This window comes from Gloeocapsopsis sp. IPPAS B-1203 (assembly GCF_002749975.1).
Taxonomy (GTDB): Bacteria; Cyanobacteriota; Cyanobacteriia; order Cyanobacteriales; family Chroococcidiopsidaceae; genus Gloeocapsopsis.
Map to the genome: position 1 here is coordinate 1 of NZ_PEIG01000010.1, position 57202 is coordinate 57202.

The 57202-nt window shown below is 43.0% G+C and carries 54 protein-coding genes and 2 pseudogenes; 28 read left to right on the forward strand and 28 right to left on the reverse strand.

Translation table 11 applies throughout. The features are described from left to right. Positions 1-670 (reverse strand): annotated as a pseudogene (ndhH, locus tag CSQ79_RS17455) (photosynthetic/respiratory NAD(P)H-quinone oxidoreductase subunit H); the annotation flags it as partial. 351 nt (positions 671-1021) lie between these two features. Between ndhH and rplU the strand changes: the two are divergent. Then, entirely contained in the window at positions 1022-1441 is a 420-nt protein-coding gene (rplU, locus tag CSQ79_RS17460) for a 50S ribosomal protein L21 (protein WP_099702442.1), read from the forward strand. Positions 1442-1465: 24 nt separating this feature from the next. Continuing rightward, positions 1466-1753, forward strand: coding sequence for a 50S ribosomal protein L27 (gene rpmA / locus CSQ79_RS17465; RefSeq protein ID WP_099702443.1), 288 nt, complete (start codon positions 1466-1468; stop codon positions 1751-1753). Positions 1754-1823: 70 nt separating this feature from the next. Here rpmA and CSQ79_RS17470 read toward each other — a convergent pair whose 3' ends face one another. After that, a complete protein-coding gene (locus tag CSQ79_RS17470) occupies positions 1824-2258 on the reverse strand; it encodes a hypothetical protein (RefSeq protein ID WP_099702444.1) in 435 nt (144 codons plus the stop codon). 425 nt (positions 2259-2683) lie between these two features. Between CSQ79_RS17470 and cruF the strand changes: the two genes are divergently transcribed. Continuing rightward, on the forward strand, positions 2684-3604 hold the full coding sequence (gene cruF / locus CSQ79_RS17475; protein ID WP_099702445.1) for a gamma-carotene 1'-hydroxylase CruF: 921 nt from the start codon (positions 2684-2686) through the stop codon (positions 3602-3604). Positions 3605-3622: 18 nt separating this feature from the next. Then, the gene (gene cruG / locus CSQ79_RS17480) at positions 3623-4813 is read left to right on the forward strand and encodes a 2'-O-glycosyltransferase CruG (RefSeq protein ID WP_099702620.1); all 1191 of its coding nucleotides are present in this window, start codon (positions 3623-3625) and stop codon (positions 4811-4813) included. Here the strand turns inward: cruG and rnhA are convergent. Further along, positions 4773-5672 (reverse strand): ribonuclease HI, encoded by a 900-nt coding sequence (gene rnhA, locus CSQ79_RS28950; RefSeq protein WP_099702446.1) that lies wholly within the window; start codon positions 5670-5672, stop codon positions 4773-4775. The genes cruG and rnhA overlap by 41 nt on opposite strands. A gap of 253 nt (positions 5673-5925) precedes the next feature. Between rnhA and CSQ79_RS17490 the strand changes: the two genes are divergently transcribed. Then, entirely contained in the window at positions 5926-7878 is a 1953-nt protein-coding gene (locus tag CSQ79_RS17490) for a DNA polymerase III subunit gamma/tau (protein WP_099702447.1), read from the forward strand. On the opposite strand, the gene CSQ79_RS17495 is transcribed toward CSQ79_RS17490, so the two are convergent. Continuing rightward, a complete protein-coding gene (locus CSQ79_RS17495; RefSeq protein ID WP_099702448.1) occupies positions 7875-9269 on the reverse strand; it encodes a glycosyltransferase family 2 protein in 1395 nt (464 codons plus the stop codon). The genes CSQ79_RS17490 and CSQ79_RS17495 overlap by 4 nt on opposite strands. Positions 9270-9802: 533 nt before the next feature. Here CSQ79_RS17495 and ebsA point away from each other — a divergent pair. Together ebsA and CSQ79_RS17505 are read left to right on the forward strand one after the other, a co-directional pair. Further along, positions 9803-10177: a type IV pilus biogenesis protein EbsA gene (gene ebsA / locus CSQ79_RS17500; RefSeq protein ID WP_099702449.1), complete on the forward strand. Its 375-nt coding sequence runs from the start codon at positions 9803-9805 to the stop codon at positions 10175-10177. Positions 10178-10344: 167 nt separating this feature from the next. Beyond that, positions 10345-11430 carry a phosphotransacetylase family protein gene (locus tag CSQ79_RS17505; protein WP_099702450.1) on the forward strand — a complete coding sequence of 362 codons (1086 nt, stop codon included), beginning with the start codon at positions 10345-10347 and terminating at the stop codon, positions 11428-11430. Positions 11431-11456: 26 nt separating this feature from the next. Here the strand turns inward: CSQ79_RS17505 and CSQ79_RS17510 are convergent, their stop codons facing one another. Then, a complete protein-coding gene (locus tag CSQ79_RS17510) occupies positions 11457-11933 on the reverse strand; it encodes a DUF4188 domain-containing protein (RefSeq protein WP_099702451.1) in 477 nt (158 codons plus the stop codon). Between the two features lie 183 nt (positions 11934-12116). Here CSQ79_RS17510 and CSQ79_RS17515 point away from each other — a divergent pair, with 183 nt between their 5' ends. The 5 genes from CSQ79_RS17515 (at position 12117) to CSQ79_RS17535 (ending at position 14559) form a co-directional block, all read left to right on the forward strand. After that, complete coding sequence (locus tag CSQ79_RS17515) at positions 12117-12647, forward strand: PadR family transcriptional regulator (RefSeq protein ID WP_099702452.1); 531 nt, start codon at positions 12117-12119, stop codon at positions 12645-12647. Positions 12648-12710: 63 nt separating this feature from the next. Next, complete coding sequence (locus CSQ79_RS17520) at positions 12711-13217, forward strand: hypothetical protein (protein ID WP_015189176.1); 507 nt, start codon at positions 12711-12713, stop codon at positions 13215-13217. 36 nt (positions 13218-13253) lie between these two features. Then, on the forward strand, positions 13254-13670 hold the full coding sequence (locus CSQ79_RS17525) for an MAPEG family protein (RefSeq protein WP_099702453.1): 417 nt from the start codon (positions 13254-13256) through the stop codon (positions 13668-13670). A gap of 130 nt (positions 13671-13800) precedes the next feature. Further along, positions 13801-14292, forward strand: a complete 492-nt coding sequence (locus tag CSQ79_RS17530) for a YajQ family cyclic di-GMP-binding protein (RefSeq protein WP_099702454.1) — start codon at positions 13801-13803, stop codon at positions 14290-14292. 102 nt (positions 14293-14394) lie between these two features. After that, positions 14395-14559 carry a metallothionein gene (locus CSQ79_RS17535; protein ID WP_015189173.1) on the forward strand — a complete coding sequence of 55 codons (165 nt, stop codon included), beginning with the start codon at positions 14395-14397 and terminating at the stop codon, positions 14557-14559. Between the two features lie 94 nt (positions 14560-14653). On the opposite strand, the gene CSQ79_RS17540 is transcribed toward CSQ79_RS17535, so the two are convergent. Then, on the reverse strand, positions 14654-15430 hold the full coding sequence (locus tag CSQ79_RS17540) for a class I SAM-dependent methyltransferase (RefSeq protein ID WP_099702455.1): 777 nt from the start codon (positions 15428-15430) through the stop codon (positions 14654-14656). A 155-nt stretch (positions 15431-15585) separates the two neighbouring features. Between CSQ79_RS17540 and metH the strand changes: the two genes are divergently transcribed. Further along, entirely contained in the window at positions 15586-19125 is a 3540-nt protein-coding gene (gene metH, locus CSQ79_RS17545) for a methionine synthase (RefSeq protein WP_099702456.1), read from the forward strand. Between the two features lies 1 nt (position 19126). Here the strand turns inward: metH and CSQ79_RS17550 are convergent, their stop codons facing one another. From CSQ79_RS17550 to CSQ79_RS17560, 3 genes are all read right to left on the reverse strand, one after another. After that, positions 19127-19864 (reverse strand): Uma2 family endonuclease, encoded by a 738-nt coding sequence (locus tag CSQ79_RS17550; RefSeq protein WP_099702457.1) that lies wholly within the window; start codon positions 19862-19864, stop codon positions 19127-19129. A gap of 168 nt (positions 19865-20032) precedes the next feature. Continuing rightward, entirely contained in the window at positions 20033-20704 is a 672-nt protein-coding gene (locus CSQ79_RS17555) for a hypothetical protein (RefSeq protein WP_099702458.1), read from the reverse strand. A 340-nt stretch (positions 20705-21044) separates the two neighbouring features. Then, positions 21045-21371, reverse strand: coding sequence for a YbjQ family protein (locus CSQ79_RS17560; RefSeq protein ID WP_099702459.1), 327 nt, complete (start codon positions 21369-21371; stop codon positions 21045-21047). 203 nt (positions 21372-21574) lie between these two features. Here CSQ79_RS17560 and CSQ79_RS17565 point away from each other — a divergent pair, with 203 nt between their 5' ends. After that, positions 21575-22519, forward strand: coding sequence for a tetratricopeptide repeat protein (locus tag CSQ79_RS17565; RefSeq protein ID WP_099702460.1), 945 nt, complete (start codon positions 21575-21577; stop codon positions 22517-22519). Positions 22520-22658: 139 nt separating this feature from the next. On the opposite strand, the gene CSQ79_RS17570 is transcribed toward CSQ79_RS17565, so the two are convergent. Then, a complete protein-coding gene (locus CSQ79_RS17570; protein ID WP_099702461.1) occupies positions 22659-23519 on the reverse strand; it encodes an ABC transporter ATP-binding protein in 861 nt (286 codons plus the stop codon). Positions 23520-23804: 285 nt separating this feature from the next. Between CSQ79_RS17570 and CSQ79_RS17575 the strand changes: the two genes are divergently transcribed. Together CSQ79_RS17575 and CSQ79_RS27105 are read left to right on the forward strand one after the other, a co-directional pair. Further along, complete coding sequence (locus tag CSQ79_RS17575; RefSeq protein WP_099702462.1) at positions 23805-24251, forward strand: hypothetical protein; 447 nt, start codon at positions 23805-23807, stop codon at positions 24249-24251. A gap of 136 nt (positions 24252-24387) precedes the next feature. Beyond that, positions 24388-24750 (forward strand): hypothetical protein, encoded by a 363-nt coding sequence (locus tag CSQ79_RS27105; RefSeq protein ID WP_143755471.1) that lies wholly within the window; start codon positions 24388-24390, stop codon positions 24748-24750. Here the strand turns inward: CSQ79_RS27105 and CSQ79_RS17580 are convergent. From CSQ79_RS17580 to CSQ79_RS17595, 4 genes are all read right to left on the reverse strand, one after another. Then, entirely contained in the window at positions 24728-26473 is a 1746-nt protein-coding gene (locus CSQ79_RS17580; protein ID WP_099702463.1) for an NAD+ synthase, read from the reverse strand. The genes CSQ79_RS27105 and CSQ79_RS17580 overlap by 23 nt on opposite strands. Before the next feature lie 82 nt (positions 26474-26555). Continuing rightward, positions 26556-27293 carry an NUDIX hydrolase gene (locus CSQ79_RS17585; protein ID WP_099702464.1) on the reverse strand — a complete coding sequence of 246 codons (738 nt, stop codon included), beginning with the start codon at positions 27291-27293 and terminating at the stop codon, positions 26556-26558. Beyond that, positions 27257-27856 (reverse strand): nicotinate-nucleotide adenylyltransferase, encoded by a 600-nt coding sequence (locus CSQ79_RS17590; protein ID WP_099702465.1) that lies wholly within the window; start codon positions 27854-27856, stop codon positions 27257-27259. The genes CSQ79_RS17585 and CSQ79_RS17590 overlap by 37 nt, the downstream gene beginning before the upstream one ends. Positions 27857-27919: 63 nt before the next feature. Next, positions 27920-29332 carry a nicotinate phosphoribosyltransferase gene (locus tag CSQ79_RS17595; RefSeq protein WP_099702466.1) on the reverse strand — a complete coding sequence of 471 codons (1413 nt, stop codon included), beginning with the start codon at positions 29330-29332 and terminating at the stop codon, positions 27920-27922. Positions 29333-29783: 451 nt separating this feature from the next. Here CSQ79_RS17595 and CSQ79_RS28000 point away from each other — a divergent pair, with 451 nt between their 5' ends. From CSQ79_RS28000 to CSQ79_RS17605, 3 genes are all read left to right on the forward strand, one after another. Continuing rightward, positions 29784-29936, forward strand: a complete 153-nt coding sequence (locus CSQ79_RS28000) for a hypothetical protein (RefSeq protein ID WP_289501264.1) — start codon at positions 29784-29786, stop codon at positions 29934-29936. A gap of 246 nt (positions 29937-30182) precedes the next feature. Next, the gene (locus CSQ79_RS17600; protein ID WP_099702467.1) at positions 30183-30770 is read left to right on the forward strand and encodes a DUF1802 family protein; all 588 of its coding nucleotides are present in this window, start codon (positions 30183-30185) and stop codon (positions 30768-30770) included. A 450-nt stretch (positions 30771-31220) separates the two neighbouring features. After that, complete coding sequence (locus CSQ79_RS17605) at positions 31221-31478, forward strand: hypothetical protein (RefSeq protein WP_099702468.1); 258 nt, start codon at positions 31221-31223, stop codon at positions 31476-31478. 7 nt (positions 31479-31485) lie between these two features. Here CSQ79_RS17605 and ggt read toward each other — a convergent pair whose 3' ends face one another. The 3 genes from ggt to CSQ79_RS17620 form a co-directional block, all read right to left on the reverse strand. Continuing rightward, a complete protein-coding gene (gene ggt / locus CSQ79_RS17610) occupies positions 31486-33213 on the reverse strand; it encodes a gamma-glutamyltransferase (RefSeq protein ID WP_099702469.1) in 1728 nt (575 codons plus the stop codon). A 56-nt stretch (positions 33214-33269) separates the two neighbouring features. After that, complete coding sequence (locus CSQ79_RS17615; protein ID WP_099702470.1) at positions 33270-34106, reverse strand: aminotransferase class IV; 837 nt, start codon at positions 34104-34106, stop codon at positions 33270-33272. Positions 34107-34317: 211 nt separating this feature from the next. Next, positions 34318-35235 carry a glycine betaine ABC transporter substrate-binding protein gene (locus CSQ79_RS17620; RefSeq protein WP_099702471.1) on the reverse strand — a complete coding sequence of 306 codons (918 nt, stop codon included), beginning with the start codon at positions 35233-35235 and terminating at the stop codon, positions 34318-34320. Between the two features lie 81 nt (positions 35236-35316). Between CSQ79_RS17620 and CSQ79_RS17625 the strand changes: the two are divergent. Then, positions 35317-36016: pseudogene (locus CSQ79_RS17625) on the forward strand (Uma2 family endonuclease). 74 nt (positions 36017-36090) lie between these two features. On the opposite strand, the gene CSQ79_RS17630 reads toward CSQ79_RS17625, so the two are convergent. Then, entirely contained in the window at positions 36091-36753 is a 663-nt protein-coding gene (locus CSQ79_RS17630) for an ABC transporter permease (protein ID WP_099702472.1), read from the reverse strand. Next, the gene (locus CSQ79_RS17635; protein ID WP_099702473.1) at positions 36744-37553 is read right to left on the reverse strand and encodes an ATP-binding cassette domain-containing protein; all 810 of its coding nucleotides are present in this window, start codon (positions 37551-37553) and stop codon (positions 36744-36746) included. Before CSQ79_RS17635 ends, CSQ79_RS17630 begins: the two co-directional genes overlap by 10 nt. A gap of 250 nt (positions 37554-37803) precedes the next feature. Between CSQ79_RS17635 and CSQ79_RS17640 the strand changes: the two genes are divergently transcribed. Both CSQ79_RS17640 and CSQ79_RS17645 read left to right on the forward strand, forming a co-directional pair. Beyond that, entirely contained in the window at positions 37804-39303 is a 1500-nt protein-coding gene (locus CSQ79_RS17640) for a DEAD/DEAH box helicase (RefSeq protein WP_099702474.1), read from the forward strand. A 118-nt stretch (positions 39304-39421) separates the two neighbouring features. Beyond that, positions 39422-40633, forward strand: coding sequence for a DUF790 family protein (locus CSQ79_RS17645; RefSeq protein WP_099702475.1), 1212 nt, complete (start codon positions 39422-39424; stop codon positions 40631-40633). A gap of 105 nt (positions 40634-40738) precedes the next feature. Here CSQ79_RS17645 and CSQ79_RS17650 read toward each other — a convergent pair whose 3' ends face one another. From CSQ79_RS17650 to CSQ79_RS17665, 4 genes are all read right to left on the reverse strand, one after another. Further along, positions 40739-42793 (reverse strand): ribonuclease catalytic domain-containing protein, encoded by a 2055-nt coding sequence (locus CSQ79_RS17650; RefSeq protein WP_099702476.1) that lies wholly within the window; start codon positions 42791-42793, stop codon positions 40739-40741. A gap of 161 nt (positions 42794-42954) precedes the next feature. Then, positions 42955-43170: a 30S ribosomal protein S18 gene (gene rpsR, locus CSQ79_RS17655; RefSeq protein ID WP_099702477.1), complete on the reverse strand. Its 216-nt coding sequence runs from the start codon at positions 43168-43170 to the stop codon at positions 42955-42957. A gap of 2 nt (positions 43171-43172) precedes the next feature. Continuing rightward, on the reverse strand, positions 43173-43367 hold the full coding sequence (rpmG, locus tag CSQ79_RS17660; RefSeq protein WP_099702478.1) for a 50S ribosomal protein L33: 195 nt from the start codon (positions 43365-43367) through the stop codon (positions 43173-43175). Positions 43368-43408: 41 nt separating this feature from the next. Next, positions 43409-43948, reverse strand: coding sequence for an RDD family protein (locus CSQ79_RS17665; protein ID WP_099702621.1), 540 nt, complete (start codon positions 43946-43948; stop codon positions 43409-43411). A 488-nt stretch (positions 43949-44436) separates the two neighbouring features. On the opposite strand from CSQ79_RS17665, the gene CSQ79_RS17670 reads away from it, so the two are divergent. Beyond that, positions 44437-45726, forward strand: a complete 1290-nt coding sequence (locus tag CSQ79_RS17670) for a molybdopterin molybdotransferase MoeA (protein ID WP_099702479.1) — start codon at positions 44437-44439, stop codon at positions 45724-45726. A gap of 97 nt (positions 45727-45823) precedes the next feature. Here CSQ79_RS17670 and CSQ79_RS28660 read toward each other — a convergent pair whose 3' ends face one another. Then, positions 45824-46567, reverse strand: a complete 744-nt coding sequence (locus tag CSQ79_RS28660) for a surface-adhesin E family protein (RefSeq protein WP_099702480.1) — start codon at positions 46565-46567, stop codon at positions 45824-45826. Between the two features lie 207 nt (positions 46568-46774). Continuing rightward, a complete protein-coding gene (locus CSQ79_RS17680) occupies positions 46775-48379 on the reverse strand; it encodes a serine/threonine-protein kinase (protein WP_099702481.1) in 1605 nt (534 codons plus the stop codon). A 454-nt stretch (positions 48380-48833) separates the two neighbouring features. On the opposite strand from CSQ79_RS17680, the gene CSQ79_RS17685 reads away from it, so the two are divergent. From CSQ79_RS17685 to CSQ79_RS17700, 4 genes are all read left to right on the forward strand, one after another. Continuing rightward, complete coding sequence (locus CSQ79_RS17685) at positions 48834-49769, forward strand: hypothetical protein (protein WP_099702482.1); 936 nt, start codon at positions 48834-48836, stop codon at positions 49767-49769. Between the two features lie 165 nt (positions 49770-49934). Next, complete coding sequence (locus CSQ79_RS17690) at positions 49935-50162, forward strand: hypothetical protein (RefSeq protein ID WP_143755472.1); 228 nt, start codon at positions 49935-49937, stop codon at positions 50160-50162. Positions 50163-50361: 199 nt separating this feature from the next. Then, positions 50362-52806, forward strand: a complete 2445-nt coding sequence (gene pheT, locus CSQ79_RS17695; RefSeq protein ID WP_099702484.1) for a phenylalanine--tRNA ligase subunit beta — start codon at positions 50362-50364, stop codon at positions 52804-52806. A gap of 22 nt (positions 52807-52828) precedes the next feature. Next, the gene (locus CSQ79_RS17700; RefSeq protein WP_289501266.1) at positions 52829-53098 is read left to right on the forward strand and encodes a YciI family protein; all 270 of its coding nucleotides are present in this window, start codon (positions 52829-52831) and stop codon (positions 53096-53098) included. A gap of 105 nt (positions 53099-53203) precedes the next feature. Here CSQ79_RS17700 and CSQ79_RS17705 read toward each other — a convergent pair whose 3' ends face one another. Genes CSQ79_RS17705 through CSQ79_RS28010 form a run of 3 tightly spaced genes read right to left on the reverse strand, consistent with a single transcriptional unit; the run spans position 53204 to position 54391 of the window. Then, positions 53204-54025, reverse strand: a complete 822-nt coding sequence (locus CSQ79_RS17705; RefSeq protein WP_099702486.1) for a cobalt-precorrin-6A reductase — start codon at positions 54023-54025, stop codon at positions 53204-53206. Between the two features lie 7 nt (positions 54026-54032). Further along, a complete protein-coding gene (locus CSQ79_RS28955; protein WP_099702487.1) occupies positions 54033-54221 on the reverse strand; it encodes a hypothetical protein in 189 nt (62 codons plus the stop codon). Positions 54222-54250: 29 nt separating this feature from the next. After that, positions 54251-54391, reverse strand: a complete 141-nt coding sequence (locus CSQ79_RS28010) for a hypothetical protein (RefSeq protein WP_193932602.1) — start codon at positions 54389-54391, stop codon at positions 54251-54253. A 196-nt stretch (positions 54392-54587) separates the two neighbouring features. Between CSQ79_RS28010 and CSQ79_RS17715 the strand changes: the two genes are divergently transcribed. Continuing rightward, positions 54588-57146 carry a mannose-1-phosphate guanyltransferase gene (locus tag CSQ79_RS17715; RefSeq protein ID WP_099702488.1) on the forward strand — a complete coding sequence of 853 codons (2559 nt, stop codon included), beginning with the start codon at positions 54588-54590 and terminating at the stop codon, positions 57144-57146. Positions 57147-57202: the final 56 nt, after the last annotated feature.

The following is a 57202-nucleotide window of genomic DNA, read 5'->3' on the forward strand; positions in this document are numbered from 1 at the left end:
TCGGACCTGACAATCCCCAGTTGATCGCTTCAGAGCGCGAGATTGTGCCGATACCTTCTACACGGCGGCGGAAGATGGGATTATTGGTAATCAGACGTTCGTATTCGTCTACTTTTGGGTCAAAATAGTCGCAAAAGTCGAAGCACTTATCTACCCAGCCATAAGGTAAATCGACCGCGACTCCACCGATGCGGAAGTAGTTGTTGTTCACCATCCGGTAGCCTGTGGCTGCTTCCCATAGGTCGTAAATCAGTTCCCTTTCTCGAAAGATATAAAAAAACGGAGTTTGCGCACCAACATCAGCCATAAACGGTCCCAACCACAGCAAGTGATTGGCAATGCGGTTCAACTCCAGCATGATGACGCGGATGTAGCTAGCGCGTTTGGGAACAGGAATATCAGCTAATTTCTCCGGTGCATTGACAGTGACGGCTTCATTGAACATTCCGGCAGCGTAGTCCCAGCGACTCACATAGGGAACGTACATGATATTGGTGCGGTTTTCCGCGATTTTCTCCATTCCACGGTGCAGATAGCCAATGACTGGCTCGCAATCTACTACATCTTCGCCATCCAAGGTGACGATCAGTCGTAGTACGCCATGCATCGAAGGATGGTGCGGACCCATGTTCAGCACCATAGGTTCCGTTCTCGTTTCAATTCTTGGCATAGAGCAGCAAGTTTAAGTTTTGTAGCGTTGTCTTCATTATCACTGACGGCGATGTTTTTGTGTATTGGGAATGAGCAATTAGCAGTTAAAAAGTTATGAGTGTTAAGTGTTGAGTTTTAAGTTAAGAAAATTCTAATGCCTCCAGCACCTTTCTTCGCTTTCCAAAACTCAAATCTAGCCATCAGTCACTCGCTCCTCGCCCCTCATTTTTGACAAATACTTAATAACCTTACTACAATAAGAGATTGTGCTGTCTAAACCCTGCTCGGATCAGGTGAATGATTAGCAAAAGTTGGTAGCTTATCAACAAAGCTTACCAGCTACCTGTACGGCAAAGTTACAAAATATCCCATGACTTACGCAATTATTGAAACTGGCGGCAAGCAATTAAGAGTAGAGCCTGGTCGCTTTTACGATATTGAACGCTTGAGCGTTGAACAAGACGAAAAAGTTACTTTGGACTCAGTTTTATTTGTACAACACGACGACGGCATTGCGATTGGACAGCCGTTTGTGGATGGAGCGACAGTAGAAGGCACAGTGTTACGTCATCTACGCGATCGCAAAATTCTTGTGTACAAAATGAAACCAAAGAAGAAAACGCGCAAAAAGCGGGGACATCGTCAGGAAATCACGCGGTTGATGATTAATTCCATTAGCTTGAATGGTTCAGTGTTTACTTCCGACGCAGCACAACCAAATGCTAGCGCAGCTGCTTCATCTGACGCTGAGGTAGAATCCTCTGCTGAAACTGCTGATGAAGCACAATAGAAAGACAGAGATTCAGAGGAAATTATGGCTCACAAAAAAGGAACTGGTAGTACCCGCAACGGTCGTGATTCAAATGCCCAACGCCTAGGCGTAAAACGCTTTGGCGGCGAAAAAGTTCGTGCTGGTAACATCATAGTGCGCCAGCGCGGTACTAAATTTCACCCTGGAAACAATGTAGGCATTGGCAGCGACGACACCTTATTCGCTTTAATTGATGGCGTGGTGACTTTTGAAAGAAAGGACAGAACCCGCAAAAAAGTCAGTATATATCCGGCTGCAGTGCAAGAAGCTGTGGCAGCAACAGGATCGTAACAGGCGATCTTTTAGGTTGGGAAGGCTACTTGCTTAAGGCGGTAGCCTTTTAATTTGCTTATTCACTCAATCACAGCCACCAGTAAATCCAAGTTTGTGCTACTCCACCTATCACCAAACCGACAATCGAAACAGCAGTTAATATCCAAAATATTTGCATTTCACTCCATCCAGCTCTTTGTGCATCCAAGCGAAATAATGTAGCAGAAGACACAGCAACTAATCCATGTGCAAATATATGAAACCAGGAGATAATCAGGACGGTTAAAAAAGCTCCGACGACAGCGACAAAAAAAGCTCTGGTGTCAGACTTAAATAAAAGTCCTAGATCATTTTTTAATTGAGACCACGGAGAAGCCAGGAGGGTGGAGAGGAAGAAAATACACGCGATCGCAACCACCCAAGCTGCTATGGGATCGTTGAATGCTTCTAACAACCAGCCGAAGGTAATGTACGTTAATAGCAGTAAGGTGAAAGATAGCCAAGGAATTTTGAAACTTAGCATTGAACTGGTAAGTTACTCATTTAACACGTTGGTGAGGGTAGTAGAGGTAACAACATCTGCTTAACAGCTCTGTTCATAATTGTCTTTATGTGCAACAAATTGGATAAAACTTGTCTCTAGCTGTAGTTTTATGCCAAATTCCTACTTAAGCAGTCGTATTGTAACTCGGCTATAGCTTTACTCGTACTGCACTGCCTATCTTAGGAGTTTTACACCTTCACAAAGACTTTATGATTGAGGATTACAGCAGCAGAACCAGTATGAGATATCTTTATCTTCTACACTCTGCGCTTTATACTTAGCCTTTTAGCAAGTCAGTTAACTATCTTCCTTATGAACAAAAAACTTATTCGCTGTATTCGTAAACATTTGTAAACTATTATGAGTGACATTTATCCAGTGTCAGATTGTCTCAAGGAACTCTCATGAAGCAACTTGTTATTGCTGAACGCTACTGCTTAATTGGTCATATTTTGGCAAAGACTTTTGGACTTGCAGGGTTGATCCTAGTCGTACCGCATGCTGACGCCATCTTACATTTACTGCCAGAGGGAAGCACTTTATTTCAGTGGAGTGTAGAAAAGTCTATGGCTGGAGGTGGTGTAACTGACATCCTGCTAGGATTAGTCGCTGTCTCAATTTTTGCCTACCGCACGGTTGGAGTACGACTAACATTGGCATTTATGCTGCCAGCCATTTTTATATCTTTGGCGAGTGAATTATTAGGAACAGGTACTGGGTTTCCGTTTGGAGATTACAGCTACCTTAGTGGATTGGGTTACAAGATTGCAGGGCTAGTGCCTTTTACTATCCCTTTGTCTTGGTTCTATATGGGTTTTTCTTCCTATTTAATTGCTAATGTTGCTTTGAATACTGCTAAGTCTAGCTGGTTGCGCCAATTAGGTGCTGTGTTACTAGGTGCAATGCTGTTTACAGCTTGGGATTTTGCCCTGGAACCAGCAATGAGTCAAACAACTTTTCCTTTTTGGTATTGGGCAGAACCAGGAGCTTTCTTTGGTACACCCTATCGTAATTATTTGGGCTGGTATGGCACGAGTGCCTTATTTATGAGTGTGGCTGCATTGTTATGGAAAAATCCCCCATTAAACTTAAACCGCTCGCAGCTGATTGTGCCATTGATTGTTTATTTAAGTAACGTTGCGTTTGCTGCCGCTATTAGCTTAGCTTCTGGATTTTGGATTCCAGTAGCTATGGGTTTAATCTTGGGTGTCATTCCAGTTATTTTTCTATGGTGGATGGCACAACCCAGTACAGAAAATACTCCTGTCACAGAAGCAACGACAGGTGTTGTTAACAACCCTTCTGTCAAAGTTGCTTTAAAGTAAACCGTGCAGGGAGTTGATGTGGTCAGCTGGTTAATATTTCAAGGCGCTATTGCATTGTTGCTACTGATTCAAATTCCAGCAACAGCAGTTTTACTATCGCGCTTACTCAAAGGTCCTCGTCGCCATCCTCCCTTAGAACCTACCTTGGCTACACCAGAACTTGTAGGTAGTGTGAGTGTCGTGGTTCCCACTTTAAATGAGGCTGACCGCATTAGTCCCTGTTTAGCTGGGTTGAGTCGGCAAAGTTACGAAGTTCGAGAAGTTATTGTTGTAGACAGCAACTCTCAGGATGGAACACCAGATTTAGTAAAAGCGGCACAAAAACACGACCCGCGCTTTCATTTGATGACAGATGACCCTTTACCTTCCGGTTGGGTAGGTCGTCCGTGGGCATTACATCATGGGTTTTTACATAGTTCGGAAGATAGTGAATGGTTTTTAGGGATGGATGCGGATACCCAACCTCATCCTGGTTTGGTTGCTAGCTTGGTGAAAACTGCACAAGATGAAGGCTATGACTTGGTTTCTTTATCACCGCAATTCATTCTCAAGTCTCCTGGCGAATGCTGGTTACAACCTGCGTTATTAATGACCCTGCTGTATAGATTTGACAGTGCTGGTGTCGATGCTGCAGTTGCCGAAAGAGTCATGGCGAATGGACAGTGCTTTTTGTGCCGTCGTGCGGTATTGGCTCAAGTGGGTGGCTATAGTAGCGCTAAAAGCTCTTTTTGTGATGATGTGACATTGGCACGAAATATTTCATCTCAGGGCTTTCGCGTAGGGTTTTTGGATGGGGCAAAGGTTTTTAAGGTCAGGATGTATGAAGGAGCAATCCAAACGTGGCAAGAATGGGGGCGATCGCTTGATTTAAAAGATGCCTCCTCGTCTGCGGCTTTATGGTGGGATTTGTGGCTGCTATTTGCAGCTCAAGCTTTACCTTTGCCCATTGTCTCAAGCTACTTGCTGTTTTTACCGTCTACACCTACACCTTTTTTACTCTCATTACTGGGACTCAATGTCTTTTTGCTAATCATCCGCTTTGCTTTATTATTTGCGATCGCGCCTTCTTACGATCGCTCTCAAGCACAAGGAGGTTGGTTATTCTGGTTTTCACCTTTCGCCGATCCTTTAGCAGTACTGCGGATTTTCTTATCTGCTTTTCACACTCCTACTCAGTGGCGGGGTCGCCAGTACGATCGTCCGAGTTAACTTGATCTGCGCGTTCTAGTTCCCAAAGAATTTGGTTTCCTTCGCGTCGGACGCGTGACACAATCCAGTTGCGCCAGCGCCACTCGTCACCACGACTAGTTACTGCGCTGGCGTGCACGTCCATCAAATCTGCTAATTCAGAGCTTGTAATTAAGTAACCTTTCGCTGCGATTTCGTCAGCAATCCGTAAAGTTTCTACTAAGCTACGTAGCAGTGCCACTCTCGTCTCGCGGGGCATTTCTTCGCTAGCAACAACGGAGTTTGGTGTGGTAGATTCCATCATGGTCATATCTGAGACAAGGTGGCTAGAAGTTGTAGTCTTTTCGTAAGTTATCGTAGAGTGTGGTACGTAATCAGATACTTCTGTTACCAGTACAGAATTTGATGTGAGTTGTTGCAGCGTTGGGTTTTTACCAGTGGCAAATGCCCGCGCAATTTTGTCACAGCGTTCGTTACCTACATTACCTGCATGACCTCGCACATACTGCCATTGCACGCCCTGGTTGTTTCTTTCATCCAGAATTTGCCAGAGATCTTGGTTAAGTACTGGTTTTCCTTGGGCAGTTTTCCAACCTTTCTTTTTCCAACCTTTTACCCATTGTGTGATGCCTTTAATTAGGTACTCACTATCGGTGTACAGCGTAATGGGTTCATGAGTCGGTACGGTTGCGAGCAATTCTAGCGCGGCGATCGCAGCTTGCATTTCCATGCGATTGTTAGTGGTTTGTGATTCGTAACCACCGAGTTCGTGAACCGAGCCATCAGCCAGGTAAGCAACAACAGCCCAACCACCAGGACCAGGGTTGCCAGTGCAGGCTCCATCAGTGTATATGCTTTTGATTGTGGAGTTAGAAGGCATATGAAAATTGACTGCTATACACGCCTCAAAATAACTTCGCCTAAAGACAATGGTGCTAAGTCTTGATAACAAAAAGGTGAAGGACTATTAAGGCTAGCATAATTGCGTTTGGTTCTACCTAAATTTTTGCTAGCAAGTTACCTTATTAGTATATTTGTTCTACTTTGCAACAGATCTCACTCGAATAAACCACGCTTCTTTTGACCCTCAAAGACGACACTCGCTCAAATGTATCACTTTTAAACCTTTTTGCATGTACGAGCCACTACATCACAAGTATCGACCCCAAAACTTTGCCCAACTAGTGGGACAAGAGGCGATCGCCACAACGTTGAGTAATGCTGTTCGTACCAGCAGAATAGCTCCTGCGTACTTGTTTACAGGTCCGCGAGGGACAGGAAAAACATCTAGCGCTCGCATTTTGGCAAAATCGCTTAATTGTTTAGCAAGCAACATGCCTACCGCAGAACCTTGTGGAGTGTGCGAGGTGTGTCGAGGAATTGCAAATGGTTCCGCGTTGGATGTAATTGAAATTGATGCTGCGAGTAATACAGGGGTAGACAACATTCGGGAAATTATCGAGCGATCGCAGTTCGCTCCAGTGCAGTGTCGCTACAAAGTATATGCGATCGACGAATGCCATATGCTGAGTACCGCAGCCTTCAACGCTTTACTTAAAACGCTCGAAGAGCCACCACCACATGTTGTTTTTGTATTAGCAACAACTGATCCCCAGCGAGTTTTACCAACAATTATTTCCCGCTGCCAGCGGTTTGATTTTCGCAGAATTCCCTTAGAAGCGATGGTGCAGCATCTCCAAGCGATCGCGGCACAAGAACAAATCCACATTACCAGTGAAGCCATAACACTAGTTGCACAACTATCTCAGGGAGGATTGCGAGATGCCGAAAGCCTTTTGGACCAACTGAGTTTGTTATCAGGCAGTGTCACAGTAGAGAGTGTTTGGGACTTAGTCGGTGCTGTTGCTGAACCAGATTTGCTCGCATTACTAGAGGCGATCGCACACAACAACGCTGAACAGCTTTTAGACCGTACGCGTCAATTGTTAGAACGCGGCAGAGAACCTCTAACAATCTTGCAAAATCTCGCAAGTTGCTATCGCGATTTACTCATTGCCAAAACCGCCCCTCACCGTAACGATTTAGTTGCTTGTACTCCAACAACATGGCAAGCAATGTGTCACTTAGTGCAGCAGTGGGAAATAGCAACGATTCTCGAAGGACAAAAAAATCTCAAAACGAGTGAAGTGCAAATTAAAACTTCTACGCAACCGCGACTGTGGTTAGAAGTCACACTACTCGGATTATTATCTGTCACAAGTACGCCTGGACTGTCTTTGGTTAGCATCAATCGTCATAGCAACACCAACATATCACCTGTCAAAGACACTCCACGCCCTCAAACACCACCAGCAACCGTGACTGCACCTGAGAAAATACAACCAATACAACAAGAGGTTGTTGAACCATCGCCTCCACCGCCAGCTGATCGCGATTATTTAGATATCAGCGGTGAGGAAGATGAAGTTGAAATTGATACTGAAGTTGTCACCAACCAGTCTGTTGATTTAGAACAAGTTTGGCAACAGTTACTACAAAACCTGCCATTGCCAAGCAAAGCATTATTTAAAGAACATGGCAGCCTTGTCGCAATTTATGAGCAACAAGCCATCATTGGTATTCGTTCGCCGAAGTTACTCAAAATTGCCCAAACTAAAGTCACAGATTTGGAAGCGGCATTAGGAAAAATATACGATCGCAAGATCAAAGTACAACTAGAAGTTGCCGCAACTCATCAGTCGAATGTCCCCAAAGCAGCACCGCAGCCTACAAGAAATCCTGCGGTGAGTACTGTCTCTTCTCCTCAAGCAACTTCATCAGCACCTAGCACGACATCTACTTTAGTTAAAACCCAAGACGCGATTGCGCACAGCGCAGCACCCGAGGCGATCGCGCTTGAAGCCATTCCTGACACACCAATTACCGAGCCACTTTCAATCGCTGAATCTGCCGATGCTACAGATGAGGTGGCGATCGCCGCTCAACGTTTAGCTGATTTTTTCAAGGGTGAGATTCTGCAACTCAATGATGGTTCGCTATTTACTCAACCAATGACAACAAGCAGCCTACCACCGCAGGCTGCCTTAGATTGGGATGATGCTGAAGATACCGACTTTGATTTCTAATTGTTGCCTTGATGGACGGTTTTCACCCATTTTAGCCGCTTTGGTCGCACTGACATTCGTGCAGTGGTACTTGCCATCACCACCATCCAATGGCACATGTACAAAGTACCGCGCAGCGTTTGTAGAAAGATAACAAACAATGCTGACCAAGTGAGCTTATCTTCAAGCGTACGAATGCGCTTTAAACCAAGGAACATCCAGAGCATAAATATGGTGACAGTAAAGCTCGTGAGTGGCGTGAGCACAGGTAATCGGTTACGGGCGATCGCCATCAGTAGATCAGGAACTTGAGCGATCGGGACAATGTACTGAATCAGCAAAAACATCAGCAAGTCGAATTTTTTACCAGCACCCATGCGGCTTTTTACAATTAGCCGCCAATAATCTAAATATCGTTGATAGCCACCTTCTGACCAGCGATTACGTTGATGCCATAAGGCGATCGCATTTGTTACGCCTTCTTCTTCGACATCTGGGTAGCTGACAAATTCAATTTCCCAATTGTCTAAGTGTAAGCGTAAAGTGAGGTCAAGATCGTCAGTAATGGTTTCTTCGTTCCAACCACCACAACGCTCAAGTGCTTGACGGCGTACAAATTGACCATTTCCGCGCAACTCACCGATTCCACCAACGGCTACGCGCTGCTGCTGAACGTAGCTATCTACAGCCATTTCTGCCATTTGTCCACGAGTCCAGAAGTTCTCGTAAGAGTTGGCGATCGCTTTGCGTACTTGTACGGCTCCGACAGCGCGTCTGTGAAATATTGGCAATACACGCTGCAGCAAATCAGGCGTTACCTGTGCATCCGCATCAAATACTGCCAAAATCTCACCCTTAGTTAGTGGTAAAACTTGGTTCAATGCGCCTGACTTACCACCAGCAGCACCTGTACCCCGTCGTAACACTTTTAACTTATGGTAAGTTTGCTGTAATTTTTCTAGAAGTGCTGGTGTTTGGTCAGAACTATTGTCATCAATCACCCAAACTTCGTAGCGGTCTACTGGATAATCGAGGCTACAAAGAGTCTTGACTAAATTACCAATGACTGCTTCTTCATTTTTAGCTGCGACTAACAGAGAAACCGAAGGTAAATAATCGACTGGCGCATTTTGGGTACGAGGACGAGCAAAAACTAACCGGAGAGTATGAATTCCCCACAATGTCGTTAAACCTAATACCAGCCAAAATCCAAAAGAAATTAAATGAAGGGCAATTGTGCCACTCCAAACTACGACTAACACAACAGCTGCTTTGCGTCTACGACCCTCGCCACAAGTCTTGGGAGTTGTTTGCAACGCTTGTGGCTCGTCTTCTGATAACTCAGATAACAAGGAGCCAAGAGCATCAAGCTCACTGTAAGAATCGTTTTCGGGCCAGGAATTCGCTGGCATAATTTACTTGATCAACCACCAGAATTTATCTACACACTTCTAAGAAGCTAGGAGTGCCTTAACATCATACTCGCTGACTATTATCATCTCACCTTTGTCTAGCGTTTCTTGATTGACCTCAGACTGAGTACAGTAACGCTGACATCAGCAGATTTTGTTGTCAGGAATAGCAATCGCTGCAACAATCGCTGAAGCACGAAGTCTGTTAATGCAATTTTCCTTAGCTCTAATAAAAGCAAGTGCAGCCCTATTGTACCCGACATTGAGAGGAGCGAGGGGAGAAGTGTTAGTAACGCTTTGGCTAATTTTGAGTTTTGAATCCTCAAAAGTTTTAGAAAGTGAACAAAGGTGCCTGAGGCATTAGAACTGCTTCAACTCTCTTGAACTCACCACTCAAAACTCTTGACGAGAAACTCCTAGTCTCCCTCGCACCCCTGCTACAGCAGCTCAATATTTGGGAATACTAGGCGTAGGAGCTAATTTTATTGTTTTTACTCCTTATTGCCACATATAAATATTTTCACAATCCCAATATGTCAATTGAGCAACTACAACCTGCTGCTTTGCAAGAAGTCAGAGTCTATCAACCGTATTTTCAGGGCAATAAACGCAATACACTCCCCTTAGCAATTAGTCTTTACAAACAAGGAGTGCTTCAAGGACAGCGCAATATAGAAGGTGGTGATGATATTCCTTTTGTTGCGACTTGGAACGTTTCTACTCTACCTGCCGATTTAACTCGCTGTCGAATGCAGTTCGACGGTAAGGCAGATCTCAGTTATGAGGTGATGATGTCTAGTTCGGAACTCGTAGACTTTCTGATCGAGACGATTTTACATTTCAAACGGACTAATACAGTTGATTTCTCTAAGGGTTTTTACCGCAAACTACTCCGCTTCGACGATTAGATCAGAAAATCTTACTTCATTTTGTAACTTAAACTTCCAATCTGTTAGCCGTCTACCCTCAAACTACAAGAACTGCTGATGAGTCTTATCAAATAGCATGTTCAACCTAGAATATATAAATAATAAAAGTCGCGTGCGGCGAAATGTTGAGTTTAGGGAGTGGGGACGTGCCGAATGCTAAGTACTTGCTGATTGGATCAATGGAAGCTTACAGCGGTAAGTCGGCAACAGTGCTGGGGTTATCCGATCAGCTAAAGGATTCAAAACTCGATATTGCCTATGGCAAACCTCTGGGTAATTGGATGAATGACTCTGATGAATCGCTGATTGACGCAGATGTTCAGTTTATTAACCAAATACTTCAGCTACCAGAAAACAAACTATTACCGTCGCTCCTGACTTTAAATGAAGCCAACATTCAAAAGCGCCTGCGCGGTGAAGATACAAATGATTACCAATCGGCTGCAACACAATATCTGCAGTCAAAGGGAGATTTGGTGTTACTTGAAGGTCCAGGTACTTTAGAAGAAGGCAGCTTATTTGGTTTAAGCTTACTAGAGATTGCTGAAGTTGTTGATGCGAAAGTACTGCTTGTCGCACGATACAAACCAGTGTTTTTAGTGGAGGCACTTTTATCTGCGAAGCGGCGCTTGGGCGATCGCTTAATTGGTCTCTTAATCAATGATATTGCTCCAGAACAGATGGAGACTGTTAATACAGAAGTCCGCTCATTTTTGGAAAAACAAGGTGTTCCAGTCTTGGGAACACTACCAAAACATAATTTATTGCGGAGTGTCAGCGTCGCTGAACTTGTTCAGCACTTAGGTGCAGAAGTATTGTGTCGTCCCGATCGCCTGGATTTAATGGTAGAAAGTCTGGCAATTGGCGCTATGAATGTCAATGCGGCTCTAAAATATTTCCGCAGACGGCAGAACATGGCAGTGGTAACAGGTGGCGATCGCGTAGAAATTCAACTTGCTGCTTTGGAAAGTTCGACACAATGTTTGATTTTAACGGGACAACTACCACCACCACCATTTATTCTCTCCAAAGCTGAGGAACTAGAAATTCCCATTTTGTCTGTTGATCTCGATACACTCTCGACAGTAGAAATTATTGATCGCACTTTTGGACAAGTCCGTCTGCATGAACCAATTAAAGTACAATGTATCCGCGAGTTGATGCAGGAGCATTTTGATATCGAGCGCTTGTTGTCGCAATTAGAGTTAAAGCCTGCAGTGGCATTGCCTTAGCATCTCATGAAGTAGTGGCAGCAGATTTATCGGTTTTTGACTGTTGCCTTAGCACTTTCTCTGCGTCCTGTAATTGGAACGTGCTTAGTTGCACTGGCTAAGCCAAATATTGGCATGTTGCCATAAAAGGCTTCATAATTACCAGGTTCAATTAGGTAAGTTTCGTGCCAAATTCCTACACTGCCATCGTTACCTATGGCACGATTAAAACGTTGCCATGCCGATAGATGAGGATCAGCAGGATTCTTAGCAAAACGCTCTAAATCCTCAAACGAGCGCCAGTATTGAATTAGCCCAGCACCCCGCCAATAGACAAAGTTTTCTCCGCCTAAAAATCCTTTTTCTGGATGTTGACAAAGCGTATGCAGCATTGGTGCCATTGCCCGTGCTGTGGGAATCCATTTGGAAAAAGCGAAGAATTGATTAATTCGCATTCCAATCAGAAATACGACAAAGGGTTCGTCAACTTGCGCTGTAAAGCGCCCTGGCATGATTTGAACCATGACTGTCTTCCGTTGTATTGCAAGGTTTTACAAACAATTCGCTTAACTCGTTGGGTGCTGATAACGTAATATGAACGCAAATCATGCCCAACTAAAGATTTGTTTGTGCAATTAATTTAATATGTGTTTAATTGCATATTTAAATTATATGCAAACAGTTGCATATGTCAAGGAAATAATTTCATGGCTTTAGCACACGCAATTTTGGCAGTTTTGGTTGATTGCCCCAATAGTGGTTACGACTTAGCAAAGCAATTCGATGGTTCTGTAGGGTTCTTTTGGGCAGCCAGTCATCAACAAATTTATCGGGAGTTATCGAAACTCGAAAAGCAAGGTTGGCTGAGTAGTGAAATTATTCCGCAAGAAGGACGTCCTGACAAAAAGCTCTACTACATTACCGAAGCAGGGAAACAAGAACTGCAAGCGTGGATCGCTCAACCTTGTGAGCCAGCAGCAATTAAAGACGATCTTTTAGTAAAAACCTTTGCAGGTTATATAGCTTCCCCCAAAATAATTTTGGATGAGTTACAGCAGCATCGCCAAGCGCATTTAGAGAAGTTATCGACATACAAAACTCTAGAACAGCAGTACTTTCAAAATGTACAAACGCTGTCTTTAGCGGCGAAGTTTCGTTATTTAACGCTGCTTAAAGGTATTAGTTATGAAACCGACTGGGTGGCTTGGTGCGATCGCGCAATTGAAATACTTCGTTAATCGTAAATAACTGCGATCGCGCTGTCTGCTAGAATAGCTAGGTTGTTTAATCTGATTCCGTCTTTGAGTCAGTCTATAGATCTCGTCAACAACGTTGACACCTTAGCGCAAGAACTAGCAACGATTCAGCAAACAGGTGCTAAGCGAATCGCCTTATTAGGTTCTCGTCATGTTCCCCTTACTCATCAGCATCTGATCGAAATGATGAGTTATGCCCTCGTTTTATCTGGCAATCGATTGATCACCTCTGGCGCAACTGGAACGAACTCTGCTGCGATCCGAGGTGCAATGCGGGCTGATGCTAATTTATTAACGGTCATTCTTCCTCAAAGTCTAGAACGCCAACCACTGGAGTCACGACAACAGCTTGAGCAAGTAATGCACTTAGTAGAAAACCCCAGCAATGACAATTTGTCTTTGGCAGAAGCTAGTGCTATCTGTAACCAAGAAATTATCTCGCGCTGTCAGCAGTTGATTTGCTTTGCGTTTCACGATAGCCGTACTTTGCTACAAACTTGCCAAGAGGCAGAGGATCAGCGCAAAGTAGTGACGCTATTCTATTTAGACTAAGGCTGTTAGTTATTCGCTCTTTTCAACTGGTAAAACATGAATTTTTCACAACTACCAGCTTCAGTAGTTTTCTTATATTGCATTGTTGCGGCAGTTATTTTAATTTATCTGCCTTTCTTAGTCGTCGGTTACGCACGAGTAAAAGTTGGCTATGATATTGCCGCTCCTCGCGCTATGTTTGATAAGTTGCCACCCTATGCACAACGGGCAACATGGGCACATCAAAATTCTTTTGAAGCCTTTATGATTTTTGCCGTCGCAGCTTTGATGGCTTATGTCACAGGGGTGAATTCTAACTTAGCCGTCGGCGCAGCGATCGCATTCGTGATTGTTCGTTTTCTATACTCGGTATTTTATGTTGCCGACATTCCTATTGGGCGATCGCTGATGTTCGCCATTGGTTCCCTCTGTTCTGGTACTCTATTTGTCTTAAGTCTTTTGCAAACTAAATAGGAGCGAGTGAAAGAGTGGGAGAGTAAGAGTGTGGGAGTGTAAAAGATAATTGTCAATCCGCCTACCCAACTACCCGCCTACCTTCTGCTCCGTCTGACCCCTGACCCCTGACCCCTGACCCCTTTTGCTTATGGCTGCTACATACTCTTTTGATATCGTTAGTGATTTTGATCGCCAAGAGTTAGTCAACGCGGTTGATCAAACTGTACGGGACATCAAAAGTCGCTATGACTTAAAAGATACCCAAACTACTGTAGAACTCGGTGATGAAGTTATCACAGTGAACACTGATAGCGAATTTACACTAGAGTCAGTACATACTGTCTTGCGAGAGAAAGCTGCAAAGCGTCAATTATCGATGAAGATTTTTGATTTTGGCAAAGTTGAATCAGCAAGTGGAAACCGCGTTCGCCAAGAAATTAAGTTAAAAAAAGGCATCAGTCAAGAAATTGGTAAGCAAATCTCGAAGCTGATTCGCGATGAATTTAAGAAGATACAAGCTTCGATTCAGGGCGATGCAGTGCGAGTTTCGAGTAAAACAAAGGATGACTTGCAAGCTGTCATGCAACGTCTGAAGCAAGAAGATTTTCCAGTAGCTTTACAGTTTACCAACTACCGCTAGAGCGATCGCCGCTTCATTGGAAATCCTGAGTGTAAATTTTTTTAGTAAATGCATGAATATCTGTTCATATGTTATATTGATATTCAGAGCTAGGAGAAAAAAATGACAACTGTAACTCAAATGAAATGTGCGTGTGAAAATTGTTTGTGTATTGTTTCTCTAGAAGACGCCATTCAAAAAGATGGTAAGCCTTATTGCAGCGAAGCCTGTGCTAATGGTCACACAAGTGGTTCAGGTTGCGGTCATAGCGGTTGTGGATGTAGCTAAGATTCAATTTATTACTAAAGCCATTGTGGAGTATATCAGGGAGTAGGACAGAAAATGTTTCTACTCCTTTGTTGTTATGAAATTAACTTCTAATTCATTTTTTCACACATAAGAATCTATAGCCTACATCCAACTGATTGAGTTGCTTCAATTGCCCATATTTTGCATTCCATTGACCGTAATTTAAATCGGTTTGAAGAAGATTAATTCCGGTTTGAACTGCATTAGGATTAGCTAGAGCAAAAGCTGACATACTTGCTCTGACTTGAGCATTTAGATAAATTTCAGGTTTTCTCCAACCTGCTGCCAAGAACATATCTGACAAATCTGGTGGCAACATGAAAGGATGAACATCAACGACTCTTTGAGTAATTTCTTCAAGAAGAGATATGATATTTTTTAAAGATGAAAAAACTTGTTTGTCATACTCTCGAATAAAAGGGAAATAATCATACAACCAAAAACTTTTGCTTGCGATCACGTCAAAAGTAAGAATACTAACTTTCTTTTTAGCAATCCGGTTCATCTCGTAAAAAGCTTTTTTGAGTTCAGAAAAATGGTGAATTGCTAGAAGACAAATGACAGCATCTACTGCATTGTTAGGTAAAGTAATTGCCTCAGCATAATCGCTTAGCCATTGTACTCGCGGATGTGGTGTAGCGTGCGATCGCATCACGGCAGAAGGTTCAACAGCATAAATATGAAACCCGCGTTCAGCCAGCATCCTACTATAGCCGCCTGTGCCTGCACCAATATCAGCAATAATACTTCCTGGAGTTAACGCGAGTAAATGGACTACAGAATCAACTATCCGCACATCTGGAAGCCGAGAGTAAGCATAGGATTGACCGATCGCATCATAGATAGGCATGATGGTTTTTGTAGGACATTAGGTAATAAAAGGTAATTATTTCGGCGCGATCGCCCCCTCTTGCGCAGAAATTTTGCAAAATATATAGAAGTTGACTATTCTTAACCTACTTCTCAGCAATCAGACAGTTCTGTCACTGCTAGCGATATTTATATATGAACAGCCCTTTTCTGACTCGCCTCCACAGTCCCGATCGCCCTGTCATCGTCTTTGATGGCGCAATGGGAACAAATTTGCAAACCCAAAATCTCAGCGCAGAGGACTTCGGAGGAGCGCAATATGAAGGATGTAACGAGTATTTAGTTCATACAAAACCCGAAGCTGTTGCCAAGGTACATCGTGACTTTTTAGTAGCAGGTGCGGATGTTATTGAGACAGATACATTTGGTGCTGCGTCCATTGTCCTAGCAGAGTACGACTTAGCAGACCAAGCTTACTATTTAAACAAAAAAGCAGCAGAACTCGCGCTTCAAGTTGCCGCAGAATTTTCTACTCCAGAAAAACCCCGCTTTGTTGCTGGTTCAATGGGACCAACAACGAAATTACCAACATTGGGACACATCGACTTTGATACGATGCAAGCGGCTTTTGTCGAACAAGCTGAAGGATTATATGACGGTGGGGTTGATTTATTCATTGTTGAAACTTGTCAGGACGTGCTGCAAATTAAAGCAGCATTAAATGCAGTCGAATCAGTGTTTCACCGCAAGGGAGAACGACGTCCCCTCATGGTATCGGTGACAATGGAAACAACTGGTACGATGCTGGTAGGCTCCGATATCGGTGCAGCGTTGACAATTTTAGAGCCATACCCAATTGATATTCTCGGTCTAAACTGCGCTACGGGTCCAGACCGGATGGCAGAACATATTAAATATCTTTCGCAGCATTCGCCGTTTGTCGTTTCTTGTATTCCTAATGCAGGGCTACCAGAAAACGTAGGCGGTCAAGCACACTACCGACTCACACCGATGGAATTGCGCATGGCACTCATGCATTTCATTGAAGATTTGGGAGTGCAGGTGATTGGTGGCTGTTGCGGTACGCGTCCCGATCACATTCAACAATTAGCAGAAATTGCCACGACGCTGAAGCCTAAAGAACGGCATCCTAGCTATGAGCCAGCAGCAGCATCAATTTACAGTGCGCAACCCTATGACCAAGATAATTCATTTTTGATTATCGGCGAACGATTAAATGCGAGTGGTTCCAAAAAATGCCGCGAATTGCTTAATGCGGAAGATTGGGATGGACTCGTGTCGATGGCTAAAGGACAGGTGAGAGAAGGGGCACATATTTTAGATGTGAATGTGGACTATGTAGGGCGTGATGGCGAACGGGATATGCATGAACTGGTATCTCGATTAGTAACAAATGTGACACTGCCGTTAATGCTCGACTCCACTGAATGGGAAAAGATGGAGGCAGGGTTAAAGGTAGCTGGTGGTAAATGTTTGCTCAACTCGACGAACTACGAGGATGGAGAACCACGATTTTTTAAGGTATTGGAGTTAGCAAAACAATATGGTGCTGGTGTCGTTGTGGGCACGATTGATGAAGATGGAATGGCGCGAACCGCCGAAAAGAAATTTGAAATTGCCCAACGTGCTTACAATCAAGCTGTAGAATACGGTATTCCACCAGAAGAAATCTTTTTTGATACCTTAGCGCTACCGATTTCGACAGGAATTGAAGAAGATCGCGCTAATGGTAAAGCAACGATTGAAGCAATTCGTCGCATTCGCGAAGAACTACCAGGCTGTCATGTAGTTTTGGGGGTTTCCAATGTTTCGTTTGGCTTAAATCCCGCTGCGCGTGTGGTACTTAATTCGATGTTTCTCCACGAAGCCATGATGGCAGGAATGGATGCAGCAATTGTTAGTGCTAGCAAGATTTTGCCGTTGGCTAAGATTGAGCCAGAACACCAGGAACTCTGTCGCAAGTTGATTTATGATGACCGGCAATTTGATGGAGATATTTGTGTTTACGATCCCTTGGCAAAGTTGACAACCTTGTTTGAAGGTGCAACAACGAAGCGCGATCGCACAATTGACGAAAGTATTCCTATCGAAGAACGTCTCAAGCGTCACATCATCGACGGCGAACGTATTGGCTTAGAAGAACAACTGCAAAAAGCTTTGGAAAAATATGCACCACTCGATATTATCAATAACTTCTTACTCGATGGCATGAAAGTTGTTGGAGAACTGTTCGGTTCTGGACAAATGCAGCTACCTTTCGTGTTGCAATCTGCGGAGACAATGAAAGCTGCAGTGGCTTATCTTGAGCCATTGATGGAAAAGCAAGAAAGCGGTAATAACTCTAAAGGTACGGTAGTCATTGCAACAGTCAAGGGTGATGTTCACGATATTGGTAAAAACCTTGTTGATATCATTTTGTCGAATAATGGCTACAAAGTCGTTAACCTTGGTATCAAGCAGCCAGTGGAAAACATTATTGATGCCTATGAAGCGCATAAAGCCGATTGCATTGCGATGAGTGGGTTGTTAGTGAAGTCCACTGCTTTCATGAAGGAAAATTTAGAAGTATTCAACCAGCGAGGAATTACGGTTCCGGTGATTTTGGGCGGTGCAGCGTTGACCCCTAAATTCGTTTATGAAGATTGCCAGCAAACGTACAAAGGACACGTCGTTTACGGTAAAGATGCCTTCTCTGACTTGCATTTTATGGATAAGTTAATGCCCGCTAAGTCGCAAGGTAACTGGGACAATCTCCAAGGCTTCTTAAATGGATTGGCAGAAGATCCTCAAACATCGCAAAATGGGCATCAAGAACCCCCTGCAGAAAATCTTTCACCCCTAGCCCCTAATCCCATGCCCCTCGTTGCTGATACCCGTCGTTCTGAAGCTGTAGCAGTCGATATTGAGCGCCCTAAGCCGCCTTTTTGGGGAACAAAGATATTGCAACCAGAAAATATTGCTTGGGATGAGTTATTTTGGTACTTGGATTTACAAGCTTTGATTGCAGGACAGTGGCAGTTTCGTAAACCAAAAGAGCAATCAAAGGAGGAATATCAGGCGTTCTTAACACAGAAGGTATATCCGATTTTAGAGTATTGGAAGCAGCGGATTATTGCTGAGAAGTTATTGCATCCGCAGGTGAGTTATGGGTATTTTCCGTGTCAAGCTGTAGGGAATTCATTGAGAGTTTACGATCCAAACCATAAGGATACACAGGAAGTGGCAAGGTTTGAGTTTCCCAGACAAAAGTCTTTGAGGAGGCTTTGTATTGCTGATTTCTTTGCATCGCAAGAGTCGGGTGTGATTGATGTGTTTCCGATGCAGGCGGTGACGATGGGAAATATTGCAACGGAATTTGCGCAAGAGTTGTTTGCTGCGAATCAATACACTGACTACCTCTATTTTCACGGTTTAGCAGTGCAAATAGCTGAAGCTTTGGCAGAGTGGGTTCACGCACGAATTCGTCGCGAGTTGGGCTTTAGTATTGAGGAACCGGATAATATTCGGGATATCTTGGCGCAGCGCTATCGCGGTTCCCGCTATAGTTTTGGTTATCCTGCGTGTCCGAATATTCAGGATCAATATAAATTGTTGGAGTTATTGGAAAGCGATCGCATTAATCTTTACATGGATGAAAGCGAACAGCTGTATCCTGAACAATCGACAACGGCAATTATTGCCTATCACCCTATAGCCAAGTATTTTAGTGCGTAGTTTATAACTCTTCTAGATTAATTCCTTGTTCTCGCAGTAGTGCGCTTAAGGCTGCATTACGCTGTCTTTCTTGCTCTAATTGTTTTGTTGCTTCATCAGCGCGTTGGCTTTCTTGTTCAGCGCGTTGGTGTTCTTGTTCAGCACGTTGGCGTTCTTGTTCGCGTAGCTGATTTAGCTCAACATAAGTCAGGAATTTGTCTCCTAGAGGTGAAAAAATTTCTAAAGTATCAGAACTCAGCTGAAATTTTATTTTGAGGCGGGGACTCATCCAACCATCCATTTCTGTAATAATCTCTAAATCATTTCCAGAACGCAGCCAACCAATTAGCTCATTGTCGTCTGGATCGTATACATAGTATTCTTCTACGCCGTAACGTTCGTAGAATTTAAATTTTTCTGCCATTTTCTTCAGGCGGTTTCCAGGAGAGAGTATTTCAAATACAACCTGTGGCGGAATATTGTCTTCTTCCCATTGTTTATAGGAACCTCTGTCTCCTTTTGGTCTGCCAAAGACAACCATTGTATCTGGGGCTTGACGAATTTTATTATCTCCCTGAACCGGATACCACAGGAGATCGCCAGCAACAAATACATGGCTATCATTTATAAATAGTAGTTCTAAGTTTTCTTTGATAGTGACAATCCAACGAAATTGTTTGGTGTTGTCTGCCATTGGTTGACCATCGCTATCTGGGTAGATAATGGTTGGAGTTGTGTTTGTTGGCAGTTGTTTTACCATGCTGCTCTCTCCATTCGAGAGGGATTGCCCTATTCTATCTTTTTGCTTAGGTGTTAATCAGTTAAGGAGTTTTCACCAATGACTAACACCTAGAAAATAAAAATAGCACCTGGAATATAAGGTGCTAAAACATATCATTTCTGCTTGTTTCTATTCTGGTACTGTCAATTAGTAAGTAGTGGTAGTAGTGACATTTGTTCTGGGGCTACGTGCGCCAGCAGCTGCACCAATCATTGAAGCGATTAAGCCTAGTAAGGAACCAAAGAAGAACCACCATAAACCTCTAGAAAGTCCACCAGCAATGTCACGGGTTTGCTGTGCCGTTACACCAGGCTGTCCACCTGTTCCTGTTCCTGGTGTAGGAATTGTGCCTTGCTGAGCCTGTTCAAGAACTCCTCCTGCTACATTAGCAGCTGCTTGAGTTGCTAAACCAAAGGCACCTGTGACACCACTTGCGAGTAACCAAGAACCAAGTGCTAATGTTGTTGCCCAAAGAATCGCTCCGTTTAAGAGAGCTGTGCTACGATTCATTGGTCCGCAAGCACGGGCTGTTACCCAGCCACCAACAAATAAGGAAATCAATAAACCAATAGTTGACCAAATACCTACGTTACCGGCAACATCTGGTGCATTTGTTCTTGGAGCACCAGAATCTGAAATTGTCGTTGCGCCAATTGCACCAAATAGCGCGCTGAGGAGTAATTGAGTTGCTAAAGCAACAACTAAACCTGAAAGAATAGGACCCCAGCGAACGCGATCGTGATAATCGACGACAGCTGCTCTAGTCGCAACGGCAGGCTCTGAAATGACATCATCTGCCGGTCTGTTTACATATGACATGGGTAACTTGCCCCCCTTTCCTGTTCTACTTTGTTATATTTCTACTTGAGCCTATAAGTTTAAATTGGAATTTCACTTTAACTATCTATCAGTAGAAATAATTACGAAATCTGCCTTTAGGAATAAACTAAACTTATCTAATTATGAATGTTAAGTTATTGAATAAAAATTTATTTTTTTTATTAATTTGTAACTGGTTTATTTAAGATACTAAAACTCAATAAATAATAAAGATTGTCAGTGTTTATAAGTTTGATTAGCTTCTTAAATAAGAAGTGAAAAAGCCAAATCTCAATATATCTTGATTTCTAGCTTGGCTCAACCTAATTTTCAATGGTATTTAAAGAAGCTTAACAGCAGTTCCCGTTGCTGTGATGAGCAATAAAGCCCCTGATTGATCGATGTTAATTGTGCCAGTATCTATCTCAATGCCAACGATTCCATTTGCACCTAGTTTAAGTGCGCGTTTCTCTAATTCCTGAAGTGCATCTCGCTGACCCCGCTCGAACAAACGTTCGTAACTGCCAGTTCGCCCGCCGATGACATCTCGAATTCCAGCAAAAAAATCACGTAGTGCATTACTACCGTAAACAACTTCAGCAGTCACAATGCCTAAGTAAGCTTCAATCGTAGAGCCTTGGATAACATCTGTAGTCGTTAAAAGCATAGGGCAACCTAGAAAAACAAAATTTGCTTGAGATAAAGTAACCTTTTCTGAAGAAGCGTAAAAGCTAAATTGAGCAGAGAGGAGCTAAAAGCAGCGAACTAGAAAGTCAGAAAAAAAGTTTCCAAATCTAGGGTTTCCTGGTTTAATGTAGAGCATTAGTAGAACCTTGGCAAAAATCGCAGAAGTATAGCAGAAAATTAGTCGTGCAAAAGCAAAGTTTATTAGCTATCAGTATCTTGCTGCTAGGAGGAATTGGTGTTATTGTACCGCCAACTGCTGAGGCTCAGGTAGTAGCAGCACAAAATAAAGGCGCGGTACCAAGTAGTCCTTACCACAGAAGTCAGCAACTGCAAAAATTGCTGCAAGAAGGACGTAGATTGATGGATGCAGGAAAATCAGCCGCAGCGATCGCTCGCTATCAACAGGCAGCGAAGTTATCACCGAAAAATGCGCGTATTTTTTCGACAATTGGCTTTTTGTACGCCCGTCTAGGAAACTTTGCAGCAGCAACAACAGCATATCGGCAAGCTATTGACGCAGCGCCAACCCATGCAGACTTTCACTACGCTCTTGGTTATACGCTAGCAAGGACGGGACAATATGCAGAGGCTGCCAGTGCGTATAGGAGAACAACAGAGCTAGACCAGAATAATATTAATGCTTACCTTGGTTTGGGTGTAGTGCTATTGCGCCAAAGGAATTATAAAGGTGCAGAGTGGGCAGCACAGCAAGCGATCAACCGCGATCCAAATAATGCGAGTGCTTATGAATTAATGGGTGCAATTCAACTGCAACAAGATCAGTTTCGCGATGCGATCGCTACCTTGCAAAGATCAGCGACAATTGACCCTAACAACGCTAACGTTTTAGTCAATCTAGCTACCGCTTGGGCGACTCAGGGCAATATCACTGCAGCGTTAATGACTTTGAGACAAGCTATTCAAATAGACCCACAAAATGTCAAAGCATTACTTCAAATGGGGGACATTCTCAGAGTTCAAAACGATGTTCAAGGTGCAATAAACGCATACAAACGTGCTTTGGCATTGCAGCCAGATTTAGCAGAAGCCCAAAAAGCAATGAATGATATGCTGCTCAATCAACCAGGTAGCAATCATCTAAATCGTCCTCTGCCGTCACGGCTTTGAGAGGGGGCTAGTAGGAGTGTGCGAGTATGGGAGTGTGGAAGAGATTTGATCGCTTTACTACTGTTCTCTCTTACCCAACTACCTGCCTACTCTACTATCCAATTACCCTCTGCACAAGAAGTCTCCCTCAACTGTATAACTAATCGAGTTGGCGTCCGGTGAGTTCGACAAAAATATCCTCAAGGTTTGAGGGACGTACCATAATGCCAGTTTTATCTTTTTGCTGGTCAAGGTAGGCGTTGGCTTGTTCTAGGGTGGGGAAAAATTGATATTCCCAGCGCCCTGCGTCCTTCGTATCTGTTTGTTTGATCGCTAATCCTTCTCCGTGTTTGGCACGTAACTGTTGTAGCGTTCCTAGGGAAATCAGTTTGCCATTATCCATAATGCCGATGCGATCGCATAAGTACTCGACTTCTTCCATGTAGTGCGTTGTCAGTAACATTGTCATTCCCTGCTTATTTAAATCAAGAATGATTTCCCACAAACGTCGCCGAGTTTGCGGATCGAGTCCTACTGTTGGTTCATCTAAAAATAAAATTTGGGGTTGATGTAACAATGCCCTAGCAATTTGTAAGCGGCGCTTCATACCACCAGACAATGTTTTCACAAGAGCATCTCGTCGATCTGCAAGTTCTACGTACTCCAGCCATTGGCTCATGAGTCGCTGACGCTGAGGATTATCAATGTGATGTAGTCTGCCATGCAACTCCATATTTTCCCACACAGATAAATCGCCATCAACACTCGTTTGTTGCAAAACTACTCCAATGCACTGCTTTACTTGCAGTGATTGACGCATGACATTAAACCCTGCGACTTCAATCCGCCCTTGAGATGGTTTCGTTAAAGTTGTCAGCATCCGAATTGTTGTTGATTTACCGGCGCCGTTTGGTCCTAGCAAACCAAACATTTCTCCAGGTTGAATTGTAAAAGAGAGGTCATTAACAACAGGAATGTTGTTGTAAAGCTTATGAACGTTTTGCAGCAAGACAGCAGACATCAATATTTACGTTAGTTCATTAAATCTATTCATACTTAAATTATCACCTAGGTTTCGCTACGCGCTGGTTGCAAGAGCATCACTAGTGTGCAACGGTAGTTACACAACCCGACTAGCAAAACGAACATCAATTCGCTGGTAGTCGCAGCATTCTTTTGATGAAAAGAGAATATAGTAACGAAGGAAATAAATTTAGTCTGAAATTTTCTATTTCGTGCTGAAGCAGTCTGAGATAATAATTTTGTCTGAAGTATAAAATTTAATTCTACCAAGGTAGGTAAATATATGCGATCGCAAGCTTGGGCACAGTTGTTGTGCCTTGCTGGAACTGCGTTATTGCTTAACTCATTCGTACCTGTAATTGCCCAGACTCTACCTGCACGCACTTATCAACCTGGATACTGGCAACCACGAGCGCGGGTCAATCCAAAAATGCCTGTGACAGTTATTTTAGAAAATCAAACTGAGATGCCGCTCAAGTATAACTTTTTAGATGATCGTGCCGAAGCGGATTTGATTGTTGGCGACCAAGTTCAGCTCAACAAAGCTATTTTACCAATGAACATAGCAGTTTACGATCCCTCACCAAAGGCAGGAGCAGGAGATGAAGTTAATCTTACTTATGCTGTTTCTGTCAGAAATAATATAGTAACAGTCCTTGTTCAGCCAACTAAAGAAGAAGGATATCGTGTTGTTAACATTAGCAGAACAGGAGCTGTTTATCTTTATTAAGATATAACTGGTTTGCCAATCATCAATGACTTAGTGCTAATCGCTTGAATATTGAGATCTATGTGAAGTTCATCGCTTTGGTGGAGGAGTATTTCTAATCTTGATATATTAGGAGATAGATAGCCAAGAAAGGGTCATGCTACTCATTTGTAGAGTCATCGCTACCTTAGGAATTATTGCCCTAGTTAGTGGAATATCCTGTCCTGTCCAAGGTATGCCCTTGCAAGCAAATACTTCAATACTCATAGCACAACAGTCTTACAATAATAGTGCTGGGTATCGCGGTAGAGTTTACACATCAGATTTTGGTCGCCTGCATGGATTGCCGCGATCGCGCAGATTCTATCGACAGCGTGTCAATACTGCTTACCGTGCCGATCCTTTTTATCATTTGTATACTGGTAGTTTCCACCGTCGCCGTATCCATAATAACCGCTATCCCGTGCGTAGAAGAATTGGCGGCTTTAGACCAGGCATTAGGCTGAGGTTTGTGAGGTAAGGCTAGTTTGCTCAAGAGTATTCGTTGGGCAGTTACTTGTGGATACCCATTTGTTAGCAATTGGCATTCGCCAGCCTGTACCAAAGGCGCGATCGGTAACTTTTAGCCCTGGTGGTGCTTGACGGCGCTTAAATTCAGCCCGTACCACCATTTTAATGACGCGATCTACTATTGTTGGATCGTGACCTGCCTGTGTAATTTGACTAGCAGATTCATGATTGCAAATAAAGCGCTCTAAAATATCATCAAGTACATCATATGATGGTAAAGAATCTTGATCGACTTGACCAGGTTTTAATTCGGCGCTAGGGGCTTTAGTGAGAATATTTCCTGGAATAATTTCTAAGTCTTGATTTAACCAACGACACAAAGAATAAACGCGGGTTTTAGGAACATCAGCAATAACGGCTAAGCCACCATTCATATCACCATACAGGGTGCAATAGCCGACGGCCATTTCTGATTTATTTCCTGTAGATAGTAGTAGATGTCCAAATTTATTGGAAATCGCCATTAACAAATTACCGCGAATCCTCGACTGAATATTTTCTTCAGCAAGTCCAAACTCCGTATCAGCAAACAAAGATGCTAAAGTTCTGTCATATCCTTGCATTAACTCTTCAATAGGTATGATTTGTGTTTGGATTCCTAAATTTGCGGCAAGTTGCAACGCATCTTTAATTGAATGTTCAGAACTATAGGGCGAAGGCATCAATACGCCTAAGACATTTTCTTTACCAAGGGCTGCTGTGGCGATCGCAGCTACTAATGCAGAATCAACACCCCCACTTAAACCAATGACAACTTTAGAAAAGCCACACTTACGGGTATAATCTTTTACGCCCAACACTAGAGCTTGCCAGATTTGGGCATCATTATTTTCTGGCATCGAGGCAATTATACTAGGTTGTAAGTCTTGCTTTTCTTCATCAAATTCAACAAAAAGTAACTCTGGCTCAAACGCAGCGGCGCGGCATACCATCTCACCATTACGGTTAAATCCGACACTACAACCATCAAAAATCAAGTCATCATTAGCAGCAATTTGGTTGGCGTACAGAATTGGGCAACGATAACGGCTAGCAGCATGACTCAGCATAGCCTCGCGTAGTTGTTGTTTAGCGACACTGTAAGGAGAAGCTGATAAATTCACAATTAAGTCAACGCCTGCCTCAATTAAGTCAGTAATTGGACTGACTGCATAGTGACGTTTTCCCCAAAACTCTTCATCATTCCACAAATCTTCGCAGATGGTAACACCGATTTTGAGGGATGAGGGGCGAGAAGTGAGGGGTGAGGGATTAATCGTAAAAAATTTAGTTTCTTGCCCAGGTTCAAAGTAGCGATTTTCGTCGAAGACATCGTAGGTGGGAAGAAGGCGTTTGTGAAAATGCTGAATTCCTTGGTGAAGTAAAGCAACGCTGTTGAATAAAGGTTTACCACCAGAAATCTGTGCTTGGGCGTTAGGTTCAACGCAACCAACTAAGACTGCTAGCTGGGGTGGTAAGTCGTGTGCGAGTTGTTGTAGGGTTGAGGCGATCGCTGTCATAAAACTCGGATCGAGTAATAAATCTCTAGGTGGGTAGCCACATAGGGAAAGTTCAGGTGTTAATAATAAGTCTGCACCTTGCGCTGCTGCATCTTGGGCAGCTGTGAGAATTTTTCGCGCATTACCTGCTAAATCACCAACAGTAGGATTAATTTGAGCGATCGCAATTTTCATACTAAGTAGTTAGTGGCTAGTGACTAGTAAATGAAGATAAAGGAAGTAACAGTTGTGTTGGAGTCGTTAGTTCTGCTAATCGCTAAATAAATACTAAAGGTTTATCTTTAAAGGGAGCAAAGGCGGTAGCATTAAAGCGGTATAAACTTGCGGGACGTCCTGCACCGCGTGAGACTTTCAACCCTGTATCGCACAAAAAGCCTAGTTTCAAAAGTCGGGCACGAAAATTTGAATAATCAGAGAATTCACCTAATACTGTGGTATAAAATTGATATAGATCGTTGAGTGTAAAAACTTCTGGTAAGACATCAAACGCGACAGGGCTGTATTCCAATTTATTTTTGAGTCGGCGATGTCCGTAAGCTAAAATTTCATTATGATCAAATGCTAGTTGTGGAACTTGTTTCACTGGATACCAAGCGATTCCACTCACTCCATCGGCAATCAGTTCCGCATCTTCATAGCGCACTAACGCAAAGTAACTTACTGAAAGATAGCGTACTTTATCTGTTTCCTCACGAGGATCGCGGTAGGGTCCGCCAAAGGTGTACAGTTGCTCCAAGTATAAATTTTTGACTCGAATTTTCTCTGCTAAAATACGATACGCTGCATCCTCTAGCGATTCGCCTTGGCGTACCAAGGTTCCAGGTAAACACCATTGACCTAAAAAAGGTTGTTGCTGTCGCATCACTAGTAGGACTAAAAGCCGATTTTGGGCAGTGTCAACGGAAAAGATCGCGTTGTCTACCCCAACCTTAAAATCTGCTAAAGGCTGTGGTTTAACTACATCGGCAATTTTTCTTTGGCTGCGTGTTGGCATTCGTACAAATGCTGTTGATGAATATATGCTTCTACAGGAGGTGTTAACGCTTCGGCATCTCCACTTTCACGATACGCTGTTGAGGAAACATCAGGTGCAGTTAGATTGGCGATCGCCACCTCCGCGCCCAACTGTCTTAGCGGTTGCAAGTCACTGTCTTCTACTTCATATCCTGGTCGCGGTACGACTAATAACTGAACTTGTTGCAACAATTCTTCAATGGCGTACCATTGTTGTAACTGATCGATCAAATCAGAACCAATAACAAGTGTAAAGACTGTGTTCTTACCCCAGTGTTGTTTTGCTTTATAGACTGTCTCTAGCGTGCGATGACTACTCAATTCTTGATGTAAGCCGATATTAGAGCGAGGAGGATTAATATCCTCAATCAGCAACCGCAGCATGGCAGCGCGATGTTCTAGAGGTGAACCGTGAGATTTAAAGGGATTATCTGCTGCCCATACTGCCACCCAATCGTAGCATTGTGATAACCAGCTAATAATTGCTTGATGTCCGGCGGTAGGAGGATCAGCACTTGTACCAAATAACGCAATTTTGAGCATTTTTAAAGTTTAGATTTACTATTGGCGATCGAACCTGCGTTAACTCTGAACCGAAGGTCTGTGTTAGCGTTCCCTGAACCCTGAACCCTGAACCCTGCTATAAGCAGTTACGGTTGTCTCAGCTAGCCGAGTTTTCTCAGTCAATTGCTGCAAGGCGGGAGATATTTCTACAGGAAAAGGTGTCGGATGATCAAGTTGCTTGACAAAATCAGGTAAACTGGCAACTGATTTAGCGGTGCGATCGCGAATTTGTGTGATTGACTCTGGCAGATGAATTCGTTTGCCTTGCTGCATGACTAGTTGCAATAATGGCTGTGCATCGGTTTCTGAAACTAAGCCTAAACAGTCTTTGATTGCTTGATTACCCTCAAAACTCCGAAAAACTTGTTTGCGTCCAGGATACGTTGCTTTACCACTCGATTGTTTCATAACGGGGATGCCGGCAATTTCGACAATTTTGTAGACTCCATTGACAGGTGTACCTGTCACTAAGCGCGTTCCCAAACCATAGCCATCAATTTCTGCACCACTCGCTTTTAGTCTGGCAATCTCCCATTCATCAAGATCGCCGCTAGCAAAAATACTGACTTCGGGTAAAAGCGATCGCACTTGTTGCGACAACGTGACTAAATCTCCCGAATCTAAGCGCACTCCCGCAAGTTGCATTTCTCCTGCTTGAACTTTTTTGGACAAACGTTCGGCAGCTGCTACTGTATCGTATGTGTCAATCAACAAGGGGGCGCCTGGAAAATAGCGATGAAAGGCTGTAAAAGCTTGATCTTCTGTGCCTTCGATTGCAGCGATCGCCATTACTAAAGAATGCGCCATTGTCCCACTCGGTTGACTACCAAGCTGCAGCGCAGCTAACACATTTGAGGTAGAATCTAATCCAGCAGCTAGCGCTGCCCGTGCTGCCCATAATGAAGATTGCGGACTAAAAGCCCGTCGCGTCCCAAATTCCAAAAGTGTTGCAGACGATCCGGCAATATCTCGCAGTCGTGCTGCCCGTGTTGCAACTAGTGTTTGAAAATTAAGTGTGTTAAGTAGATAGGTTTCCACTAGCTGTGCTTGCCATAGCGGCGCTTCGACTCGCAAAAGTGGTTCATTCGCAAAAACGGCGGTTCCTTCGGGTACTGCCCAAACATCTCCGGTAAAATGTCCTGATTTTAGCAGCGTCCAAAAGCTTTCTGGTGCGTTATTAAAAATTTTGGTTGCTTTTAAAGCGGATATCTGCGCTGCACTAAAGTGTAAATTTTCGAGATACTCTAATGCTTGAGCTAATCCCATTGCAATCAAGTAACCGAAATCATCAGGTAAGCGGCGGGTAAACAGTTCAAAACTTGCCCATTTTTGCTCTAGCCCTTCACCTGTATAGCAAGCTGCCATTGTCAACTGATAAAGATCTGTCAGCAGACTGTAATCTTCTGCAGTTAACGTCAGTTCCTGAGTTGGTACGCAATCCAGGGAGGGTGTCATTGCACAGCAATTGTGTAGTTTGTTTAATTATAGTGCAATTCACCAAAATGTTGTCAAGCTAAGCTGTAATTGTTTGCCAGATACCGGACTTTTAGCTTAAAGCTCGGCAATCTTTACATAAAGTACTCACTTAATTTACATTCGTTTGTAGTCAAATTTACTATATTTTTCCCTCTAAGTAAGTCAATTTATTGGTTAGTAAGTAGCTCAAGTTGCCTAACCCACACCTAATATTTCATATAGAATTGAGTTGGTACACATGACTCAACAAAGAAAGTTTAACTTCTGATCCCTAACCTCTAACTCCCAATAAAGTATTGCAAACATAAAAGAATAAGCATTACAAATCCGTGCAAAGAATTAAGCAAGTATCATAATTGAAGCAGAAGGGAATTAAACTACACATATCAAAAACTGACTTCCTCATAATCATCATTAGGAGAATGATCCTATGAGTATTTATCGCACGATCGACAGCATAGCTCGCTATATTTCTGAAGCTGTCACGCGAATTTTTGGACCAAGCGATGATGCTTATCCAGCGACAGGAGTTCAACCGTTTACCGGAGAACCTTTTAAACCTCAACGTAATGCTGAGTGGTAAGTAGTATTCATTTTTCGTCATTAAACTAACTGTAATTTAGTAACAAAGTAGGTGGGGATAATATTTGCTCTCCACCTCTTTTTTTCTGGCAAGAGATCGTGTGAATTTTGCGATCGCTGACATCCAAAACTGTACTGACATAAATTAACTAAAATAATATTCAGTCATAATTTGCCAGGAAACGCACTTTGCAGATCTTCGGTTCAGAAACTATCCCTGACCCCCGACCCCTTCTACTGAATACATATGCAATTAAATACTTCCCATGCACTCAAAGAATGGGCTGTAGCAGTTGAAGCGCTAGAGCAAGCTAAAACGATCGTGCTGCTACGCAAAGGTGGTATTCACGAACAAGGTGGGCACTTTCGGGTTGCTTACGGTCGTGTTTTGCTGTATCCCACCTACGAACATCAGCAACCTGCGCTGTTAAAACCAGAATATGCTCAGGCTGTAACTCCGGTACCTTCTGGTTGGCATCCTGAAACTGTGCGTATTGGTAGTTGGGCAGAAATTACTGATATTGTGCCTGTTAACCAACCGTCAGCAGTAGAAGCATTGTTGCCATTTCATATCTGGAATGAAAAGTTTATTAGCGATCGCCTGAAATGGAAATCGCGCCAGCCATTATACATATTGCTGCTACGAACCTACATCCTTCCTCAAGTGCATATTCCCTACAGTGCAGAATATGGGGGTTGTAAGTCTTGGATTGACATAGTACAAACAATTTTTCTAGAAAACTCGCAAGCTGTTCTATCTGATGAAACTTACTCTCACAAAGTGGCAGAAATTCGCCAAACCGTAAATCATGTTTTGCAAGAGGCTAGTTGCTAGTGATGAGTGGAAGAGTAGGAGCGTTGTAGAGTAGGCGAGTGGGAGTGTGGGTAATAAAGTTTTGAATTATGAGTTATGAGTTATGAGAAGACCTTGATGGCATTCTTAACTCAACACTCAACACTCAACATTCATAACTCTCTTAATCTTCCCGCCTACCCTCTCTCTGCCCTCTACTTTCGATATTGTAAAACCTTACTACAGGGCGATCCCCAGTACTCGAGCTAGATGTTAAACGTGAACTCTTACTCTAGACAGATATACAAAACTTAAAGGAAAAAGTATCTTGACTGCAAGACGTTAATATTGACAAACGTCAATTAGTATGCTTAAACATTTATAAGCTTGAGGCTACATAATTCTTTAAAGTTGTCAGCCTGGGTACAAGCTTTTGCTAAATGGAAATTAGCACATTGCGTTTAATGCCGTTATTTGAGACAAGGAGTGCCTATGCCTCGACAATTGTGCTGGCTATCGAAATCCGGTACAGATGGCGAGAAAGTCTTGTATTTGCAAGCTACCCCAAATGAACCATGGAAACCTTACACGCATTTTCCGCAGTATGCGGTACCCGATTACCAGATTCCTGGAGGTTCTAAAGGTTGGGCAACTTACCAAAAACTCATTAAGCAAGGTTGGGTTTTAGTGCCTAGCGCCCGCGCTACAGAATTTGGAAAGATTGCGGTAGAAGCAGAAATGTCGAAATAAGGCGATTTCAAAATCCCCTAGGCAAACCTTCTCCACGGGGATCGGCAGCACCTTCTAGCGTATTATCAGGAGTCACGACGATCGCGTTTGCATTACCCCAGGTAGAGCGTTCCTCGATTTTATGTCCCCGACGACATAATTCAGCGATCGTGGCATAGTCTAAACCAAAAGGTTCTATCCGTAACTCATCGGGCAACCATTGGTGATGAATTCGAGGTGCAGCCACTGCAGAGCCAGTATCCATGCCGTATTCTAGGGCATTGAGGATTATTTGCAACACTGTCGTGATAATTGTGCTACCGCCAGGTGCGCCGACTGCCATGCGCAAGCGATTATTTTCTGTAACTATAGTAGGTGTCATACTCGATAGAGGAGTTTTACGCGGTGCGATCGCATTGGCATCTCCACCGACAAGCCCATAAGCGTTGGGAACTCCTGGTGCAGCAGCAAAGTCGTCCATTTCGTCGTTGAGCAGAATTCCTGTTCCTGGCGTGACAACACCAGAGCCAAAACCGTAGTTGATTGTAAAGGTGAGGCTGACAGCATTACGCTGCGGATCAATGACTGTTAAATGACTTGTTTCGGATGATTCCTTACCTTTGATGTAGCGTAGTAGCGTTTGTCTGTCTACGGGTTTGACTTCGCTTGAACGTCGTACAGTATCCATACGGATTTCCTGACGTCTTTGAGTAGCATAGTCACGACTAGTAAGTTGCGCCACAGGAACTTTCACAAAATCAGGATCGCCAAGATATTCGGAACGATCTGCATAGGCAATTCGCATGGCTTCTACCATCAGATGCAGGGCATCAGGGTTACGCCATCCTAGCGATCGCAAGTTAGTATTACCGATGATGTTCAAAATTTGTAATAAGTGTACGCCTCCAGAAGATGGCGGTGGCATTGAACATATGCGATAGTTACGAAAGTCGCCACAAACAGGAGTACGCCAAATCGGTCGATAGGTTCTAAGATCTTCGAGGGAGATCAAACCACCATTTCTTGCCATGTCGGAGGCGATCGCCCGCGCAATATTTCCGGTATAAAAACTTTGGGGATTCTTGGCAATTGATTGTAAAGTTGCTGCTAAATCTCGCTGAATTAATCTCTCGCCTGGCTGGTACATTCTGCGATCGCGTGTAAAAATTTGTCGTGCTGCGGGATTTGCTAAAATTGCTTCCTGACGACTTTCAGCAGCGCTAGTATACCTTTGCGATACCACAAAGCCATCACGAGCATAGCGAATGGCTGGTGCAATTAATGTCGCCCACGGTAACTTTCCATACTGGCGATGCACTTGATACATTCCTGCCACAGTACCAGGAACTGCGACTGATAAATAGCCATCAATACTAGCATTGGGGCGCACTTTGCCTTGCGCATCTAAATACATATTCCGCGTTGCTTTTAAGGGTGCGCGTTCGCGAAAATCTAAAGCTTTGCTTTCTTTCCCTGGTTGGTGGAGTAAAAGAAAACCACCCCCTCCGATACCCGCTGAAAATGGTTCAACAACAGAGATCGCAAACGTTGTTGCAACTGCGGCATCGACTGCATTACCTCCTTTGCGTAATATTTCTACTCCTGCTTCGCTAGCTAGAGGATGTGCAGAAACAACCATTGCTTGTTTGGTGCGGAGTGGTTGAACATAAGCAGAGGTTGCAGGTTTGGCAGGAGTAATAAAGTATAGAAAAATGGTGACAAGCGTTAGTGGCTTGTACTTGGAGGCTATAGGCATTAGTGGTGATCGGTAATTGGTAACTGGTAATTGTACTGACTTTTCTCACCGATTACCTATGACCAATTACCAAATCTCGTATAGTTGCGAAATAAATGTATAAGGCGTTGGGTGTTTTTTCCTGGCTTACCGCTTGAGATTTGGAGATCGTCGATTTGCGTCACTGGCATAATCTCTTTGTTTGTGGCTGTGATGAAAGCTTCGTCACAACTGTTTAACTCACTATAGTAAATTGGCTGTTCGACGATCTCAAATTCGTTTTTTGCAAGTTCTAAAACAACTTCTCTGGTAATACCTTGGAGAATGTTTTCTTTTGGAGTAATGAGTTTATTATTGCGAAATATGAATAAATTTGTTGTTGTTCCTTCTAGAACGTGTTGCTGATTTATATAGAGTGCTTCAATCGCTTTAGCTTGTTTTGCTTGTTGTAATGCCATAATTGCAGAGATATAGTTGAGGCTCTTAGCGCCTGGGATAAATCGCTCAGTTTGGACTGTGATTACTTTGACTCCTTGTGTGTAATATGTTTCAGGATATTCCGTTACAGCAGTCACAATGACTATCAAGCTGGGTTCACCGGAAGGAGTAATAAAATCAGTTGAAATACCACCTGTAGCAATGATACGAATGTTGGCGTCAGGTAATTGATTGCGGTTGAATGTCTCTTGAGCGATCGCTTCAATCTCTAACGTTGACCAAGGTAAGTTTAACTCAATTAACTCTGCCGATTTTTGCAGCCTTTGTACGTGTTCGCGAAGTTTGAAAGGAACTCCATTGTATGTGCGTAAAAAGTCAAAGACGCCGTATCCTCGAACAATTCCTAAATCGTTAATTGGTAAACAAGCTTCGTCAGCAGCAATATATTTCCCATTGATGTAATAAATATGTGTCATCTCTCTAGCTGTTAGCAGTTAGAAACGATCTTATTGAAGATTAAGATATTTAGAAAAAAATTTGGTAGTATACATTTGCTGTAATTTGTTGTATTATTTTAATATGGTCTTCTTCATAATGGAAATATAACCAGGAATAAAATTTTTGCACAGATTTCCATTATGATATAAATTGTATCAGTTGCCACTCTAAATTTCAACTACCTTTTGCCTACTTTTTCACATTTTTTGCTGGAATTTTAGCTTGTAAAAACTCGCGCACGACTTCTTGAATATCGCGTAATTCCCCTTCAACTTGATAATTCAAACTGCGCATTTCATCTTCAGTAATTAACCCACCAAGTTGTTGAATAGCAGGTAGTAGCTGAGGATATTTTTGCAAAGTTGCTTGGCGAATAATGGGTGCAGCTTCATAAGGGGGAAAATAGCTTTTATCGTCTTCTAGAATTGCTAAATCCAAACGGGCAATTTGTCCATCAGTAGAGTTACCAGCAACCAGATCAACTTGCTGATCAACTAAGGCACGATACATTAAGCCTAAATCCATCACTCGGGGCGATCGCGCAAACTCTAAATCATAGGTTTGAGCGAGTCCTGGAAATCCATCTTCGCGTTGAATAAATTCGTAACCAAAGCCAGCTTGCCATTGTGGAGTGTATTGAGCAGCTTGGGAAATTGTTTGTAAATTATAGGCTCTTGCATCTTCACCGCGCACAATTATAGCAAAGGTATTTTCAAAGCCCAAAGGTGGAGTAACTTCTAGATTAAATTGTTCTGCATACGACGATCGCACTTGTTGATAAACAGCTTGGGGATTGCCAATTGGCTTTTGTTTCAAAATACCAGTAAAAGCAGTGCCAGTGTATTCAATATAAGTATCAATTTGTCCTGCAAGTAAGGCTTGGTGACAGACAAAAGTTCCACCCAAATGTAAGCGGCGATCAACTCTTAATCCGGTTGTGTTTTCGATATGTTGAGCCAACATTTCGCCAAGAATATCTTGCTCAGTGAAATCTTTAGAAGCAACAATAATATCCCCACCGCCGCCCGTTGTTGTGCTGGGGTTACAACTAGCGATCGCCAAAATCAAACTAAAAGTCACAAAGCAAAGAAGAATAAATTTTTTCATGCCTACTGATAGGAAAAATTTCATGAATTAAACTAGAAATAAACTTGATTCGCCTTGCCCGCGCAATTCAGCTTAAGTAATATGGTACAAAGCCGTCAAACGCATTCTCCAACCTATCCTCCTACTGACTTACTAAGTAACGAACCGCCATTAGAAACCTATCGTCATCTTAGACAGCTCATCTTACTCTTAACTTCCTTAGAGCGCTTATGGCAAAATCGGCAAGATTGTTTTTGCTGGAGGTAATTTAAGCATTTACTACAGTATCCGTCAGATAAAATCTGAAGATGTCAAAGGACCAGATTTTTTTGTTGTTTTAAATACTGAACGTAAAGAGCGAAAAAGCTGGACAGTTTGGGAAGAAGAAGGAAAGTATCCTAACTTTATTTTGGAGATTCTTTCTGATACTGCTAAAAATGACCGAGGTTTAGAAAAACAATTGTATCAGGATGTGTTTCGCACGCCAAATTACTTCTGGTTTGACCCCTATACCTTAGAATTTGCGGGTTTTAAACTTAATTACCGCATCTATGAAGCACTCATCCCTAATGAGCAAGGATGGCTATGGAGTGACGAATTACAATTGTATTTGGGCATTATGGGCGAACAATTGCGGTTTTTTACGCCAGAAGGTCAATTAGTTCCGACTCCAGAGGAAGCAGAAGCAGAAGAACGTCAACGAACTGAAATCGAACGTCAAAGAGCTAATGCGGCGGAAGCCAAAGTAGAAGTATTACAGCAAAAGTTGCGTGAATTGGGAGTTGAGATTGAAGAGGAGTGAGTGACTAGTAGCTAGTGGCTAGTGATTAGTAAAAGAAAAGTTTATAGTAGTATTTATCCTCTATACAAGAAACTTTAAAAACTCTCAACACTGGCTTGCGAACCTTTTTTGAGCAAGCGTCGCTCTAATAAACCAATACCCCAGTCGGCTAAAATTGCTAATATTGCTGCTGGTATTGCACCTGCGAGAATGAGTTGATTGTTTACCATAGCAATACCGCGAAAGACAAAGACACCTAAACCGCCAGCACCGATCGCAGCGGCGATTGTTGCAATCCCGATCGCAATCACGGTAGCGACTCGCACTCCTGCTAAAATAAAGCTTAATGCTAAGGGAATTTCTACTTGTAAAAGCAGTTGGCGATCAGTCATACCCATACCACGCCCAGCTTCTCGAATTGCCGGATCAACACTTGTAATTCCAGTGTAAGTATTGCGGATAATTGGCAAAAAAGAGTATAAAGTTAAAGCAATAATTGCCGTTTGCGCTCCAATCCCACCAATAACGGGTACAGAAATTAAAAACCCGAAAAGCGCTAAACTCGGAATTGTCTGCAAGATGTTTGCAATACCAAGAATCGGTTTTCGCCAGCGGATTTGGCGCGTGATTAAAATTCCTAAAGGAATACCAATCAAAGTAGCAACACCAACTGCAATTGCAACAATGAATAAGTGCGTACCAGTTTCTTGCAAAATTTCTGGGGCGTATCGAACAAGGAAAAATTCACTTAAATCCATTTCCCGTTATTGCTATCTCCATCTGAAAATTGTGGCAATGATGCTTCTGAGGATGCGATTCCCCGCAAACATTGCTTAAAAGCGAGTGCTTCAGGTTCTTGCGAACCTAAAAAATCTTCTGGCGTACCCAAGACTACCAACCGCCCAGTATCCATTAAACCAATACGGGATGCTAAGACAAATGCTTCTTGAATATCGTGTGTTACAAAAACAACTGTTTTACCTAATTCTTGTTGTAGGCGGCGAAATTCGCTTTGAATTTCTAAGCGGGTAATCGGATCTAATGCACCAAATGGTTCATCCATTAATAATACTGGAGGATCTGCGGCTAAAGCTCTTGCAACACCAATCCGCTGTCGTTGTCCGCCAGATAATTCATGCGGATAGCGTTTCGCAAATTGTTCTGGTTCTAAACCGACTAAGTTTAATAGTTCAAACACCCGCGTTTTGATTTGTTTAGGTTTCCAGCCTTCTAAAGCAGGAATTAAACCGACATTGCGTTCCACAGTAAAATGAGGAAACAAGCCAGTTTCTTGAATCACATAACCAATTTTGCGGCGTAGTTTAATTTCATCCCACTGATTTGTTGGAATACCATCGAATAGGACTTCACCTTGAGTAGGTGTGAGTAACCGATTAATTAACTTCATCGTCGTTGTTTTACCGCTACCACTACGTCCTAGCAAAATCAGTGCTTCACCTCGACGGATGGAGAAATTGAGATTCGACACGATCGCGCGGTGTTGTGGACTATAACTAACATCACGGAATTCAATAACCGTTTCCTGTTTCTGCAACATGGATAATTTGCACTGACTCGGTTTACGTCATTATGAAATGATTTTGCCCCGAAAAGTGTAATGAGTGCGATCGCTTTGCGAATTATTTTATAGTAGGGGTCAGAGATCAGTTAGAGTCGTGGTTCTGAACCTCTATATATTTTGAACTAATTACTGAGATCGCAGTAAACTAATCCGAGTAGTTTCATTGTGAATTTCCCCAACTTTGTCCATCTCCTAAAATTAGCGGAAATAGATCAGTAATAAGTTGATGGTACGTATTTCTACATTATCTTTTGATCGCGGTACTTTAATTTTGCATCCTCCGCCCAAGGGTAAGGCTTGGGTAGATTACGCTGCTTGGGATGACAGAGTAGAAAAATTCCGCATTAAAGCAATAGATTATCGTCAGCTTGTAGAAGCCTTGCAAAACGAGAACATTAATTTTATTGATGAAGCCAAAGCGTTTATTGCGTTGGAACTTGTCTCAAGTTTGGCAATGGAACCCTATCCTCACCAAACCCAAGCTTTAACTGCATGGAAACAAGCAGGGCGTCAAGGTGTTGTTGTCTTACCTACCGCCGCTGGAAAAACGTATTTAGCTCAACTTGCGATCGCTTCTACTCCTCGTAGTACGCTCATCGTAGTTCCCACTTTAGATTTAATGCATCAGTGGTATGCTCAACTATTAGCAGCGTTTCCAGATGCAGAAGTAGGGTTACTAGGTGGAGGTTCGCGAGATAAATCTCCTTTATTAGTTGCAACGTATGATAGTGCTGCAATTCATGCAGAAGCTTTGGGAAACCGCTATGCACTACTGATTTTTGATGAATGTCATCATTTACCTACTGATTTTAATCGCGCGATCGCGGAATATGCGATCGCACCGTATCGATTAGGATTAACTGCAACCCCTGAACGCAGCGATGGTAAGCACTCAGATTTAAATTACTTAATTGGAACCGAAGTTTATCGCCAAACTGCAGAAGAACTCGCCGGTAAAGCTTTAGCCAAACATGAAGTTGTTCAAATTAAGGTAAAACTGTCGCAACACGAACGCGATCGCTACAACGAATCAATCGAGTTACGCAATGCATTTTTACAGCAAGCAAATATCAAGTTAGGGAACTTAAAAGGTTGGCAATTATTTGTTCAAGCAAGTGCGCGTTCGATAGCAGGACGTAAAGCAATGTTAGCGCACCGTACAGCAAAGGCGATCGCATTAGGTACGGATGGTAAGTTACGGGTATTAAGTAATTTACTTGCACAACATTATCCCGAACGTACGTTAATTTTTACCGCAGACAACGCAACGGTGTATCGCATTTCACAAGAGTTGTTGATTCCGGCGATTACCCATCAAACTCCGATTAAAGAACGTCATGAAATTCTTTTGCGATTTCGCGAAGGCGAGTACCGTGCTTTAGTCGCTTCGCACGTTTTAAATGAAGGTGTTGATGTTCCCGCAGCGAGTGTGGCGATTATTCTTTCGGGTACGGGTTCGGCGCGGGAGTATATTCAACGCTTAGGGCGGGTTTTGCGACGCGGTACAGATAAAGACAAGTTAGCTGTGTTGTATGAAGTGGTAGCGGAGGATACTTCAGAAGAGGGAACTTCAGTGAGAAGAAGAGGCGCGAGAGGCGCGGGGGAAATACAGCAGTTAGAGATTTTGCCTTCTCAAACTACTTACGGTGTGAATCATGTTACACGCAGGGCTGCTGAGTCTCAAGATTTGTATAAAGTTGATATTGATCATCAAGAGGATAGCTAGGAATGATCAGATATCACAACCTTTCTTTGTTAGCTAATTGTAGATAAATATTGTTTGTGCCACCAATTACCAATTACCAGCTACCAACTACCAACTACCAACTTAATTCAAGTTTGAAATGTTACCAACTGATTTATTAACACATCGCTTGAATGGGGAAACGATTGTTCCGAAGCGATTGGCGATTGATGCTAAGAATTTGGAGTTGGCAACAGATTTGATTGCTTGTTTCCAAGAATCCATTGGTAACTCTCAGGGTGAATTAAATGAGCGCTTGCAAGATTTTGAGGGAGATAGCCCTGACTATCGCATTAAGCGCGGTTTGGCGCATCTATTAAAAGGTTTGTGTGAATTTGAAGTGGTTAGTCCACTAGAACCTCAAGTTTTGCGAGAACGAGTTTTTAAAGTTGCAGCGCAAACAGTTCCTAGTCGTTTTAATAGTCAGCAAACACTTACTAATTTAGCTTTACAACTAAGTCAAGAGTTACAACGAGAAGTTATTGCCGAGGAAATTCGAGTAGGATTGTATGCTGATCTTGCTGAAAATAAAATTTTAACTTCGTTTGACGCCCCTACACCAGAAGAATTATTACATCGGTATAACTTGTCTCAAGTACAAGGAATTTTTTATAAAGCAAGTCATCTAATTATTAATGCACATCGCAATGTTCCTGGTCAATATAAGTTGTTATTTCGTTATCTAAAATTATTTCAATTAATGGCTTACATCGAGGGTGACGCAGAGCATGGATTTACAATTACAATTGATGGTCCTACGAGTTTGTTTAGCCCAAGTACTCGATATGGACTGGCGATCGCAAAACTGATTCCTGCACTGTTACACGTGACTAAATGGAGTCTCAGCGCCACACTACAATTTCGTGATTTTTATACAAATAATTGGAAAACTGGTCGTTTTAATCTTGATTCCGAATGCGGTTTAGTTTCGCACTATCCAACAGGTAAAACCTACGATAGTATGCTTGAAGCCTCATTCGTCGATCGCTGGGAATCATTGAAAACAAATTGGGTTTTAGAACGCGAAGTCGATTTAATTCCAATTCCTGGTAGTGTAATGATTCCTGACTTTCGATTAGTGCATCCTGATGGCAGAATATTCTTATTAGAAATTGTCGGCTATTGGCGACCAGAATATTTACAAAAGAAGTTTTCTCAAGTGCGTAGAGCAAATTGTGATAATTTGATATTAGCAATTTCTGAACGATTGAATTTAGAAAAAGCTGGCGTGAAACTTAACGATTGTCCTGCAAAACTTGTGTGGTTCAAAGATAAGTTACAACCTAAATCTGTGTTAGCAGTCATAGAATAATTTGGCAATTGAAATTAATATGTGAATAATAGTAATTAGTAACGTGCTAAGGCACCGCTACGCTAACAAAACTTAGAATTCAAAACTTATTTAATTGTAATAGCCTTAAGTAGCTGCTTGCTGCGCTTGCGAATAAGTTACTTCCTGGAACTGCAACACGTCTTGACGCGGATCGACGTAGCTAACTTTAACTGATACCTGATCGCCCAAACCAACACCGCGTTTGAAAACCATAGGTAACTGCAATCCCAAGTCCTCAATCAAAATCAGTGCTAATCGGCTATCTTCTCGCAGCCACATCAACACCAAAGCTTGCCAAACTTGATTAGGATGACGGCGTAAATATTCTAAGCCCCAATAGCGGTTAGTTTGACGTTCTACCAATGTCGCTTCTTGAGTCACTGTCGTCACACTCAACATGACTTCTTGGATCTGTTCTCCAGAAAATGGAGGCGTTTCGCCACGTAAGTGGGCTTTTAATTGAAAATGAGTGAGTAAGTCTGTATAGCGGCGAATCGGTGAAGTTGCTTGTGTATAAGTTGATAAACCTAAGCCTGCATGACGTGTAGGTGTAGTACTCATTTCACTTTTAGGCATACAGCGGCGCATCGCACAAGCGCGAGCAAATCCTGCGGGTAGTTGAATTAACTCTTCTTCTGAAGGTAATTCTGGTTGAGGCTGACCGCGAAATGGTAAAGCAATTTTATGAACTTGACCGTAATGACCAGCAACTTCTCCTGCTAAAATCATCATTTCTGCAACTAAATGACGCGACAGCGAATCATTTAAAACTTTGATCGTAATCTCGTCATCTTGAACTTTAATAATTGCTTCTGGCAAGTTGATGCTAACTGCTCCTTGCGACTGTCGCCACATTTGACGACGGCGGGCTAAAGCAGCGATCGCTGTAATTTCTGGTTCGCCTTCTAAACTCAATTCCAACATTTCGTCTACATCTTCGTACGTTAGACGGTAGGTAGGTTTAATTGAACTTGCATGAATACTATACTCTCGTACAGCTCCTGAATCGTCTAAAACAACACCGAAACTCAAAGCACAACAAACTCTCCCCTGTAGCAAACTCATTGGTCCTGTTGCCAATGCAGAAGGGAACATGGGAATCATTCCTGTTGGTAAATAAACTGTCGTCCCTCGTTTTCGGGCATCTAAATCAAGCTCATCTTCTGGAACTAACCACCGTGTAGGATCGGCGATATGAATCCACAGCCTTTGACGTCCATCGGCGAGTAATTCCCAACTGACACCATCATCAATTTCGCTCGTACTTTGATCGTCAATTGTGTAAACTTTAAGATGAGTCAGATCCAGGCGACGATCTGGGTCAGGTGGTGGAGAATCCATGCGCTGTTGAGCCACTTCTAACACCTTAGTAGGGAACTGAACCGAAATTTGGCTGCGCCGCAAAAACAAATTTTCATGAACGCTCCAAACACCCAAATCAACGAGCAACTCAAAAGCCGCTTGTGGTGTGGCAGAACGTCCCAAAGTATTCATTGTTTCTACGACGGAAACTGGTGGAGAATAAGTACGCGCTAGCGAGTCTGGAGTTAAACCCGAACGCACACATTCTGCTAGTAGTGTCGCATACTTTTCTATAGCTTCGATTCGCTGGCGATCTTGGCGACTCCATTCGACTGTCTCACCATGAATCGCTTGAGAAACTCGTGTTAGAAAATCCTGTTGTTCGCGTTGTCGATTTGCTTCGACTTCGATTTGATGTTTTCGTTCTGCAACTTGCGCCGCACTCCGTGGCTCGTAGGTGTTTCCTTTTTGCTTAAAGTACAGTTTATCTTCTGAGAGTAAGCAGTGAGCAGCATAGCATTGTGACGGGTTCTGCTCTGAAAATAACAACATTGCCATTTGTGCTGGATCAACGGTTTCGCCGCTTTCGACCAATAGTTCCCAAGCAACTTCTAAGCTTGAAGGGTCAAGGTATGTTTGTACTTCCTCCAAAAAATGCGGAATTTCTGATGGTTTGCAAGTTTGTTCAGATTCATAAGTAATTTGTCGCGGAGCTAGACTGTGCGCTAGACCGCGCTCATCGATTGCGATCCAGCGTGATTTGCCATCAGGACGATCAACAACACCAAGTCGGCGATCGCCCTGCACTCTAAATTCGACTAGCTTTCCCTTTTCCACAACAAGCGCACTCAGCAGTTAAGTTAATGTTCTATGAAGTTTCTCAAGCAGGGTTGAGGGCAAGTCATCAAAAAACAACCGCATTTCTTGACGCTGGTTGCTACAGGTTGCGGACACATATGCACCGCACTAGCTCCTCGCTCCTCGCTCCTCGCCCCTCTCTACCCTTCTTGATTAATAAACGGCAGCATAGCCAAAATCCGCGCTCGTTTAATCGCCACTGTGAGATCGCGTTGTTGCTTGGCGGTTAGTCCTGTAATTCGCCGAGGAAGAATTTTGCCTCGCTCGGTGACAAACTTGCGCAGCAATTCGATATCTTTGTAATCTATGGGATCTTGCGGTTTAATTGGTGACAGACGACGACGAAAATAGCTCATTGTTACTTAATTTCCTTATGAACAGTGTGGCGGTTGCAGTGAGGGCAAAACTTCTTTAGTTCTAATCTTGCAGTTGTGTTACGCCGATTTTTCATTGTGGTGTAACGGGAAACTCCAGGCGATCGCTTATCTGGATTAGTGCGACATTCAGTACATTCTAGTGTCACAGTGATCCGGACACCTTTACTTTTAGCCATATTGCTACTTACTCAAGTTTAAACAAATTAAACACAATCTATTATTTTACGACACGCTGGCGAACTTGGGCAAGAAAACGGCTCACTTTAATATCAAGTGAGTATCCTCGTAATGAACTAGCAATAATCGTCCGAGCAATCAAGTCGTGTCCTGCTTGATGTCGGGTACTATCTGCTAACGCAATGCCACAGTCAAGTGCTAAAGGCACTAGCAACAATATACTACCTGCATTCATCAAGAAATTGCTCAAGGCGATCGCTGCTAGCATGGTACACGAACCAGCAATGCTTTCGCGCTTCACCAAGGTGAGTAAATCTGGGACTGTGCCCGCCTCCACATCCAGTAATTTCATGTCCAAAGTCCAGCGACCAAAGCTTTGTCCCTGATTTCGATATACGAGCAATACTCGCATACCATACCAAGCTAATAAAAATACAAAAACCTGCGCCCACGAAAACCTAGGGCGTCCACCCAACAAAGAACTGAGTAGCCAAACTCCCAAAAAATCTATTCCAAAAGCTACAGCGCGTCTTCCCATTTGCACCCGAGGAAAGCGGGTATAGTCTGGCGAAGTATTCATAGCAAAAAATAGTAATTGGCTACTTTCATATCCTATGCTGATAGCTACCACATTGGTGACATTTAACTAGATCTTTTGCATGAATGCTGAGAGAATAAGTTCGCTACTAGATAAACTCTTTCGATCTCGGTGGTCTTAACTAATTACAGCATCTGCGTTCATCACACTTTGTTGCGGAAAGTTTGTATGTAGTTGTGCTTTTAGACATTTTATGCCTAAGAGCTTGAGAGCGTGTGACTCGGTGCAGCACAACAATACAACGGCAGAGACCTGACACCTTGCTACACAGCCTGTTATAAGTGTTGTATTAGGGCATGGGTAATTAGGACGTTTTGAGAAAGCAATGAGTTGTTTGTGATTCATAAAACATGTTGCACAAGTCTAGTGACAACTCCTAAATTAATTTTTAGGAATTATGACCAACAGCTAATTGCTAACAGCTAAGTGCTGTTACTAAGCTAGGAATACAGAATTCAGAGTTAATTTGTATGCTGCCAGCAAGCCAAGCAGAGGCAATGATTTTAGATTTGGTGCAACCCCTAGACGGAAAGCGCAACGGTGAGGTTGTAACACTTTTAACAGCAATTGACCGCATCCTGGCAGCACCAGTTGTGAGTCAGTTGGATTTTCCTCATTGGGATAATTCAGCAATGGATGGCTATGCTGTGCGGTATGAAGATGTCAAAAATAGTCATGCTGAGCAACCTGTAGCTTTAGAGATTGTCGAAGAAATCCGCGCCGGACGAGCACCGAAGCGGGAAATTAAATCAGGACAAGCAGCACGTATTTTCACAGGCGGAATCCTGCCATCAGGAACCGATACTGTAGTGATGCAAGAACACACCAAACGCGAAGGCAATCGCGTCTTTATTCTCACTGCACCACCAGAAGAAAAAGCTTTTGTCCGCGAGGGAGCCTCGTTTTATCAAGCAGGAACGCCACTTTTATTGCCTGGAATTGCGCTACAACCTCCAGAATTAGCAGTACTAGCAGCGGCACAATGTACGCAAATTAAAGTTTATCGCCGACCGAGAGTCGCAATTTTGTCTACTGGCGACGAATTAATTACTCCCGATCAGCCTTTACAACTTGGTCAAATTGTTGATTCCAATCAATATGCTTTAGCTGCACTTGTCGCCCAGACAGGAGCAGAACCTTTGCATTTGGGAATTTTCCCTGATAAACCCCACATCTTAAGAAGAGCAATTTCACAGGCGATCGCCACTGCTGATGTTGTTCTTTCCTCTGGTGGAGTTTCTGTTGGTGATTATGATTATGTAGAGCAAATTCTGGCAGATCTAGGAGCGACAATTCATATTCGTGCTGTAGCAGTTAAACCAGGTAAACCCTTGACATTTGCCACATTCGCTGCATCCGCAGCGTCTAAACATAAACCAGTGCTGTATTTTGGATTACCTGGCAATCCAGTTTCTGCTTTAGTCAGTTTTTGGCGGTTTGTACAACCAGCATTACGCAAGCTTTCTGGACTAGCGCACAGTTGGGGACCAATGTTTGTCCAAGCGCGATCGCAGCACGATCTTAAGTCTGATGGTCAGCGCGAAACTTATCTCTGGGGACAACTACACCTCATTGATGGTTGCTACGAGTTTCACTTAGCCGATGGCAGCCATAGTTCAGGAAATTTAATTAATCTAGCACAAACCAACGGTCTAGCAGTCATTCCAATCGATCAACCTGCGATCGCCAAAGGTGAAATAATCCGAGTTTTACAAGTCGGTACACCCTTAATTCCGCTAGCTCATAGTCAACAACATTAGACATCACAACAAGCAGTTGTATTACTAGAAACAACTGCTTGGTTAGTCTCAACTTCTGTCAAAGAGTATCTGCAATTCATGTAAAAAACACAACAAACTAATTGACAATCCGCCCATTAATGTAATGCGTTGCTTCACCAACGGTTCCGCCGACTTGTTTGGCAAAAGACGACGCTCGTTCATAGGAAATGAAAGAAGCTACTTGAACTGAGCTAATTCCCCGTTCTCTGATAATTGAAAAGGCATCGTTACATAAATTAGCTCTAATATTACTCAGATTACCTCTATCTATAAATACTGGCCAATATGTTCCTTGTCTCTGGAAGGGATCTCCACAAGATTTTCGGGGAAATGAACTATTTCTTGCGATGACTGAGTTACTAATTGTGCGAGAATTTGTCGGTTGTCTTCCTCCATTAGCAGTTCTTAAGCTACAAACATAAAGTAATTCTGCTTCCCCAAGACTATCAGGTACGGGCGAATGCAAATTAGGTGGTATTGTAAGATAACTTCGGTCGTAATCGTCTAATACCTTTCCATTTGAATTATATTCAATCTGTCTGAGTACACCTATTTTGTTGCTTACACAATCAACATAAGTTAAGGACATTATGGATTGAGGTGTTGAGCTACTCAATGAAATGTATGAGCTAGATCTTAAGTTTTGATCGTATATTAATCTACTCCAAAAAGTTATAGTATCTCCTGTTCCTTTGATACTATCAACATCTACAGCAAGGTAAGGTTCAGAATTTAGCATTACCCATTGTCTCGCTGACACAGAATTTGGATAAAATAGTGCTACTAGAGAAGCAGTAGCTACTAGGATTTTTTTCAACATAAATTTGCTTCTCTATTTAGATATATAGAAAAACTCAAAAAATAGTTTTTGAATAATTTGTTGTTGTGTCTAAACTATCTGTAACTATATAATTTAGCTCTGTATTAAATATATTTCACTGATAGAGAAAAAATATTAAGGAATTGCCCTTGCTCAAGCTAAAAATGATGAAATTATAGTAAATTTAATATCTGATATTTATAATTTTTAAAGCCAACCGCGCTTACCATTAGGGCGGATCGTCATCCAATTTACTTTGGCGTGAGCTAACTGCTCATCCGAAACTTTTGCTCCAGTGAGATTAGCCCCACACAAATTAACATTTCGTAAATTAGCATCACTCAAGTCAGCGTAGCTCAAATTAGCACCGCGAAAATCGGCTCCTTCTAAATCAGCAGAATGAAAGTAAGCCTTTGTTAAAATGGTTTCTCTAAAATTAGTTCGCTTGAGGTTAGCGTGGCTAAAATCATTACCTGACAAAATGCATTTAAAAAAATTTGTACGATCTAATTTCGCTGCCCGAAAGTTCACTTCTGATAGATCTACTCGCTGCAAGTCAAGTGAGCTGAGATCGTAAGAAGCAAAATCTCTTCTTCCTTTGATATAAGACAAAACTAAATTGTCCGCATCTAGCTTTCTCGGTGGTGCAACTTTGGGTTTTTGTCCCATTGCTGAAGGCACAGAAGCAACGCTTGCTGATTGTTTAAGTTTATTTGGCATCTCGGTAAGATTTGCTCTTCTTGCACGAATTGCATCTGCCATTTGTGCCCTCGATTGAGCCGCACTATTACCATACGTACTTGTTGCAGTAGTCACTGGTGCTGTAATAGATGTCGCTTGCTTCACCATTCTGGGTAATCTAGGTTTGCGAACCGCAGAAGGTTGAGCCGCCATACTGTTAGCTAAACTATCCATGTATGGTTCTAGTTCTAGTGCCGTTAAGACATCATTAGGAGATTGGTAACGATGTCGTACAGCACCTTCTAGCATTTTTTGTAAAACTTCGCGGAAGCGATCGCTAATTTGTACTTTGTTTTGCCAAAGCATTTCTCCAGTTGAGGAATTGTAGTCAAGATCTTTAGGAGATTTGCCCGTAAGCAGATAAATACAAGTCACTCCCAAAGCATAAACGTCACTTGCATAAACGGGGCGCATCGCGAGTTGTTCGGGAGGTGCAAAACCTGGAGTTCCAACCGCAAAAGCTGTTAAAGCTGTATGTTCTGACATACTCGTTGTTTGACTGACTTGGTCTTTCACAGCACCAAAATCAATCAAAACGAGTTTACAATCCTCATGACGTCGAATAATGTTTGCTGGTTTGATATCTCGGTGGATAACCTGTTGGCTGTGGAGATACTGCAACGTTGGCAGAAGTTCGCTCAAAAATTGCTTGACTCCAACTTCACTAAAAGGACCAGAGCGTTTGATTTCCTGTTGCAGCGTTAAGCCATTAATGTACTCTTGAATTAAATAAAACTGTTCGGTGTCTTCAAAGTAGTCGAGTAGCCTTGGTACTTGAGGATGACTACCAATCTTGCCTAAAGTTTTAGCTTCCCTAGCAAATAGTTTTCGCGCCATGTCTAAGGCTTCTGACGATGTTGCTGAAGGTCGTAATTGCTTGATCACGCACTTCGGTTCACCAGGTAACGTCACATCTTGGGCTAAAAACGTTGCTCCAAAACCACCTTGGGCTAAAGCTTGCAGTGCCCGATAGCGATCGCGTAACAATAATTGAGCACCACAGGTTGCACACGTCTGGCAGGAACTTGAGTTTTGCGGATGGGAACAATCAGGATTTAGGCAATAGCTCATATGAGCGTTACTCGCTGCTTCAGGTAATACTGGGAGCGATCGCACCCTGCTTCAATTATTCAAAGAAAAATAATCAACAACCACCTGATTTATACGGAAAATTAGAGATCAGGGAAAAGAGATCTGGGGAGGCTGGGAAGTCGGGGAGATAAAAAGATGGGGAAACTGGAAGTGCCACTCTTTCACCCGCTCCTTGACGCTAGTTACTATCAGAGGATACCTCTACAACGCACTGGCTCCTCCTTGCCTCTCTATTCACTTAATCCCCTTGCCTACCACAGGCAAGATGCCTGCCCTGCTATCGGATCACTCTAAAACTTATAACTTTAGATTAACTATGTGTTTGGCGTTGTCCCCCCTCAGTTAGGTGTAAGTCCTTTTTTGTAATCGTTAAATTGGCAATAGTCAAATTGCCACAAATTGTTGATAAATACTTTACTTAAAGGAAAAAGAAATGACTGAGAATAAGCAACCAGTGGATAAGTCTGATGAGAATAGTGAACCCAATATACAGCAACAAGAAGATCAGCCAAGCAGCTCAGGTATTGGCGCGGCAGCAGCTGGAGCGGCTGTGGGTGCTATACTTGGCGGTCGTACTGGAGGAATCGTTGGTGCTGTAGCAGGTGCAGCAGCAGGGGCGATGGCTGGTAGGGGAACAGCTGAGGCTGTCAATAAGACTGTAGAAGGTGTAGTAGACGCCGTAGAGAGTGTAGCCGACAATGTAAACGAAACTGTAGAAGGTGTAGGCGAAGCAGTAAAAGATACAGCTGAGTATGTTAAGCCTTCTGTAAAGGGCGCAGTAGATTCAGTCAAGGAAACAGTTGAGGAAGCAAGACCCTCCATAGTTGACACAGCAGAAGCAGTCAAGGAAACAGTGCAGGAGTCCAAACCCTCTGTTGTAGAAGCTGTTAAATCTGCATCCGAGGAGGCTAAGCCAGCTGTCAGAAGTGTCTCAGAATCTGTAAAAGGTGTAGTAGACTCAACCAAAAAGACAGTTGAGGAGGCAAGACCCTCCATAGTTGACACAGCAGAAGCAGTCAAGGAAACAGTGCAGGAGTCCAAACCCTCTGTTGTAGAAGCTGTTAAATCTGCATCCAAGGAGGCTAAGCCAGCGGTCAGAAGTGTCTCAGAATCTGTAAAAGGTGCAGTTGAAGATGTTAAACCAGCCGTACAGAATGCTGCAAACTCAGCCACGGATGCAACAAAAAGTGTTGCAGACTCAGCCAAACGTGCAAGTAAGGAGGTCAAACCATCCTCAGTAGAGAAAAAGCAAGTTGAGCTACCCAGAATAACTACAGACACCGAAACGCTAGGTGCTTCTAGTGAAGCAGACTTCTCTGAAGGGAAAGTTATTCCGGTAGAAATTCGCGATCAGAGAACTGATGTGTAGCAGCAAACCTTTCAGGCAAGAAGACATTAACAGATATTGTTAAGTTAAGTTGGCGTGAGACAGTTTAGCCAAGATTATCTCAAAAATCTTTCTTGCCCTGATTAAATACTTTGGCTAGGGTAGTAATAAGTATCGGAACAGAAAACTGATTTAAGGATTATATCCTTGGCGAAACGGGTAGTTGTACTTACAACAGTCCTTTATTCCTGTTTAGTGTTCCGTTGCTTGTTGCAGCATATCAACAGTATTATTGCGCAAAATAACTTGCAACAAGTTGCCCAACGGTTTGCAGGAGAACTCAGTGACAATGAATTGCCACTGCCTCAAATACCCTGGATGGTTAAACTCGATGGCAGCTATATCTACTTCTTTCAGTTTAAGCAGACAGGCTGAATATTTGCTTGAAAGGTTCCTATTACCATGCAGTTTGCTGCGATGAAGCAGGTAGCAAAGTGATTGAGCAGCAAAGATTCTTAGTTGCATTCGGCTATATGAATTGGAGCACATCAAATGGTTTCGCTGGCACGGCAATGTATGCAAAGCTTTGCAATTTGATAAGATAGTCTGGCTGAAGTTTAAGCAAGCATACTCCATGCGTATTTCTCTGAATTGGTTGCAAGAACTGGTTGAGTTGACTCTTTCTCCAGAAGAATTGGCGGAAACGTTAACAATGGCAGGGTTTGAAGTAGAAGAAATTGAAGATCGTCGTACTTGGGCAGAGGGAGTGGTTGTCGGAAAAGTACTGGAGTGTCAACGCCATCCCAATGCTGATAAACTCAGTGTCACGACAGTAGATGTGGGAACTGCTTCTTCAGAACTATTAAATATAGTCTGCGGTGCGTCTAACGTGCGGGCGGGAATTTATGTGCCGGTCGCGTTAGTTGGTACTTATCTGCCCAAAATTGACGTCAAAATCAAAGCAGCAAAACTACGCGGAGTACGCTCTGAAGGCATGATTTGTTCTTTAGCTGAGTTGGGATTAGCTAAAGAATCTGCAGGAATTCATATTTTTGAGCAGGAAGTGCCATTAGGTAGTGATGTTCGCCCATTGCTTGGCTTAGATGATGTCATTCTTGACTTGACAGCAACGGCAAATCGTGCTGATGCATTAAGTATGGTTGGTGTAGCACGAGAGGTCGCTGCAATTACAGGTAAAACAGTGCGATTACCAGCAGCACAGGAAAGCTCAATCTCAGCTGGTAAAAAGAATTTAACTATTAATATCGTAGAATCACAAGCTTGCCCTGCTTACATGGGTACGGCGATCGAATCTCTAAAAATTGCTCCTTCACCAGCATGGTTACAACAGCGATTGCAAGCCGCAGGAATTCGCCCAATCAATAATGTTGTCGATATTACAAACTACATTGTGCTGGAATGGGGTCAACCGCTACATGCTTTTGATCGCGATCGCCTTTTAGCTGTTAGTGAAACTCAATCAGAATTAACGATCGGTGTCCGATTCGCACAAGCTGGCGAAACACTAAAAACGCTGGACGGTCAAACGCGCACGCTTTCCAATCAAGCTTTACTGATTACCGCGCACGATAAACCAGTTGCTTTAGCAGGGGTTATGGGAGGCGAAGCAACAGAAGTGCATGAAGGTACTCAAAACCTCGTTCTAGAAGCTGCACTCTTCGATCCTGTCGCAATTCGTCGTTCTGCACGGAGCCAAGGTTTACGTACAGAAGCTTCAGCAAGGTACGAACGGGGAATTAACGCTGCTGAATTAGAGCTAGCCTGTCGTCGCGCTTTAATGCTTATGCGTGAATTAGCTGGAGGTGTTGTTGTACAACAGCAGTTTGCTGATGCACGTCCCGAAGTTGGTGCGCTGTCACGTTCGATTGAACTACGTCTTAACCGCGTCAACCAGGTTTTAGGACCAATAGACTTAGGAGAGACTACAGGCGAATTACAATCAGAAGATATTCAGCAAATTCTTACCGCACTCGGATGTCAAGTCAAACCATCACCTGAACAAAAAGTCTTGAGTGTAACAGTTCCGCCATATCGTCACCGCGATTTAGAGCGCGAAATTGACTTGATTGAAGAAATTTCACGGTTGTATGGTTACGATCGCTTTTGCGACACTTTACCTGAAAAAACAGAGCCTGGCTATCTTTCCCTAGAACAGCAACTCACTCGCCAACTCCGCGAAGCTTTCCGCGCTGCTGGATTGACAGAATTGATTCATTATTCATTAGGTAAGCCAGGACAAGATCGACAAATTGTACTCACCAACCCAATTTTTGTTGAATATTCAGCACTGCGCACAGATTTAATTTCTGGCTTGATTGATGCTTTTCAGTACAACCTAGAGCAAGGTAATGGCAGCTTGAATGGTTTTGAAATTGGGCGCATTTTCTGGCAAGAAGAAGATGGCTTGCTCGAAGCTGAGGCTTTAGGTGGAATTTTAGGTGGAGATGTCACTCAAGGTAAGTGGACGTCAGGTGGAAAAGAACATCCTTTGACTTGGTTTGAAGCTAAGGGCGTTCTAGAAAGTGTCTTTCAACGCTTGGGCTTGAAGGTGGAGTTTCAACCCAGTCATCAAGACTCCCGCTTGCATCCAGGACGTACTGCATCGTTATGGTTGCAGGGTAATCGATTAGGTGATTTTGGACAAGTCCATCCTCAATTACGTCAAGAAAAAGGCTTACCAGATGCGGTTTATGTATTTCAACTTGATTTAGATGTGATTTTAGATTATTGGGATCGCGACGAAGTTTTAGTCCCAAGATTCCGTCCGTATTCTACTTATCCAGCTTCACCTAGAGATATCGCATTTTTCGCTCATCTAGAAGTCTCTGTTGCGGAAATAAAACGCGCGATCGCCCTTGCAGCCGGAGAATTACTCGAATCGGTGGAATTGTTTGATGAATATCGCGGCGAACACGTCCCACAAGGACAAAGAAGTTTGGCGTTTCGCTTGGTGTATCGCGCTCAAAACCGGACTCTAACAGATGAGGACATCGAACCTGTACACCAGAAAGTGCGAGAATCTTTAGTAGAAAAATTTGGCGTAAATCTACGCAGTTGAGTTTGCAAATTACTGGAAGACTATGCCTAAGTACGTAATGTGGGGAAGTTACTGCGATAATGTACTAGAAAAACGCGCTCCTTATCGACAGGCTCATCTCGACGGCCTGGCTGCACAAAAAGAATCTGGAGTGTTGATTACAATCGGTCCAACAAAGGATTTAACAAAGGTTTTTGGCATTTACGAAGCTGAGGATGCAGCAACAGTCCATCAACTTGTTGAAGCCGATCCTTATTGGAAAAATGGAGTTTGGACTGAGTACTCTATTAAAGAGTGGATTCAAGCTTTTTAAGTAGGTCGATTGACATCAACCGCAGGTGCTCTGCTACTTCCTTCGGAGCTACCCAGACGAATTGTTGCGAATTTATTTGCCAAGCCTAGCTAAGGTTAATATCAATTAACTGTAAAGGCTTGGGTTGAGGTGCTGACGACAAAAATCTAATACAACAGATAAATCGCTAGTTTGTTGTGGATAATTAACTATTGGTCTACTTATTGTGATTAAAGGAATACCTAGTTGAGTTGCGACAAGACGTTTAATATCTTCACCTCCTGGTTTTCCTGAAGCTTTGGTAATCACGAGTTGAATTTGCCATTGACGCCAAAGTGCGAGTTCTAATTCAGCAGAAATGGGAGGACGCAGACAAATTAATCGATCTGGGGTAAACCCTGCTTGCGCTGCTGCTGTCATGGCGATCGCTGAAGGGAGAATTCGGGCAAATAATGTTGCGCGATCGTGCCAAGCTTGAAACGTCTGTAGCGGTCGATATCCCACAGTTAACAATACTCGCTTATTCTGTAAGTAGTTTGTTGCTAGTAAAGCTTCAAAACTATCGAAATTCTCGCTCGCACTTTCTGTGCTAGATAGCAATATTGGGCGTTCATAGCGGAGGTAAGGTATCTGTAGTTGTTGTGCAGCCGCGATCGCATTGTGTGAAACTTCCACAGCATAAGGATGAGACGCATCAACAATCGCCTTAATTTGTTGTTGTTGAATAAATTCTAGAGTTTGAGCTAAAGTTAAACGCCCTACCCAGATTGTTAAACACGATGCAGAACGATAAAGCGATCGCGCAGATTCAGTTGTTACAGAAACAATACAACAGACATTTTCTGGTGCGATCGCCTGAGTAATTTTGATGCTTTCTTGAGTTCCGCCAATCAGCCACAACTTGCCATGATGACAAACTTGCAGTGACTGATTGAAAGCCGTACTCATGCGCGTACTAGCCCTTGAGTGCTTTCCTGAAATTTTGTCGATAAGACTTATTGGAGAGCAACAATGCTGGCCATAATAGTGATAGAGATAATCGATTAGAAAAACTACGCGAGAAGGTAGTGCGATGAAACCCATTCCAGAATTTCCAAGCACCTATTGCATATGCAATAACAACTAACCAATAAATGAAGTTCATTCTCAGCAACCACCTGTACAACTCATTGATTAAGTAAAAGCTGGTATCTTCAGCGGTGACAAATGTCCTCTTCCACTATCTTTAGTGTAGAGTAGCTTACAGAAATCATTACAGCGATCGCGTAAGTAGCTTTGAGTTAGTTGTAGCTCAAAAGCATAGTAACTTGCCACTCATCGTCGAGTATAGGCGCGTAGTTGTACACCCCTACACTGACATATGTGCCTAATGAAGTTTACGCTTAACGGATGTATCTTGTGGAAGTACCTTAAGTTTCAACATACATAGGAAACTAGAACAAGACTTGCTTTTTTGCCAGAGTCATTGGCTGTGTGTCAGTGACGAGTGCAAATCAATTAAGGAGGAATTATGCGTGCAGTGCTGATGGCTGGAGGGTCTGGAACGCGGTTAAGACCGCTGACTTGCGACCTTCCTAAACCGATGGTACCTATTTTAAACAGACCAATTGCGGAACATATCACTAACCTTCTCAAACGGCACCAAATAACTGAGGTTATTGCCACACTTCATTATTTACCTGACGTCATTCGCGATTATTTTCAAGATGGTAGTGACTTTGGCGTGCAAATGACCTATGCCGTTGAAGAAGATCAACCGCTAGGTACCGCAGGCTGCGTCAAAAATATCGCGGAATTTCTCGATGAAACGTTTTTAGTGATTAGCGGCGATAGCGTTACAGACTTCGATCTCACAGCAGCCATTGAGTTTCATAAACGCAAACAAGCAAAAGCGACATTAGTGCTGACCCGCGTTCCTAACCCAATTGAGTTTGGGGTAGTCATTACCGACGAAAACTATCACATTCGGAGATTTTTAGAAAAGCCATCCACCAGTGAGATTTTCTCCGATACAGTCAACACTGGTATCTACATTCTAGAACCGTCTGTTTTGGACTATTTACCAGCAAATCAAGAATCTGACTTTTCTAAAGATTTATTTCCATTGCTGTTGGAAAAAGGCGAGCCAATGTACGGCTATATTGCTCAAGGATACTGGTGTGATGTCGGACATCTCGATGCGTACCGCGAAAGTCAGTACGATGGTTTGTTTGGTAAGGTAAAACTTGACTTTGCCTATACAGAGACAAAGCCAGGGATATGGGAAGGTCAAAACACTTTTATTGATCCAAGTGTTGAGATTTGTGCCCCAGCACTGATTGGTAGTAATTGTCGAATTGGACCGCGAGTGCGAATTGATGCTGGAACTGTTATTGGAGATAACGTCACAATTGGTGCTGACGCTGACTTAAAACGGCCGATCATCTGGAACGGTGCAATTGTGGGCGAAGATGCAGAGCTTCGAGCATGCGTTATTGGGCGTGGGACAAGAGTAGATCGCCGTGCCCAAGTGTTAGAGGGTGCTGTAGTAGGTTCGCTTTCTACAGTGGGAGAAGAAGCTCAAATTACTCCAAATGTTCGTGTCTGGCCCAGTAAACAAATTGAATCGGGCGCGATACTCAATATTAATTTAATTTGGGGACAAACAGCACAACGCAATTTATTTGGTCAGCGTGGTGTGACTGGATTAGCTAATATTGACATCACACCCGAATTTGCTGTGAAGTTGGGTGCCGCCTACGGCTCAACTTTAAAACCTGGTTCGCAGGTGATGATGTCTCGCGATCAGCGCAGCATTTCTCGGATGGTAACGCGATCGCTGATTGCCGGTTTAATGTCTGTGGGTGTCAATATTCAGAACCTCGATGCCACAGCAATACCAATGTCGCGAACAGTTGTCTCTACCTTTGGGGTTGCTGGAGGAATTCACGTACGGCTGCATCCAGATCGCCCTGATTATCTGTTAATTGAGTTTATTGATAGCAAAGGTGTCAATATTTCAAAAGCACTAGAAAAGAAAATCGAGGGTGCTTACTTTAAAGAAGATCTCCGGCGCGTGCAAATTCATGAGATTGGTAATGTTGTCTATCCGATCCAGATGATCGACACTTACTGCAATGCGTTTGAGAAGAATCTAAATGTAGAAGCAATTCGCCACAGTAACTCAAAAGTTGTTGTTGACTATACTTATGCTGTTTCTGGTGCAGTGTTACCGCAACTTTTAGCTAAATTTGGTTGCGATGCTGTGGTGCTAAATGCCAGTTTGAAACAAACAGCGGTTTCTTCAGTAGAGAAGGAAGCACTGTTACAGCAGCTTGGTCATGTTGTGGAGGCATTGCGAGCTACCTTCGGCGTACAGGTATCAGCTAACGGAGAACAGTTGATTCTGGTGGATAAGTTGGGAACACCGATTCGCGGTGAGATGTTGACCGCACTGATGGTGAATATGATCCTGACAGCACACCCACGAGGGACTGTTGTTGTGCCAATTCATGCCTCAAGTGCAGTGGAACAAATTGCTCGTCGTCATGATGGTAAGGTGATTCGCACGAAGGCAAGTCCTACTGCATTGATGGAGGCTTCATTACCAGAAGTCAACCCAAATGTAGTTCTTGCTGGCAGTGGAGATATGGGATTTATCTTCCCGCAGCTGCATCCTGGATTTGATGGGATGTTCTGTATTGCGAAGGTGATTGAGATGTTGACGGTGCAAGAGCGATCGCTTGCGTCAATTCGCGATAATGACTTACCGCAAGTCAGTCACAGAAGCTACACTGTTCGCTGTCCTTGGACGGTCAAGGGAGCATTGATGCGCTATCTAGTTGAAACGCACAAAGAGGACAGTCTGGAGTTGATTGATGGCGTGAAAATCCGCTTTGAAGATGACAATTGGATATTAATTTTGCCTGATGCGGGTGAACCACTGGTACATTTGTTCGCTAACGGTAATGATCGTAATTGGGTAGATGAATCGCTCAGGGAATACCGCACCCGCGTTCAGTCATTTATTGAACAACAACAGGGAGTGGAAGCTTACAGCAACAGCCCTCAGCAGTCGATTGTGAGTTAGGAGCGATTTAGGAGTTTTGAGTTTTGAGTTTTGAATTAAAAGAACTTTCTTAACTC

What these genes read in the sequence shown, in the direction of transcription:
- rplU (WP_099702442.1), top strand. Translation starts at nt 1,022, where the DNA reads ATGACTTACGCAATTATTGAAACTGGCGGCAAGCAATTAAGAGTAGAG.
- rpmA (WP_099702443.1), top strand. Translation starts at nt 1,466, where the DNA reads ATGGCTCACAAAAAAGGAACTGGTAGTACCCGCAACGGTCGTGATTCA.
- CSQ79_RS17470 (WP_099702444.1), bottom strand. Translation starts at nt 2,258, where the DNA reads ATGCTAAGTTTCAAAATTCCTTGGCTATCTTTCACCTTACTGCTATTA.
- cruF (WP_099702445.1), top strand. Translation starts at nt 2,684, where the DNA reads ATGAAGCAACTTGTTATTGCTGAACGCTACTGCTTAATTGGTCATATT.
- rnhA (WP_099702446.1), bottom strand. Translation starts at nt 5,672, where the DNA reads ATGCCTTCTAACTCCACAATCAAAAGCATATACACTGATGGAGCCTGC.
- CSQ79_RS17490 (WP_099702447.1), top strand. Translation starts at nt 5,926, where the DNA reads ATGTACGAGCCACTACATCACAAGTATCGACCCCAAAACTTTGCCCAA.
- CSQ79_RS17495 (WP_099702448.1), bottom strand. Translation starts at nt 9,269, where the DNA reads ATGCCAGCGAATTCCTGGCCCGAAAACGATTCTTACAGTGAGCTTGAT.
- ebsA (WP_099702449.1), top strand. Translation starts at nt 9,803, where the DNA reads ATGTCAATTGAGCAACTACAACCTGCTGCTTTGCAAGAAGTCAGAGTC.
- CSQ79_RS17510 (WP_099702451.1), bottom strand. Translation starts at nt 11,933, where the DNA reads ATGGTTCAAATCATGCCAGGGCGCTTTACAGCGCAAGTTGACGAACCC.
- CSQ79_RS17515 (WP_099702452.1), top strand. Translation starts at nt 12,117, where the DNA reads ATGGCTTTAGCACACGCAATTTTGGCAGTTTTGGTTGATTGCCCCAAT.
- CSQ79_RS17525 (WP_099702453.1), top strand. Translation starts at nt 13,254, where the DNA reads ATGAATTTTTCACAACTACCAGCTTCAGTAGTTTTCTTATATTGCATT.
- CSQ79_RS17530 (WP_099702454.1), top strand. Translation starts at nt 13,801, where the DNA reads ATGGCTGCTACATACTCTTTTGATATCGTTAGTGATTTTGATCGCCAA.
- CSQ79_RS17535 (WP_015189173.1), top strand. Translation starts at nt 14,395, where the DNA reads ATGACAACTGTAACTCAAATGAAATGTGCGTGTGAAAATTGTTTGTGT.
- CSQ79_RS17540 (WP_099702455.1), bottom strand. Translation starts at nt 15,430, where the DNA reads ATGCCTATCTATGATGCGATCGGTCAATCCTATGCTTACTCTCGGCTT.
- metH (WP_099702456.1), top strand. Translation starts at nt 15,586, where the DNA reads ATGAACAGCCCTTTTCTGACTCGCCTCCACAGTCCCGATCGCCCTGTC.
- CSQ79_RS17550 (WP_099702457.1), bottom strand. Translation starts at nt 19,864, where the DNA reads ATGGTAAAACAACTGCCAACAAACACAACTCCAACCATTATCTACCCA.
- CSQ79_RS17555 (WP_099702458.1), bottom strand. Translation starts at nt 20,704, where the DNA reads ATGTCATATGTAAACAGACCGGCAGATGATGTCATTTCAGAGCCTGCC.
- CSQ79_RS17560 (WP_099702459.1), bottom strand. Translation starts at nt 21,371, where the DNA reads ATGCTTTTAACGACTACAGATGTTATCCAAGGCTCTACGATTGAAGCT.
- CSQ79_RS17570 (WP_099702461.1), bottom strand. Translation starts at nt 23,519, where the DNA reads ATGTCTGCTGTCTTGCTGCAAAACGTTCATAAGCTTTACAACAACATT.
- CSQ79_RS17575 (WP_099702462.1), top strand. Translation starts at nt 23,805, where the DNA reads ATGCGATCGCAAGCTTGGGCACAGTTGTTGTGCCTTGCTGGAACTGCG.
- CSQ79_RS27105 (WP_143755471.1), top strand. Translation starts at nt 24,388, where the DNA reads ATGCTACTCATTTGTAGAGTCATCGCTACCTTAGGAATTATTGCCCTA.
- CSQ79_RS17580 (WP_099702463.1), bottom strand. Translation starts at nt 26,473, where the DNA reads ATGAAAATTGCGATCGCTCAAATTAATCCTACTGTTGGTGATTTAGCA.
- CSQ79_RS17585 (WP_099702464.1), bottom strand. Translation starts at nt 27,293, where the DNA reads ATGCCAACACGCAGCCAAAGAAAAATTGCCGATGTAGTTAAACCACAG.
- CSQ79_RS17590 (WP_099702465.1), bottom strand. Translation starts at nt 27,856, where the DNA reads ATGCTCAAAATTGCGTTATTTGGTACAAGTGCTGATCCTCCTACCGCC.
- CSQ79_RS17595 (WP_099702466.1), bottom strand. Translation starts at nt 29,332, where the DNA reads ATGACACCCTCCCTGGATTGCGTACCAACTCAGGAACTGACGTTAACT.
- CSQ79_RS28000 (WP_289501264.1), top strand. Translation starts at nt 29,784, where the DNA reads ATGAGTATTTATCGCACGATCGACAGCATAGCTCGCTATATTTCTGAA.
- CSQ79_RS17600 (WP_099702467.1), top strand. Translation starts at nt 30,183, where the DNA reads ATGCAATTAAATACTTCCCATGCACTCAAAGAATGGGCTGTAGCAGTT.
- CSQ79_RS17605 (WP_099702468.1), top strand. Translation starts at nt 31,221, where the DNA reads ATGCCTCGACAATTGTGCTGGCTATCGAAATCCGGTACAGATGGCGAG.
- ggt (WP_099702469.1), bottom strand. Translation starts at nt 33,213, where the DNA reads ATGCCTATAGCCTCCAAGTACAAGCCACTAACGCTTGTCACCATTTTT.
- CSQ79_RS17615 (WP_099702470.1), bottom strand. Translation starts at nt 34,106, where the DNA reads ATGACACATATTTATTACATCAATGGGAAATATATTGCTGCTGACGAA.
- CSQ79_RS17620 (WP_099702471.1), bottom strand. Translation starts at nt 35,235, where the DNA reads ATGAAAAAATTTATTCTTCTTTGCTTTGTGACTTTTAGTTTGATTTTG.
- CSQ79_RS17630 (WP_099702472.1), bottom strand. Translation starts at nt 36,753, where the DNA reads ATGGATTTAAGTGAATTTTTCCTTGTTCGATACGCCCCAGAAATTTTG.
- CSQ79_RS17635 (WP_099702473.1), bottom strand. Translation starts at nt 37,553, where the DNA reads ATGTTGCAGAAACAGGAAACGGTTATTGAATTCCGTGATGTTAGTTAT.
- CSQ79_RS17640 (WP_099702474.1), top strand. Translation starts at nt 37,804, where the DNA reads ATGGTACGTATTTCTACATTATCTTTTGATCGCGGTACTTTAATTTTG.
- CSQ79_RS17645 (WP_099702475.1), top strand. Translation starts at nt 39,422, where the DNA reads ATGTTACCAACTGATTTATTAACACATCGCTTGAATGGGGAAACGATT.
- rpsR (WP_099702477.1), bottom strand. Translation starts at nt 43,170, where the DNA reads ATGAGCTATTTTCGTCGTCGTCTGTCACCAATTAAACCGCAAGATCCC.
- rpmG (WP_099702478.1), bottom strand. Translation starts at nt 43,367, where the DNA reads ATGGCTAAAAGTAAAGGTGTCCGGATCACTGTGACACTAGAATGTACT.
- CSQ79_RS17665 (WP_099702621.1), bottom strand. Translation starts at nt 43,948, where the DNA reads ATGAATACTTCGCCAGACTATACCCGCTTTCCTCGGGTGCAAATGGGA.
- CSQ79_RS17670 (WP_099702479.1), top strand. Translation starts at nt 44,437, where the DNA reads ATGCTGCCAGCAAGCCAAGCAGAGGCAATGATTTTAGATTTGGTGCAA.
- CSQ79_RS28660 (WP_099702480.1), bottom strand. Translation starts at nt 46,567, where the DNA reads ATGTTGAAAAAAATCCTAGTAGCTACTGCTTCTCTAGTAGCACTATTT.
- CSQ79_RS17680 (WP_099702481.1), bottom strand. Translation starts at nt 48,379, where the DNA reads ATGAGCTATTGCCTAAATCCTGATTGTTCCCATCCGCAAAACTCAAGT.
- CSQ79_RS17685 (WP_099702482.1), top strand. Translation starts at nt 48,834, where the DNA reads ATGACTGAGAATAAGCAACCAGTGGATAAGTCTGATGAGAATAGTGAA.
- pheT (WP_099702484.1), top strand. Translation starts at nt 50,362, where the DNA reads ATGCGTATTTCTCTGAATTGGTTGCAAGAACTGGTTGAGTTGACTCTT.
- CSQ79_RS17700 (WP_289501266.1), top strand. Translation starts at nt 52,829, where the DNA reads ATGCCTAAGTACGTAATGTGGGGAAGTTACTGCGATAATGTACTAGAA.
- CSQ79_RS17705 (WP_099702486.1), bottom strand. Translation starts at nt 54,025, where the DNA reads ATGAGTACGGCTTTCAATCAGTCACTGCAAGTTTGTCATCATGGCAAG.
- CSQ79_RS28955 (WP_099702487.1), bottom strand. Translation starts at nt 54,221, where the DNA reads ATGAACTTCATTTATTGGTTAGTTGTTATTGCATATGCAATAGGTGCT.
- CSQ79_RS17715 (WP_099702488.1), top strand. Translation starts at nt 54,588, where the DNA reads ATGCGTGCAGTGCTGATGGCTGGAGGGTCTGGAACGCGGTTAAGACCG.